The following is a 54,051-nucleotide window of genomic DNA, read 5'->3' on the forward strand; positions in this document are numbered from 1 at the left end:
TTGAGAATCCGACTGATGGCATGACTGGTGAGGTCCTGGATAAGGACGGTAATCCGATTAAGGATGCGACGGTTGAGGTTGATCCGAACACCGGTGACATTAAGGTGACGGTGCCGGAGGGTACTGAGTCGCAGGATGGCAAGGTTGTTGTCAAGGATAAGGATGGCAAGAAGGTCGGTGAGGTTGATGTGAAGATCACCAAGCCGAAGGATGACCCTGAGAATCCTGGTACTGACCAAGAGCCGAAGGATTCTGATAACGACGGTCTGACCGACGACGAGGAGAAGGAACTCGGTACCGATCCGAATAAGGCCGACACTGATGGTGACGGCATCAAGGATGGTGACGAGGTTTCCGGCGAGGGTAACAAGTTCGACGGTAAGCCGACTGATCCGACCAAGGCCGATACCGATGGTGACGGCACCAATGATGGTTATGAGGTCAACCATAAGGATAAGGACGGTAAGCCAGCTCCGACTGACCCGAATGATCCTGGTTCCAAGCCGGTTGTGGACTCTGACAACGATGGTCTGACCGACGATGAGGAGAAGGAGCTTGGTACCGATCCGAACAAGGCTGACACTGATGGTGATGGCCTAGACGATGGTGAGGAGGTTTCCGGCGAGGGCAATAAGTTCGACGGTAAGCCGACCGATCCGACCAAGGCTGATACTGACGGTGACAAGGTCAATGACGGCACCGAGGTTAATAACAAGGACAAGGACGGCAACGACAAGCCGACCGATCCTAACGACCCCAACTCCAAGCCGGACGCAGACGACCAGAAGGATTCTGATGGTGACGGCCTGACCGACGACGAGGAAAAGGAACTTGGCACCGATCCGAATAAGGCCGACACTGACGATGATGGAATCAACGACGGTGACGAGGTAGACGGTTCAAAGAACCCGTTCGATAAGGATGGCAACAAGGTTGCTGACGGTGAGAACGGTGCACCTACCGATCCGACCAAGGCTGACTCTGATGGTGACGGCACCAATGATGGTGATGAGGTAACCGGTTCTGAGAACAACGGTGAGCCGACTAACCCGAATGACCCGGACTCCAAGCCTGGTAATGACCAGGGGGCAACCTCCGTCGATAAGTCCGGTGTGAAGGATGTAAAGCCTTCGGGTGAAGACCAGAACACTGGCATCAAGGTGACCAACCCGGATGAGGGCACCAAGGTCTCTGCTACGGATAAGAATGGCAAGGACGTTCCTGCCAAGATTGATGACAACGGCAACGTTGTTGTTACTCCGGGTAAGGATGTTGAAGGCCCAATTACCGTAGTCATCGAGGACGAAGACCTTGATGGTGGTAAGGCCGAGGTTGAGGTCGGCGTTAAGGGCGAAGAGCCGGACAACCAGGGCGGTTCTTCCGACCTGACTGGCGGTTCCTCCTTGCCGGACCTGTCTTCTGGTTCTTCCAATGTTGATTGGAAGCGCTGTGCACCGGCTGCTGCTGGTGTAGGCATCCCGCTGCTGTTCCTGCTGCCGATTGGTCTGGCTTCCCAGATGAACATCCCGGGCTTCTCCCCGCTGGTGAAGCAGGTTTCTGCTCAGATTGATGGCATCAACCGTCAGCTGGGTGCACAGAATACTGCGCTGCAGAAGCAGCTGGGCATCTACAATGGCCCGCTGGCTCAGCAGGCAAATCAGATTAACCTGATGCTGAAGAAGGTTAGCCCTGAGGCTGGCCGCATTGGAGGTGGCATTGCACTGGCAGCCGCTGGTGCTCTGGCTCTGGGTCTGGTGGCAAACGCTTGTTCTCCGAACGGCGGTTCTTCCAGCTCCTCCAGCTCCTCTAAGTAATCGGTTCCGTGTGGGGCTTCGGCCCCACACTTCCGCGCCACGGGAAGGGCGTTAGCTTCCCGTCTGCTAGGGAATGAGATGCTGCCGGAGCCGGGGTGAGTCCCGGTTCTGGTGGGTGTCTTTCCTGCTAGGGCCGAGGAATGTGGTTTCAGTTTCGGAATTGCGAAAACTCCTGTATTGTTTCTGGCGTTAACATCGAAGTAGATATTTTGCTGAAATTCTCGCCCAATGCGGCTTAGTAATTTCATAAGACTTGGATTCTCCTGAGGTATTTTTTCCTTTCCTTAGAACCTTTGACTAGAGGATCCATGGAGCCCCGTCGCGGAAGTAAGAGGCCGCGGCGGGGCTCATTTATGTCCTGGCCTGTTTGGGTGGGGGAGAAGGGGGCGTCGGCAAGCGGGGGCTTGTGGCGAAACTAATGCTGGTGCGCTGGGGAGGGCTTGCTAGGATGAATGCAGCTTTTGGTCAGGTTGTCTTAAACTCCTGGCGCAAGCGTTTGAGAACTACACACATCACGGGTGCTCGTCCGCTGCCAGTGGGTAGCTGCGATGGGCTGAGACGCCGCCAGATGCGCGGTGAACCGTAGAACCTGATCCGGGTAATGCCGGCGAGAGGGAGGAAATTATGACTACTAATACACGTGTGTCCGCTGCCCCGAAGCGCAGCCTGAACTGGCGCGTGGTCGATATTGTGGTGGCGTCCGTTTTGGGCGTGGCCTGCGGAGTTTTATTCCTGGTATGGAATGCAGTGGGTTATGCCTGGTTTGAAGCCATGGACGCTGTGACCCCGGGCCTGGGAGGCATTGCTACTGGCATTTGGCTTATCGGTGGTGTGCTGGGTGGCCTGATTATTCGCAAGCCGGGTGCGGCCATCTATGTTGAGGTTTTGGCCGCCACCGTGTCGGCGGTGCTGGGCTCCCAGTGGGGCATTAGCACCCTGTACTCGGGCCTGGCGCAGGGCATTGGCGTGGAAATCATCCTGGCGATCTTCCTGTATCGCAAGTTTGGCCTGGGAGTATCCATTCTGTCCGGCATGGCAGCTGGCTGGGGTGCCTTTATCCTGGAGCTATTTACCTCCGGCAACCTGGCTCGCTCCTTTGAGTTCAACCTCATTTACTTGGTTACCTTGAGTATCTCCGGCGCTATCTTGGCTGGTGCGCTGGGCTTCTTCCTGGTGAAGGCGCTGGCCAAGACCGGCGGCTTGGATCGCTTTGCCGCAGGCCGTGAACAGCGCGCTTAGGGCGTGTTGTGTCCGTGTCTGATTGTGCATCATTGGCGGGAAACGCCACCAAGATAGCGGCCCGCGGATTCGGTTGGACCCATGCCGGGCGCAGCGAGGCGGCTCTGTCCGATATTGACGTAGTTATCGAGCCAGGGGAACGCGTGCTTTTATGCGGTGACTCCGGATCGGGCAAGTCCACCCTCCTTGCGGCGATGGCCGGGGTGCTGGGCTCCGATGAGGAAGGAACCCGCACGGGTGAGCTTCTCTTGGAGGATTCCAGCGGCCTGGTGGAGGAGCCGGGGCACACCATCCCGGTGGGGCTGGTGCTCCAGGACCCGGATTCGCAGGTGATCTCCGCGCGCGTAGGCGATGACATTGCCTTCGGCTGCGAAAACCTGGCCTATCCGCGCGAGGAAATCTGGCGCCGCGTGACCGCCGCTAAGGAACTGGTTGGCCCATTCGTGGATCTGGATTTTCCCACCGAGCGGCTCTCCGGTGGGCAGAAGCAGCGCTTGGCGCTCGCCGGAGTCATCGCTATGGGTGCGGGCGTAGTGCTTCTCGATGAACCCACGGCCAACCTTGACCCCGCCGGCGCACGCGATGTGGTGCGCGCCGTATCCAGGCTGGTGGAAGAAACCGGCGCGACGCTCGTGGTGGTAGAACACCAGCACGCGGCGTGGGACGGCGTGCTCGACCGCGCAGTGGAGCTGGACCGCGGACGCATCGTGGCCGATACCTCCTTTGCCGAGGTGGCTCAGCGCCGCCAGGTCTCCGGCCTGCCGCAGGCGCGACGCCTCAGTGAGGCCGAGCTTGCCCAGCGCGACGCCGCGCTGTGGAGCACTGACCTCGTCACCCGCTATGGTCCGCCGCGCACCATTGCACTGCCGGCGGGAGCCTCCACGGTCATTACCGGGCCGAATGGTGCGGGTAAGTCCACCTGGTTGATGACCATGGCTGGGTTGCTGCCGGCAAAATCCGGTGAGATCGGGGTGGCCGATTTCGTGCGTCGCGGGGTCAAGGGGTCGCCGCTGCGCTGGAAATCGCGCGAGCTGGCGGACCGCATTGGCTTTGTCTTCCAGAACCCGGAGCACCAATTCGTCGCCCGCACGGTGGCCGAGGAACTACGGGTTGCGCCCAAGGTAATGCGCGTGGACCCGCCGGAGGAGAGGATCGCGCAGCTGGTGGAATCACTCCGGCTGGAGCATCTCTTGGGGGCCAACCCGTTTACGCTTTCAGGCGGCGAGAAGCGGCGCCTATCGGTGGCTACTGCCTTGGTCACCGCGCCGTCGGTGCTGCTCTTGGATGAGCCCACCTTTGGGCAAGACCCCCAGACCTTTGTGGAGCTGGTGCGCTTGCTGCGGCAATTGGCAGATGATGGCACCACCATCGCCTCTATTACCCATGACCCGCTATTTATCCAGGCCTTGGGGGATCACCGAGTGGAGGTGCGCGGTGCCTAATCTTTTGCGCGGAGCTAACCCGCTTAGCCGCATCTTTTTGATGTTTATCTGGGTTACCCCACTATTGGCCTCCATTGACTGGGTCTCGGCCGCGGTGTCGCTGACGCTTACCCTGATCCTCGCGCCGCTGTGCGGGGTGTCATGGGGGCAGCTATTAAAGGGCGGTTGGTTCCTCTTTCTCATTGCGCCGATTTCTGGCATCTCGATGCTGTTGTATGGCGAGCCTGGTGGCACGGAGTACTTCAGTTGGTGGCTCATCGCGGTAACGCAGAACTCGCTGACCCTCGCGATCGCCATCACACTGCGTGTCTTTGCAGTGGCGCTGCCCATGGTGGTCTTGGCTCGCGATATTGACCCGACGGAACTGGGCGATGCGCTTTCACAGATCCTCAAGCTGCCCTCGCGCTTTGTCATTGGTGCGGTCGCCGGGGTGCGTATGATGACGCTCTTCCAGTCCGATTGGCAGTCGTTGGGGATGGCGCGCAGGGCGAGGGGACTGACGGACGTCGGCAAGCTGCAGCATTTGCTGACCATGTCCTTTGGCCTTCTGGTAATTGCGCTGCGCCGCGGTGGCAAGTTGGCAACCGCCATGGAGGCGCGCGGTTTTGGCCGTACCCCGCCTGGCGGTGGGAAGCGCTCGTGGGCGCGTGAGTCGCGGCTACGGGCCCGCGATTGGTGGATTATGGCCTGCGGCGCCGTCCTTGCTTTCGTACCGGTGGTAGTTTCGGTACTCACTGGGGCCTGGAGATTCTTCGGCCTATAAACCGCGAAAGCAGTGATTGAGCGACCATGGACTTTGATAGCCAACAAGAGCGCCTTTTAGAGGACATCGTCAAGCTGGCCGCAGCCAGAAAACGCGCCTTCAAGCCGGTGACCGTGCTTATCGACGGCCCCTCGGGCGCCGGCAAAACCTGGACCTCCGCCGCGCTGGCTGAGCGCACCAATTGGCGGGTGGTGCACCTCGATGAGTTCTACCCCGGCTGGCATGGCCTGGAAAAGGGCTCCGACATGGTGGGCGAGCAGGTATTGCGCACCATGAACCCCGGCTACTGGCGCTGGGATTGGGAAGCAGGTGCCCCGGGGGACTGGGCCAGCCTGGATGTGCGCGATGACCTCATCGTGGAGGGCGTGGGCTCGGTAACCGCCGCCAATATTGCCGCGGCCAAGGAAAGGGGAGCGGTAGTCAGCGTGCTTATCGACGGCCCCCGTGACCAACGCCGCGAACGCGCCATCGCCCGCGAACCTGGCTACGAACCGTGGTTTGAAACGTGGGAAGAACAGGAAAAGGACTACTTTGCCACCAAGGCCGCCGAGGCGGACCTGGTCTGGGAATGGTCCTAGCAGGAGGAAGTCGCCGATCGCGTTTTGTATAAAGCGCGGTCGGTTTGCTACTCTAAACGTCAGTTCACTATGCGTGCCATAATGGCGCGCGGTGAAGAGTCTGATCCTTAACAAGGCACCGGCCTTGGAAAGAGTTCTGGACATGCGGCAGCGCCCCGGGAAAGAGCGCCCATTTTCGCATGTTTGGTTCCTTTCTTTTGGTTTCGGTGCGATTCGACAGAAAGACTGTTAAATGCCAACTATTCAGCAGCTGGTCCGCAAGGGCCGCCACGATAAGCGTAAAGAGGTTTCCACCGCTGCGCTGAAGGGTTCCCCGCAGCGTCGCGGTGTGTGCACCCGCGTGTACACCACCACTCCTAAGAAGCCGAACTCCGCACTGCGTAAGGTTGCTCGTGTTCGCCTGACCACCGGTATTGAGGTTTCCGCCTACATTCCGGGTGAGGGCCACAACCTGCAGGAGCACTCCATGGTCCTCGTTCGCGGCGGCCGTGTGAAGGACCTTCCTGGTGTTCGTTACAAGATCATCCGCGGCGCTCTGGATACCCAGGGTGTCAAGGACCGTAAGCAGGCACGTTCCCGTTACGGCGCAAAGAAGGGACAGTAATAAACAATGCGTAAGAATGCTGCTCCGAAGCGTCCTGTAGTCAAGGACCCGGTATACAACTCCGAGCAGGTAACCATGCTCGTCAACAAGATCCTCCAGGACGGCAAGAAGTCCACCGCAGAGCGCATCGTCTACGGCGCTCTCGAGGCTTGCCGTGAGAAGACCGGTACCGATCCGGTTGGCACCCTGGAGAAGGCACTGGGCAACATCCGCCCAGACCTCGAGGTTCGCTCCCGCCGTGTCGGTGGCGCTACCTACCAGGTGCCGGTTGAGGTTCGCCCTGACCGCGCTAACACCCTGGCACTGCGCTGGATGGTGACCTTCACCCGCCAGCGTCGCGAGAACTCCATGATCGAGCGTCTCGCAAATGAGATCCTGGATGCCTCCAACGGCCTCGGCGCTTCCGTTAAGCGTCGTGAGGATACTCACAAGATGGCAGAGGCTAACCGCGCCTTCGCCCACTACCGCTGGTAATTTCAGCACCCACATCAATGGCCCAAGCAACGAGAAACAAGTTTCGCGCTGGCTGCCGGCAGTTTTCCTGCCGCGGCAACACAAAACTCCATATCTCTTGCTTGGGTCATTTTTTGCCCTAATGGGTGTGATCTCTGGGCGGTATACCTGCCCAGTCCAGCGGCATCGTGGAGTGTCCAGTACACTGAAGCGATGGAAGTCTAGGGGCAGGCTGCTCCGAGGACGGCCAAATAGTGGCAAAAATTTACATGACCTTATCCATGCAGGCGTCATAGCCAGAAACCTGGTCACGGCGTCGACGACTATTAAGTTGGGGTATAAACGTGGCACAAGAAGTGCTTAAGGACCTGAACAAGGTCCGCAACATCGGCATCATGGCCCACATCGATGCTGGTAAGACGACGACCACCGAGCGTATTCTCTTCTACACCGGTATCAACCGTAAGGTGGGCGAGACCCACGACGGTGCTTCCACCACTGACTGGATGGAGCAGGAGAAGGAACGCGGCATCACCATTACCTCCGCTGCCGTGACCTGCTTCTGGAATAACAACCAGATCAACATCATCGACACCCCGGGTCACGTTGACTTCACCGTTGAGGTTGAGCGTTCCCTGCGTGTTCTCGATGGTGCCGTCGCCGTCTTCGACGGTAAGGAAGGCGTTGAGCCGCAGTCCGAGCAGGTGTGGCGTCAGGCAGCTAAGTACGACGTTCCGCGTATCTGCTTTGTTAACAAGATGGACAAGCTGGGCGCTGACTTCTACTTCACCGTTCAGACCATCATCGACCGCCTGGGCGCCAAGCCGTTGGTTATGCAGCTGCCTATCGGCGCTGAGGATGACTTCGACGGCGTTGTCGACCTGCTGAACATGCAGGCAATCACCTGGCGCGGCAAGGTTGAGACCGGCGCTGAGCCTACCTACGAGGAAATCCCAGAGGACCTCAAGGACAAGGCGGAAGAGTACCGCGAGAAGCTGGTTGAGACCGTTGCTGAGTCTGACGAAGAGCTCATGGAGAAGTACTTCGGCGGCGAGGAGCTCACCATTGAGGAGCTTAAGGCCGGCATCCGCAAGCTGACCATCAACTCCGAGGTTTACCCGGTTTACTGCGGTACCGCATACCGCAACAAGGGTGTGCAGCCACTGCTCGACGCCGTGGTTGACTTCCTGCCGAGCCCGCTGGACGTCGGCGAGGTTATCGGCCACGAGGTAGGAAACGAGGAGAAAGAGCTTACCCGTAAGCCTTCCGTTGAGTCCCCGTTCTCCGCACTGGCATTCAAGATTGCTGCTCACCCATTCTTCGGTCAGCTCACCTTCACCCGCGTTTACTCCGGCCAGGTCACCCCGGGTACCGAGGTTATGAACTCCACCAAGGGTAAGAAGGAGCGCATCGGTAAGCTCTTCCAGATGCACGCCAACAAGGAAAACCCTGTTGAGCAGGCAGATGCCGGTAACATCTACGCTGTTATCGGTCTGAAGGAGACCACCACCGGTGACACTCTGTGTGACAAGGATGACCAGATCATCCTCGAGTCCATGGACTTCCCGGATCCGGTTATTAAGGTTTCCATCGAGCCGAAGACCAAGGCCGACCAGGAGAAGCTGGGTACCGCTATCCAGAAGCTGGCTGCTGAGGACCCAACCTTCACCGTTGAGCTGGATGAAGAGACCGGCCAGACTGTTATCGGCGGCATGGGCGAGCTCCACCTTGACGTTCTGGTTGACCGCATGAAGCGCGAGTTCAAGGTCGAGGCAAACATCGGTAACCCGCAGGTTGCCTACCGTGAGACCATCCGCAAGAAGGTTGAGTCCATGGAATACACCCACAAGAAGCAGACCGGTGGTTCCGGCCAGTTCGCAAAGGTTATCTGCACCATCGAGCCGTACAACCCGGACCCGGAGACCCTGGAAGAGGGCGAGTCCGCAACCTACGCATTCGACAATGCCGTTACCGGTGGCCGCGTTCCGAAGGAATACATCCCGTCCGTTGACGCAGGTATCCAGGACGCAATGCAGTACGGCTACCTGGCTGGCTTCCCGATGGTTAACATCAAGGCCACCCTGGAAGACGGCGCTTACCACGACGTCGACTCCTCCGAGATGGCCTTCAAGCTGGCCGGCTCTCAGGTCTTCAAGGAAGCAATGGCCAAGGCTAAGCCGGTTCTGCTGGAGCCGATGATGGCCGTTGAGGTTGTTACCCCTGAGGAGTACATGGGTACCGTTAACGGTGACATCTCCTCCCGCCGTGGCCAGGTCTTCGCTATGGAAGACCGCTCCGGTGCGAAGGTTGTTAAGGCTAAGGTGCCGCTGTCCGAGATGTTCGGTTACATCGGTGACCTGCGTTCTTCCACCGCAGGCCGCGCCAACTTCACCATGGTCTTCGATTCCTACGCCGAGGTTCCTTCCTCCGTGGCACAGGAGATCATCGAGGAGCGCACCGGCGGTGCTAACTAAGCGCTAGCCCCCGTCTCCTCCGCGGTTTAGTCGGGCTGGTACTCTTCGCCAGTAGATGCCAGACCCGCCGCGGGGCGGGACAACTGGGCCAGGGTAGCGGCGGGCTGAGTTTGCAGCTTAGTCTTCTAAGTTGTGAGTTGAGCCGGCCGTTACCCTCCCAGGATCCTTTTCAAAAGATTCTTGTCGAGGGAAATGGCCGCGATTTTTCGCGGGGTTACCTCCTATAACGGCGGTTTGAAAAAACCGCGACATAAATCTAGGATCGTGTAACTGGCACGTAAAGAAAGCGTCATTAGCGCTTTGCCCCACATACTGTGGGTCGGGTGCCAATGACAACTGTCAACCACGTGGCTGCGAAGGTCGTAGCCACCATATAGTCCAGGAGGACATACAGTGGCAAAGGAGAAGTTCGAGCGTACGAAGCCGCATGTGAACATCGGCACCATCGGACACGTCGACCACGGCAAGACCACCACCACCGCAGCGATCACCAAGGTTCTGGCTGACCAGTACCCTGAGGAGAACGAGGCATTCGCGTTCGACATGATCGACAAGGCTCCTGAGGAGAAGGAGCGCGGTATTACCATCAACATCTCCCACGTTGAGTACTCCACCCCGAAGCGCCACTACGCACACGTTGACGCTCCGGGCCACGCCGACTACATCAAGAACATGATTACCGGCGCTGCTCAGATGGACGGCGCTATCCTGGTTGTTGCTGCAACCGATGGCCCGATGCCGCAGACCCGCGAGCACGTTCTGCTTGCTCGCCAGGTTGGCGTTCCTTACATCCTCGTTGCACTGAACAAGTGCGACATGGTTGATGATGAGGAAATCATCGAGCTCGTTGAGATGGAGATCCGTGAGCTGCTCGCAGAGCAGGACTACGATGAGGAAGCTCCTATCGTTCACATCTCCGCTCTGAAGGCTCTCGAGGGCGATGACAAGTGGGTACAGTCCGTCGTTGACCTGATGGAAGCCTGCGACAACTCCATCCCGGATCCGGAGCGCGCTACCGACCAGCCGTTCCTGATGCCTATCGAGGACATCTTCACCATTACCGGCCGCGGTACCGTTGTTACCGGCCGTGTTGAGCGTGGCCGTCTGAACGTCAACGAGGACGTTGAGATCATCGGTATCCAGGAGAAGTCCCAGACCACCACCGTTACCGGTATCGAGATGTTCCGCAAGATGATGGACTACACCGAGGCTGGCGACAACTGTGGTCTGCTTCTGCGTGGTACCAAGCGTGAGGACGTTGAGCGTGGCCAGGTTGTTATCAAGCCGGGCGCTTACACCCCGCACACCAAGTTCGAGGGTTCCGTCTACGTCCTGAAGAAGGAAGAGGGCGGCCGCCACACCCCGTTCATGAACAACTACCGTCCGCAGTTCTACTTCCGTACCACGGACGTTACCGGTGTTGTTCACCTGCCAGAGGGCACCGAGATGGTTATGCCTGGCGACAACGTTGAGATGTCCGTTGAGCTCATCCAGCCGGTCGCTATGGACGAGGGCCTGCGCTTCGCTATCCGCGAGGGCTCCCGCACCGTCGGCGCTGGCCGCGTTACCAAGGTTGTCGAGTAATCGACACCCCGTAACCGCTCAGTAGAGCTTTAAAGAGTCCGCTTCACCTTAGGGTGAGGCGGATTTTTTGATCTTTGGCCACCAAAGCTGCGCGCGGAGCAACCGCTAGTGGTTGATGCCGTATGCGTGGACTTTAAGGGCAAAATGAAGCCTCCCGCGGCATCGTCTGTTCGGAATGCTGCGGGCGGCTTTAGCGCATCGCGCTAGAGGCTTTTAGTGCTTTTACTTCTCCCAGCCGATATCTTCCTTGGGGAGGATGGCGAAGCCGTTGGCGCCATAGTTGGCCAGGCCCTTCTTCACGCCGACCATCTGTGGGCCGTTGGCGAACGGGAGGATGCCGTAGTGACCAAAGGCCTCCGACTCGAGTTCATTGACGCGGTCAATCTGCTCCTCCTTGGTGGGCAGGTTCTGCAGTTCCTCAATCTTCTTATCGAATTCCTTGGTGCCGGTGCTCGACATGTTCAGCGTGGAATCGCTGGCGTAGGTCTGGCCAAAGTATGCGACGCCGAACGGGTCAGAGGAGGCAAACGCGGAAAGGAAAAGGTCGAAATCTCGCTCCGAGGTTACCTTGGAGAACTCGGACGAAGGGCGCTCTTCAATCTTGAGGTCAACGCCGACGTCCTTGAGCATCTTTTGCACTGCTGCGGCGAGGGACTTCGATACTTCATCGTCGCCGATGAGGATGTAGCGCAGGGAGAGCTTCTCGCCGTCCTTAGCGTAGATACCATCATCGCCCTGCTGGTAGCCGGCGTCCTCTAGCAGCTTCTTGGACTGCTCGGGATCGAACTTGATGACGTCCTTGATGTTGTCCTTGTAGCCTTCCTGAGTGGAGTAGAGGGTAAGGGAGCCCGGCATTTCCTCTTCGTAACCCAGTCCGTTATAGCGGATTTCGGCGAGCTGATCGCGGTCGATGGCGGAGAAGACGGCGTGGCGTACATCCTCGTCCTTGAGCTGTGGTGCCTTGGAGTTGAGGGTGAAGATGACGTTGGCGGGGCGCAGTGCGGCGCGGACATCGATGGCATCGCCCATCTCGCCGGCAATGGTGAGGCTGTTCTTATCGGCCACACCGGCGGCGTCGATTTCGCCAGCTTGGAAGGCGTTGATGGTGGCCTGGGATTCCATGACGCGGAAGCTTACCTTCTTCAGCTTCGGCTTATCGCCCCACCACTTCTCATTGGGCACGAGGGTGAGGGTGCCACCCTTGAAGTCCACGTTATCCACCTTGAACGGGCCGGCGCCGTACTGCGGGTTCAGCTTGCCCAGATACGCCTTGTCGAATTTCTCTGGGCTATCGATGGCGGGGTGGAGAAGCTCGTTGAAGAGGCCCTGCCACCACGGGTACGGGCCGTCGAAAGTGACAACGACGTCCTTGTCGGTAGCGCCCTTTTCCACGGAGGTGATGCGCTCGAAGCCATCGGTGGCGTTTACCTGGACGTCTTCATCCTTACCGTTGTTGAAGCGCCAGGTATTCTCAAAGGCCTTCCAGTCAATAGGCGTGCCATCGTTGAAGGTGGCATCCTTGTTGACCTTGAAGGTGACGACGGTGTTCTCGCCCTTCTTATCTTCCTTGACGTCGTCGATGTAGTCGGGGTTCGGGGTGTAGTTTCCCTCGCCGTCGTACAGCGCAAGCTGTGGGTTGTACCAGCCCCAGACCTTGCGGGTATCGGCGGTCATGTTGGCGTGGAACATGTTTTGCTGCTCAGTGAGTTCATCGAGAGCGAGGGTGAGCTCGCCGTCGTCCTTGAGCTCGTCGCGGGACTTTTCGTTGTAGTCGCCAGCCGGATTAACCTCGATGTCGAGGCCGCCGACTGCCTTGGTGGAGTCGCCGTCCGAGTTGGCGGCGCAGCCGGTGAGGGCGAGGGCTGCGGCGGAGAGGGTAGCTACGGTAGCAATCCGGAAGCGAGTGAACTTTTTCATGGTGGGGTTTCTCCTTGAGTGAGAGGAAGGTGAAGGTTGCGGTAGCGGGGTAAGCTGCCACAGCACTTCAGGTGTGAGGTTAACTATATATAACGCGCGCTGTGTGACGGGTCACTTTTGGGAAATTGGTGAGGCTTGTGCCGGGCCGGGCTTGCGTCGCCTGCGGGCAGCCTCCGGATCCGGAATCGGAATGGCATCCAGGAGCTTCTTGGTGTAGTCCGCTTGAGGGTTCTCGAAGATCTCATCGGTTGGCCCAGACTCCACAAACTGCCCCTTGTACATGACGGCCACCCGGTCTGAAAGGTGGCGCACCACGGACAGGTCATGGGCGACGAAAAGGTAGGACAGGCCCAGCTTTCGCTTGAGATCTTCGAGCAGGTTGATGACGCCGGCCTGGATGGAGACGTCGAGCGCGGAGACGGGCTCATCCAAGACCAAAACCGAAGGGTTCGTGGCCAGCGCGCGGGCGAGGCCGATGCGCTGGCGCTGTCCCCCGGAAAAGTGGCTGGGGAAGCGATCCAGCTGGGAGGAATCAAGGCCCACGAGCCCCATGAGCTCGTTCACGCGGGCATCCACGTCGCCGTCATAGCCTAGGGAGTTGAGTGGTTCGGCGATGACCTCGCGCACGGTCAGGCGCGGGTTGAGGGAGCTCATCGGGTCCTGGAAGACAATTTGAATGTCCTTGCGGGCCTCGCGGCGCTCGGAATTGCTCATCCCGGCCGCGTCCTTCCCGTTGAGCACGACTGCGCCATTTTCGGGCTTTAAGTCCATGATTTCTAGCAGGGTGGTGGTCTTGCCGCAGCCGGATTCGCCCACGATGGCCATGCATTCGCCCTTGCGAATATCAAAAGTAAGGCCGTCCACTGCCTTGACCGTGCCCACGCGGCGCTTGACCAGCGCACCCTTAGTAAGTGGGAATTCCTTGCGCAGGTCCGTGACCTCCAAGGTGGTGGGACGCTCCTCGCGGGGGATACCGGCCATGACGTCCTCCGCGAGCTGCGGGGGCTTGAACATGAGCTCGCCGCCGATTTTGCGGTCGTGGATCTCGGGCGCGCGCAGGCAGGCACTCTGGTGCGTGGGGGCGTCGTCAAGCGGGATAAGCGGCGGCTCACCATCGGAGCAGGCGGGCTGCGCCACGGGGCAGCGCGGGGCAAACTGGCAGCGCTGCTTGAGGTCCACCAGCACCGGCGGGCTGCCCACGATGGGCGTGAGCGGCTCTTCGGCCGACACGTCCGGGCGCGGCGTGGAGCCGAGCAGGCCCACGGTATAGGGCATGCGGGGTTGGGAGAAGATGGTATCCACATCGCCGCGCTCCACGGGTCGGCCGGCGTACATGACCATGACATCATCGGCCGTTTCTGCCACCACGCCCATGTCATGGGTAATCATGATGGTGGCGGCGCCGGTTTCGCGCTGGGCGAGCTTAATGACGTCCAGAATCTGCGCCTGAATGGTCACATCCAGAGCGGTCGTGGGCTCATCGGCGATAAGCACGCGCGGATTATTGGCAATTGCGATGGCAATGACCACGCGCTGGCGCATGCCGCCCGAGAACTCGTGCGGGAAGGACTTCAGCCGCAGATGCGGATCGGGGATGCCTACTAGGTCGAGCAACTCCGTGGCCTCTTTGAGGGCCTGCTTCTTTCCGACGTCCCTATGGGCCTGAATTGCCTCCACCAGCTGCGATCCAATATCGAAGACCGGGGTGAGCGCGGAGAGCGGATCCTGGAAGATCATGCCAATGCCATTGCCACGGATCTCGGACATCTGCTTATCGCTGAGGCCGAGCAGTTCGCGGCCGTCAAACTTTACGGACCCGGTGATCTTCGCGTAGTCCGGCAGGAGCCCCATGATGGACATGGAGGTCACGGACTTACCAGAACCGGATTCGCCCACGATACCAAGCGTGCGGCCAGGGTAGAGATCAAAATCCACGCCACGGACCGCGGAGACGGATCCGGCTTCGGATGGGAAGTTTACGCGCAGGTCTTTGACGGATAAGACGGGCGAGGTCATGCTTTACCTCCGGAATTCGAGTTGGGGTCGAGCGCATCGCGCAGGCCATCGCCAATGAAAGCCATGGACACGGTGAGCAGGGTCAAGGTTGCGGCAGGGAAGTAGAACAGCCATGGGGAGGATTGCACTGCGGCGGTGCCGCCCTGCAGGAGGGTGCCGAGGGAGACGTCGGGAAGCTTGACGCCCAACCCCAGGAAGGACAGGGCAGTCTCAGAGCCCACGGTGCCCACCACGCCGAAGACGAACTGGATGATGAGCAGTGAGCCAATATTGGGAATGACGTGGCGTACGATGGTGCGCAGCTTGGACACGCCCATGTAGCTCGCCGCGCGGACGTAGTCTTGCTCGCGCACCGTAAGCGCCAGCGACCAAATCACGCGGGCCTGGTACATCCAGCCAAAGAGGATGAGAACGACGATAAGCAGTTTCCAATCGCCGCCGGAATCCGCCACCACCAGTGCGATGAGCAGGAAGGTAGGGATGGACAGCAGGAAGTGAATGACGGCCAGCACCGCCTTTTCGGCAATGCCTCCCCACAAGGCTGCAGCGGATCCGATGAACGCGGAGATGACCAAGGTGGCCAGGGATACCACGATGGCGATGGTCAGTGACCTCCCCAAGCCGTGAATGGTCTGGGCATAGAGGTCATTGCCGGTGTCATTCGTGCCAAACCAGTGCTCGGGGCTCGGCGGCTCCGATAGTGCAAGGAAGTCCGGCTCGGTGTAGTCCCACTTGGCAAAGAAACCGCCAAAAAGCGCTGCAAAGACCAAGAAAGCCAAGATTATAAGGCCCAAGGTGGCCAGCTTATTGCGAAAGAAGCGGCGCAGGTAAAGTTTGTAGCGCGAGGTGCCACGCGGCATCTGCTCCAAGGTGGCTACCTGCTCGGCCTCGGCGGGGGAGAAGGGGTCTCCCGTAGCGACCTCGCTGTGTGCAGTGATTTCCCCGCGGGGTTCCTGCTTGAAATAATTGCGGTCTTTAGATGGGGTCATTTAGCTCACCCTCACTCGTGGATCAAGCGCGACGACAACCAGGTCCGCCAATACCGCGGAGATGGCCGTCATGGCGGCGCCAAAGGCAGCGACAGCCGCTGCACCGTTGACGTCGTTCTTGCTAATGGTCTCGATGAAGTACTGGCCCATGCCGTTCCAGCCAAAGATGCGCTCGGTCATCACCGCACCGGTGAAGATGCCGGGGATGGAAAAGGCCACCGAGGTTGCCACCGGGATGATGGAGGTGCGCAGTGCGTGCTTGCGAATCGCCTGTTGGCGGGTCAAGCCCTTAGCGCGGGCGGTGCGCACATAGTCCGCATCCAAGTTATCCAGCAGCAAGGTGCGCTGGGTCATGTGGTAGCTGGCGTAGCTAATGAAGACCAATGAAATGGTGGGAAGGATCAAGTGCTGTGCGGAGTCCACCAGCTTGGGAAAGAATCCTTCCACGTCCAGCGAATGGGAGCCGACCACATAGAAAATCTTCTTGCCGCTGAGCTCGTTGATTTTCAGTGCGCCCCACACCACGGCGATGGACGCCACTACCACGTGGGTATTCATCGCGATGATGGAAATGCCCTGCCAGATGCGGTCACCGGCCTTGTACTGGCGCGAAGCGGTGTAAACGCCCACTGCCACGCCGATGAGAATGGACAAAATGGTGGACAGTAGGAGTAGCTGCGCGGAAACCCAGATGCGGTAGCTAATTTCTGAATTCACCACTTCGCCCACCGGGGATTGGCCCCAGTCCCATTTGGTGAGGATATTGGTCAGCCAGGTCCACCAGCGTTGTATCAGCGGAGTATCGGGGCTGAGGTTATAGGGTTCGAGGAGGCTATTGATTTCCTCCGGTGAAAGCGGTGGGCGGCGGCCGGTTTAGTTGGACCGTGGGTCCAGGAAGCTGGCCGCCAAGAGATAGGCGAGGTTGGTAGCCAAAAAGATCATGAGTAACCAGCCCAAGGTCTTTTTGATCAGATATTTAGTCATAGAGATTCTCCGTGCGCGGTTAAGCAGGAAACGGGGTGCAAGGTGTATCCAACGAGCGAATCGTTGTATGTGACCAATCTAATAATCTGTTACACAGAGCACAATCAAATTAGCCCCGTGACATAAATCCCCAATCAAATGACAGGTATTACGGAACGTAGCTAGGGTGGAAAAATCTTTAATAAATACATCGTGAGCAGGCGATATGTGGATCGAGATTGTTGAACACTTATAGTATTTATTTAATTGAATGAAATTAACTCGGGGGTGAAAAATCTCCTCTCGGCCCCGGCTGTCTGGCCGGCACCGGCGCTGGGTAATCTTGGCGGATATGGATGACCCCACCCGCATCGATCCCACGCTTGAGTCCCTCCGCCGCGCCTGGGAGGGCCAGCCCGACCTCAGCCTTCCCATTTTCTTTGCCATGCTGGCTAATCAAGGCATTGGATGGGGTGCCACCGACGCCGAACTCGTTGCGGAATTGGAGCGCCAGGCGGACGTGCATCCGCCCTTGCTTCCCTTGGAGGGCGGACGCATTGCGGCAGGGGAATGGCTCGTGCTTGCCGACGCCCCCACCTACCGCATCACCGCCACCCCTACCCACATCATCGTGCGCCGCCCTGACACCCAGCCCGTGGTGTGGGCCTATGAGTCCATTCGTCCCACGGGCCCCGGTCGCCCATTTACTATTCGGGATACCGAGGGCTTTGAACACCGCTTTGGCGTGGTCTCAAGCCTTATGCGGTTGAGTGCCGAGCGCCCAGACCTTAATGGCCTGAAGCGGCAGGATTTGGGTGATTTCGTCTTCGTCCTTCGCTTCGCAGCGGCCATCGGTGTGCTTGATCATGGGCTGCACCTATTCGCTAAGGAAAACCGCCGCGTAACTCGCCAGGACTACTCGTGGCAGCGCCTAGAAAAATGCCGCCCCGGCGAGGAACTGGAAGTGATCCTCGGGGGCGGCGAGTCGGCCCGCCTTGGGGCCGTTCAGGAAGTCTTGGTGGCGGAGACTCCGAACCCGCTATTCGGATAGGTCCTTCATCGGACCTACCTTGCTGAACTGCAGCTTGTAGATGGTGTCCAAATCGGCGTCAGGAAACGCTGCGCGGAAATCGCGCTCATTGGTTTCAACCGCACCGGTAAGGCGCTCCACCGGAGTGTCCGGATTTGCCGTCACCGTGTACTGCAGCGTGGGCCGCGCGCGGTCATAAGCCACGAGGCGCTCTACGTGATCTACGCCCTTGACTCCATCCAAATCTTGGGCCACGGCGCCGGCGATAGCGTTCATCGACGTCGTGATAGAGCCCTTGTCATCGGAAGAAGCGGACTCCACGTTATTAAAGCAGCGGTGGCGCAGGTTAGCCACCACAATCCACAACCCCAGAATAAGGAGCAGTGCGGAGCCACCGGCCAGCGCCCACACCCACCAGTCATTGTCCGCCAAGCTCTTCCACGTATCGTGGTCCACCCACAGGGCTAAGTATTTGGCAAATTCCACGTTGAAGTGGATCAAGATGGGCCACACGCCCAAAGCGATGAGGATGATTCCCAGCAGGCCCAGCAGAATGCGGTCAAAGGTAGCAAGTTTTCTAGACATTGTTATCCAACTCCGGAATCTTCTCTACAGCCACGGTGACCTGCGGCGGGTTCTTGAGATGAGCCAGGCAGCGCGTTACCGCCGTCTCTACCCGGCCTTGTAGCTCCGCATCGTCCGTATCGCCATTGACGGTGACCTTGGCCTTCTTGCTATCCGCGGAGGTCTGCGCCGAGGCCACGCCCGGAACCCGGCGAGCAGTAGCCGACGAGAGGCGGGCGATATCCACCGGTCGCATCCACATGGAGGCGGTGTCGGAGGCAAGTTGCATGTGCGTGGTGCGGCGCGTCTTCACTGCCGCGAAGAGGAAAATCAGGCCAACGACAATTGAGGCAACGCCGGCCCAGATCATCCAGGTCTGCAGCTCTTCAGTAGCAATGAGATTAAGTACCGGCTGTACCCAGGACTGGGCATCGGAGCCGGACCCTACCAGCCACGTCTCGCGCACGCCGACGACGCCCGCGGCGAGCAGTAGGAGCCCAAGGATTACGGCCCAAGTACGCGCCGCCGGAGAAGCCTTCGGCTGCTGCCCAAAGTGTTCAGGCATGTGCTGATCAGCCATTATTGCCTCCTTGTGGGCGATACGGGTTAATGGAAATGGCGCGCAACGGCTCGGGACGCGGCGCATTCACGTGCAACGGCCGAGGATTTGCCGGCGTGACCTCAATGCGCTTGAGCGGTTGCGGCCGCGGGGCCTTTACCGTGCGCGCAGGAGCAGACTTGGGAGCCTGTACACGGCGCGGAGACCACTCGTGGCGAATCTCAATCTCGCGCAGCGGCTGCGGACGAGGAGTTGTTACCTGAATCTTCCGTGCCAGTGGACGAACCTGCCCACTAGGGGCCAACCTGGCTGGGCGAGGCGCAGCCACGCTCTGCACGCGGACCGGCTTGGGCTCTCTGATCGGCCGCACCGTGTGGTCGTTCGGGGACGAAATCTCACGCAGCTGGTGGTCTGGAAGGTCAGCGGAAATGTTGCGTACCTCGGTCTCGCGCGGGGTATCCACGGACTGCACTGCGACGCCGGCGGCCGGCGCAGCGATGGTGCGCACCGGTGCCTCCTGCGGTGTGGCAATGCTGCGTACATTCACCGACTCTGCAGTGACCGGCTGCCATACCGGCGAGGGCTTGGTGTGCGGCGCAACGGCAGCAGCGACCTGGCGCTGCTCCACCTCTGCGGCAGTCACGCGCTCGCCCGGAACGGAACCGCCGACGGTGACATTGACGCGAGTTGTGGAATAACCGGTGTGCGCCGCGATGGCCTCCGAGATGGCGGCACGAGTATGCTCCGCCACCGTAGTAACCGGCGAGGGCCATACCACGCCGATAGTGGCGTTAACGGCCGCTACCTCACGCTCTGAGTCCATCTGGACCGAGACCCGTGGAAAACCGCGGCCGCCGATGCCCGCTAGCTTGGCCTCTATAGCCTTGGTGCCGGGCACGCTAGCAATCGCGGCGGTAACGATGCGTTCCATGGTCCGCAGCGAGATACGCGTGTGGCCCTGAGTGGAACTATCTGTCATTAACCTTGGCCTTTCTCCTTACCAATGAGGCCATTCCACACAGAAGTGAGATCGATACGGCCATCAAAGTGTGCTCCCACAATGCCGCCGATTGCGGCAAGGAGTACGGCGAGCAAAGTAGGACCCCAGCCTAGGTACAAAAAGAAGGCAAGAATAAGGCCGGAAATGATGCCCAAAGTGGTGTAATTCTTCATATCTATTCCTTCGATGGAGCAGCGGATAAGCCATCTACGGCGTCAGAAAACTCAACGTCAATGCGCTGCAGTTCGGGACAAGCCCCACGGGCGGCGGACCGAATATCTTCTGCCAAGGCATACAGGTCCGGCGCGGCGCTGATATCAACGCGAATGTTGATCTGCAGGTGGCGATCATCGCGCGGGTCGGGCCGCCGCATGCCGACGATGCGCTCGCCGGGGAGGTATAAACTCACCGAACCGAACGAACCGCCGTCGAGCGCGGCGACACCGCGTACCTTCCGGACTGCCTCTGCAATAGCGCGGGCGTGGCTTACCTCGAGCTCGAAACGTGCTCGGGGCTCAGGCATTGGGCTTAAGCCTGACCCTGGTTCAAAGCAGCCTGGTCTTCTGCCTCGGACTCATCCTTTGGCAGCTTTACGTCGTGAACAACAACGTTGACGCGCTCGACGCTCAGGCCGGTCATGCGCTCAACGGCATTCATGATGTTGCGGCGGATGGCCTCGGCGAGCTCGTGGATGGCCACGCCGTACTCAGCGGTGATGGCAATGTCGATGCGAGCGGTGCCGTCCGCTACCTCTACGTCCACACCCTGGCGGACGTCCTCAGAAGCACCGAAGGACTCGCGGATATTGCCGATCATGCGGGCTCCGCCGCCACCTAGGGCATCCACGCCGGAAACCTCGCGAGCAGCGATGCCGGCGATCTTGGAGACCACGACATCATCGATGGTGGTGGTGCCGTACTGGGTTTCCAGGTTGTTATTGACCTCGCGCTCCTCGGAAGCAGGAACCTGGTTGTCGGAGTTTTGTGCAGGGGTCTTGTTTTCAGACATGGGCGAGTGAGCCTTTCTCTATTGGGTGATGCATGAACGCGATATTCAACTATCTAGGCAGGACAAAGAGTCCACAGCCATTACCTCCGAGCTTAGATACTTCTCAGCCCAGTGTGGGGTGCGAGGCAACAAATTTTTCCAAAACGTGATTTTTGGCACGGTTTAATACGCGGCTTGAAAAACCGCAGCCCAACATGCTTAAATACAAAGGTTGCTTTAACAGGGCAGCGAGAACCGAGGTTCGGTGATGGCGGCGGACGTCGCCAAGCATGAGTCTCGGGGAGACGCTGAGCTGGTAAAGCGAACATGACACCTTCGTTGTCGCCATGGTTCAGGGAAACCTGAAGCATTGACTGGAAGGTCATCCAATCGGGCTAGGTCCGCGTTAGAGCAGTGACACCCCGAGAAGATGGACCGGAGAAGGGGCATGGCAAATAAACAGCGGCAGTAGACGAATTGGACACTCTCCACGTGTAATGCGTGAAAACCGTCCTCTTCACAATACTTTGACTACGGGTCTTGTACCCCGTCGAGAGCACTGCGTCCTGGCACTTGCCATGTACCGCAACTCTTGGTCGTCATGACAGTCAGACCACTGGCGTTGTGTCAGGCCCCAAGCCCGGACAACGTTATAGAGAAATCGAGAAGCAATTTCCCACCGCTTCACGCCCCGGAAACGCCGGGAATGTGAAAGTGGGGAAGCGAGGAAGAGGATAAGCGTGGCGGGACAAAAAATCCGCATTCGGCTGAAGGCCTATGACCACGAGGCTATCGACGCTTCTGCAAAGAAGATCGTCGAGACCGTTACCCGTACCGGTGCTCGTGTAGTTGGCCCAGTGCCGCTCCCAACCGAGAAGAACGTATACGCAGTTATTCGTTCTCCGCACAAGTACAAGGACTCTCGCGAGCACTTCGAGATGCGCACTCACAAGCGCCTGATCGACATTCTCGACCCAACCCCGAAGACCGTTGATGCTCTTATGCGCATCGATCTTCCGGCAAGCGTCGACGTGAACATCCAGTAAGCGACTTTGGTGGAGAACAAATAATGAGTGAAAACGAGATCAAGGGCATTCTGGGCAAGAAGCTCGGCATGACCCAGGTCTTCGACGAGGACAACCGCGTTGTGCCGGTTACCGTCGTCGAGGCAGGGCCATGCGTTGTCACCCAGATTCGCACCCCCGAAACCGATGGCTACAGCGCCATCCAGATCGCCTTTGGCGAAATCGACCCACGCAAGGCAAACAAGCCGGTTGGTGGACACTTCAAGAAGGCTGGCGTAACCCCGCGCCGTCACGTTGCGGAAATCCGCATGGACGACACCTCTGCATACGAGGTTGGCCAAGAGGTCAAGGTTGACATCTTCGAGGGCATCACCTTCGTTGACGTCACCGGCAAGACCAAGGGCCACGGCTACGCCGGCGCCATGAAGCGCCACGGCTTCGCAGGCCAGGGCGCAGCTCACGGTAACCAGGCCGCTCACCGCCGCGTTGGCGGCATCGGCGGCGCTGCTACCCCGGGCCGCGTCTTCAAGGGCAAGCGCATGGCTGGCCGTATGGGCCACGACCGCGTGACCACCCAGAACCTGAAGATTCAGAAAATCGATGCCGAGTCCAACCTGCTGCTCATCAAGGGTGCTATCCCTGGTGCGCGCGGCGGCCTCGTCACCGTTAAGACCGCAGTGAAGGGCGGTGCACACGCATGAGCAACCTCAAGCTAGACGTCCACACTTCCGAGGGTAAGACCAACGGCTCTGTAGACCTGCCAGCTGAAATCTTTGACACCGAGGCATCCATTGCTTTGATGCACCAGGTTGTTAACGCTCAGCTTGCTGCTGCACGCCAGGGCACCCACGCAACCAAGACCCGCGGCGACGTCCGCGGTGGTGGTCGCAAGCCTTTCCGTCAGAAGGGCACCGGCCGTGCACGCCAGGGCTCCATCCGCGCACCGCACTACACCGGTGGCGGCACTGTCCATGGCCCACAGCCACGCGACTACGCACAGCGCACCCCTAAGAAGATGATCAAGGCTGCTCTCTTCGGTGCACTGTCTGACCGTGCTCGCAACGAGCGCATCCACGTCATCGAAGAGCTCGTACCGGGCCAGAAGCCGTCCACCAAGTCGGCCAAGGCCTTCCTCGAGTCCCTGACCGAGCGCAAGAACGTGCTGCTGGTCATCGGCCGCGAGGACATCAATGCTCGTCGTAGCGCTAATAACCTGCCTAACGTCCAGATCCTGGACGCTGGCCAGCTCAACACCTACGACGTTCTCTACTCCGATGACGTTGTGTTCTCCGTTGAGGCGCTACACACCTTCATCAACCGCGCAACCGGCGCGGATAAGGAGGAGAACTAATGGCTAAGATTTCTAACCCACGCGATATCATCATCGCTCCGGTTGTATCCGAGAAGTCCTACGGTCTGATGGAGCAGAACGTATACACGTTCTACGTCTCCACGGACTCCAACAAGTCCCAGATTAAAGATGCCGTAGAGCAGATCTTTGACGTAAAGGTTGACTCCGTGAACACCGTGAACCGTGCAGGTAAGCGTAAGCGCACCCGCACCGGTTACGGCCAGCGTAAGTCCACCAAGCGTGCATACGTGACGCTCCGTGAAGGCAGCGACTCCATCGACGTCTTTGGCGCACAGGCCTAAGACGGAGACGAAGTAAGGAAGAATTATGGCTATTCGTAAGTACAAGCCGACAACTCCGGGTCGCCGCGCATCCTCCGTTTCTGAGTTTGACGAGATCACTCGTTCTACTCCGGAGAAGTCCCTGCTGCGCCCGCTGAGCAAGACTGGTGGCCGTAACAACTACGGCCGCATCACCACCCGCCACATCGGCGGTGGCCACAAGCGCCGTTATCGTCTCATCGACTTCCGTCGTAACGACAAGGACGGCATCCCGGCAAAGGTCGCTCACATCGAGTACGACCCGAACCGCACCGCAAACATCGCACTGCTTCACTACGTTGATGGCGAGAAGCGCTACATCATCGCCCCTAAGGGCCTGAAGCAGGGCACCATCGTTGAGTCCGGCGCGAACGCAGATATCAAGGTTGGCAACAACCTGCCGCTGCGTAACATCCCGACCGGTTCCACCATCCACGCTGTGGAGCTCAAGCCGGGCGCTGGCGCTAAGCTGGCTCGCTCCGCTGGTGCTTCCATCCAGCTGCTGGGTAAGGAAGGCAAGTACGCAGTTCTGCGTATGCCGTCTTCCGAAATCCGCCGTGTGGACATCCGCTGCCGCGCGACCGTTGGTGAGGTTGGCAACGCCGAGCAGATGAACATCCGCTGGGGCAAGGCCGGCCGTATGCGCTGGAAGGGCGTACGCCCGACCGTCCGCGGTGTCGTTATGAACCCGGTTGACCACCCACACGGTGGTGGTGAGGGTAAGACCTCGGGTGGTCGCCACCCAGTGTCCCCATGGGGCCACAAGGAGGGTCGCACCCGCAACCCGAACCGTTACTCCAACAACATGATCGTGCGCCGTCGTCGCCCGAACAAGAAGCGCTAAGAGGAGGTAAACAATGCCACGCAGCCTTAAGAAGGGCCCGTTCGTCGATGAGCACCTCCTCAACAAGGTGGATGCTCAGAACGATGCAGGCACCAAGCAGGTCATCAAGACCTGGTCTCGCCGCTCGACCATTCTCCCCGATTTCATCGGCCACACCTTCGCCGTCCATGACGGCCGCAAGCACGTGCCGGTTTTCATCGAGGATTCCATGGTCGGCCACAAGCTGGGCGAGTTTGCACCAACCAAGACCTTTAAGGGTCACGTCAAGGATGACAAGAAGGGACGTCGATAAGCGATGAGTGAGACCATCACCTCCGCATCCGCCACGGCCCGCTACGTCCGCGTCACCCCGATGAAGGCACGTCGCGTGCTCGATCTGGTCCGCGGCAAGTCCGTAAGCGAAGCCCTGGCTATCCTGAAGTACGCACCGCAGGGTGCTTCCAAGCCAGTTGCAAAGGTCGTTGCTTCTGCAGCCGCTAACGCTGAGAACAACTTCGGCCTCGACCCACGCACCCTGGTCATCTCCGAGGCTTATTCCAACGAGGGTCCGACCATGCGTCGTTTCCAGCCGCGTGCACAGGGTCGTGCATTCATGATTCGTAAGCGCACCAGCCACATCACCGTGGTTGTCGAAAGCCAGCAGGAAGGGGCCAAGTAATGGGCCAGAAGATCCATCCTCACGGCCTACGTTTGGGCATCACTTCCGACTGGAAGACCCACTGGTTCGCCGATAAGGACTACGCGAACTACGTAGCCGAAGACATCAAGATTCGTAACTACCTCAACAAGGGCCTCGAGCGCGCCGGCATTGCCGACGTCGTCATCGAGCGCACCCGTGACCGCGTCCGCGTCGACATTCACACCGCCCGCCCGGGCATCGTGATTGGCCGCCGCGGTGCTGAGGCTGACCGCATCCGCCGCGAGCTGGAAAAGCTCACCGGCAAGATGGTTGCCCTCAACATCCTCGAGGTCAAGCAGGTAGACGCAAACGCAACCCTGGTTGCTCACTCCATCGCGGAGCAGCTGGTTAACCGTGTCGCATTCCGTCGTGCAATGCGCAAGGCTATCCAGTCCGCTATGCGCCAGCCACAGGTTAAGGGCATCAAGATCCTGCTGTCCGGCCGCCTGGGCGGTGCAGAAATGTCCCGCGTTGAGCGCTACCACGAGGGTCGCGTTCCGCTGCACACTCTTCGCGCCGAAATCGACTACGGCACCGCAGAGGCCCACACCACCTTTGGCCGCATCGGCATCAAGGTGTGGATCTACAAGGGTGACGTCGTCGGTGGCGTACGCGAGTCCGAACTGAACGCTCCGGCACAGGGCCGTGGCCGTGACCGCAATGGTCGCTCCCGCCGCGGTGGCCAGCGCCGCCAGCGTGCACAGCAGAAGCAGGAGGGCTAATCCATGCTGATTCCTAAGCGTGTTAAGTACCGCCGTCAGCACCGCCCGAACCGTCGCGGCGTGTCCAAGGGCGGTAACCGCATCAACTTCGGCGATTACGCAATCCAGGCTCTCGAGCCGGCGTACATCACCAACCGTCAGATTGAGGCCGCACGTATTGCCATCAACCGCCACGTCAAGCGTGGTGGCAAGGTGTGGATCAACATCTTCCCGGACCGTCCGTTGACCCAGAAGCCGCTCGGCGTTCGTATGGGTTCCGGTAAGGGCCCGGTCGAGAAGTGGGTGGCTAACGTTAAGCCAGGCCGCGTACTTTTCGAGATGAGCTACCCAACCGAGGCCGTTGCTATTGAGGCTCTGCGCCGCGCAGGCCAGAAGCTTCCTTGCAAGGTCCGCATCATCAAGAAGGAGGACCAGTTCTAATGGCAACCGGTACCCCCGCCCACGAGTTCCGTGAGCTCGACAACGCTGAGCTGCAGTCCCGCCTGAAGGATGCGAAGGAAGAGCTGTTCAACCTCCGCTTCCAGAAGGCCACCGGCCAGCTGACCAACAACCGCCGCATCGGCACGGTTAAGCGCGACATTGCCCGCATCTACACCGTTCTGCGCGAGCGCGAGCTGGGCCTGTCCGTTGCTCCGGGAGCTGAGGCTTAATCATGAGTGAGGCTAACGTGACTGATTCCAAGAAGGCACCTACTCCGAAGAAGGAGAAGGTCAAGGGCGCTCCTAAGGTTCGCACCGGCTACGTAGTATCCGACAAGATGACCAAGACCATCGTTGTCGAGCTGGAAGACCGCAAGCAGCACGCCCTGTACGGCAAGATCATGCGCTCTAACAAGAAGGTTAAGGCGCACGACGAGGAAGAAACCGCAGGCATCGGCGATCTTGTACGCATCGCTGAGACCCGCCCGCTGTCCAAGGACAAGCACTTCCGTCTCGTTGAGATCATCGAGAAGGCTAAGTAAAACCTAGCCAACACTAAGCCCCCGCTACCGAACCTAGAGTTCGGGGCGGGGCCTTCGCCGTTTTAGGACTTCTTTACGGCCGGGCCCTTCCATAAAACCAGTAGGGTACCCACGTGACGTCGGTGGTATCTAGGCCCCATTCATTCACCGCGAGACCCCGCACGCTTTTTGCTAGCCTCCCCTCGCCGGAAGCCCATACGTACCCTGGCCCCGGCGCACCAGCATAGTCCGCTCTCAGGGCGGCAACGACAGCCTCCGCCTCCTCGTGCGCTTGGGTATAAATAATTCGCAGGCTGCGTACGCTCGCCTCCCATCTAGCTGCGAGGCCTGGTTCTACCTCGTCGTTGCTGGTAACCACGGCCATAACGTCGGTGGCCCGAAGCATTTCCGGGTTATGGTCTTCTTGGTAGGCCAAAATGTGCCGCAGCGCGGGCAAGGAGGATGCGTCAGCGACTAGAAGTTGTGGCTTGTCGGTTGGCCGCCACAGGTCGTTGCAGGTGAAGAATCCCGCTGTATCTCCGGCTTGTGCGCGGCGAATCCACCGCGAGCCAGGTCCTGAATCTCCGTGTGTCACCACGTCGACATCGACTGTGGCTTCCTCCGAGTGGAGCGCGCGGATGGTGTACCAGCGCAGGTCCGGCCGCCTCTCCTCGTCGATCGCGCTCACAGCCGAGCGTAGGTTTATGCCGTCGACGGGGAAGGGTTTAAATTCCTGTTCATCTCGGGGCATGACGAGTCCAAAGAATTCATCGGGACCGGAGAGGGTGTATGTCCGGAAAGCCTCGGCGTAGAACGTGAGCCGGTGCAAGCGCGGACGTATCCGTTCATTGGCGGTCAAAGTAACGGGGATGAGTTCGTGCGCAGACATTGGGGCCGATCGTAAGGAAGGGTTCATGTGTCTAAAAAATTACTAGTTTAGTTTAGCCTTGCCTAATCGAGGCTATGCGTTATAGGGTAAGCAAGGTTATTTTCCTCCTTTATTGAAAGGCTTAACCTCATGAAGATTTTCGGCCGTCGCACCATGGGCGCAGTCGCAATGCTTTCCGCCGGAGCCGTAGCTTTAGGCGGTTGCTCGCGTGGTGATGGTGATGAAACAGCTCAGGCGACCGACGCTGCCAGCGAGCAGCGCGTGGCTAGCCTGGGTCTAGGTGATGCCGACACACTGCTTGCCCTGGGGATCACTCCCGTAACGGTGGCGCCGTGGGGTGCTGAGGGCGATGGCGACCCTTCTGGCGTCGGCCCCTGGGCAGAGGAACTTTTGGGCGAGGCAAAGCCTGAGGTGATTTATAATACCGCAACCGGATTTACCGCGGATACCTTTGAGCAGGTCACCGCGGCCGACCCCACCCAGATCATTGCGGTGAACCAGGCGGTGGATTCACGCACGAAGGGTTCCCTGGAAGAAATCGCGCCTACCACCGTAAAGCCGAACGGCTATGAAGACTGGCAGGTACCCTGGGAAAAGCAGGTAGAGACCATCGCGGATGCGGTGGGCAAAGAAGACGAAGGCGATAAGCTTATCGATGACACCGAAAAGGCCTTCGAGGAATTCCGCCACGAGCACGCGGAATTGCAGGATAAGTCTGCGGCCATCGTCATGCCTTATGACGGCAAAATTGGCCTATACACCGAGGAGGATGGGCGTGGACAATTTATTGAGGACCTTGGCATGGAGATCCCCGATGCATTGCAGGGCGATGGCGGCAGCTTCTTCGTCGACATTGCCCCAGAAAACTACGCGAAGCTTAACCAGGTTGATTACCTCTTTGTCCTGGACTACAACGGCTCCTCCGATGCCTTGAAGAAGGATAAGACCTTCCAAGGCCTCGACATTGTCAAGGATGATCGCGTGCGCTACTTGGATACCGATACCGGCAATGCCATGAGTATGCCCAACCCGGTGACCATCCCCTGGGCAGTAGATAAATTTGAAGAGAAACTGTAATTGTCAGCAACCACGATGGACGCCCAACAAATCCAGTCGGATTCCGCAGCAGATAGTCCTACGACCACCGGCACCCCCGCAACGGTAGTGGCGCGGGTACAGAGTCATAAGATGCTCCTTGTCGCCATCATCCTCGCCAGCCTGGTGTTGGCGGTGGCGTCTTTGGCGGTGGGCTCCCGCTCGATTCCGCCCGAGGAGGTTATCGCTGCCCTGCACGGGGCAGGGGAGCAGGATATCCGCGATATCGTGTGGAACCTGCGCATGCCGCGCACCTTCTTGGCTTATTTCGCCGGCGCGGCCCTTGCTGTGGCAGGTGTGCTGGCGCAATCGTGGACCAGAAACCCGCTAGCGGATCCAGGATTTATTGGTGTTACCGCGGGCGCGTCCTTCTTCGTTGCCTTAGGCACGGCCATTGGTATTGCTACCTCCACCAGTATGCGGACCGCCCTCGCGCTCGTTGGCGCGGGTATTACTACGCTTTTGGTCTTAGCCGTATCGCGGCGGTTTGAGGATCCCCTGACGCTCATTCTGGTGGGCGCCGGCGTCTCCGCAGCTTTGGGATCGGGCGCGACGATCATCGGTCTATATTCCACGGACGTCCTCGATAGCATGCGGCGGTGGACTATCGGCTCGACCTTTGGCCGCGGCCCAGAAGATGTCGCGATCGCGGGCATAGGGCTAGTTATTGGCGTAGCGTGCGCGGCGATGGTGGCTAGACCCCTCGACCTTTTGGCCATGGGGGAGGAGTCCTCCCTCGCCTTGGGTGGGTCCCCCACTACCGCGCGGGCGGGCGCGGCGCTCAGCGTCGTGGTGTTGGCTGGCAGCGCAACGGCAGCAACGGGTCCCATTGCCTTCGTCGGTTTTGCCATTCCCCACATCGTGCGGCGGGTGGTGGGCCCTAGCGTTGCCACCTTGCTTTTGCCCTCTGCGCTCTTGGGCGGTTGTGCCGTGCTTGTCGCTGATATCACCGGCCGCCTCATTGCGGGGAACTCGGAGCTGGAGATGTCGATCGTCCTCGCGATAGTGGGCGCACCTTTCCTCATTTGGGGTGCTCACCGCGGCGTGGGCAGAGCATGGGGGCAATAAAGCATGACCGCAATCAGCACTATCTTAAAAGCTCAACAACGCCGCCGGCACGTGCGCGTGCTCGCTTCCACGCTGGCATTCATCCTCATCGCCCTTAGTGCGTACCTAGTGTTACTGGGGCAAGGTCCCATGGCATTGAGTCCGCGGCAGGTTATCGATGTCCTCACCGGAGGCGGCAGCAAGAACCACATCAGGGTGGTGTGGGACTTGCGCCTGCCGGTTGCCATCGCCACCGTTATCGTGGGTGCCGCCCTCGGCTTGGCCGGTTCTTGGACGCAAACCATGGCTCGTAACCCGCTGGCCTCCCCGGATATTTTAGGCGTTACCGGCGGGGCGTCGGTGCTGGTGGTCTTGGGCACCGTGCATTCGCGCCCCAGTTTCGCCGAGGGTATCCCGGAGTTTTGGTGGCGGGCATGCTTGGCGATGATCGGCGCCCTCCTCGTTGTCATCCTCCTCGCTGTTCTGGGTGGCATCGGTACGAGCAACCGCATCGTCATCATCGGTATTGCGTTATCGCTGATGTTTAACGCCCTCGTCGCGTATTTAATGCGCAGCGCCCAGATCCTGCGTGCTGCGGAGGCGCAGACTTGGCTCGCGGGATCGACTGGATTTGTGCACATGGAGGTCATCTTCCCCCTCTTGGCGGCATTAGCGCCGTTTCTCGCCATAGGTATCTGGTGCGCGCGGGAGCTGCCGCTGCTTGCCCATGATGATTCCTCCGCAACCACCCTGGGCGTAAACATCTCCCGCCAGCGAGCCCTCCTGCTTATTGCGGCAACCGGTATCAGTGCCGTGGTGGTCTCGGTGGTCGGGCCCATTGGGTTTATCGCGCTGTTGGCGCCGCACCTGGCGCGGATGGTGGCGCGCACCCCCACGCCATCACCGTTGGCATCAGCGGCCGCGGGCGCAGCATTGCTGACCGTGTGTGCTGTGATCGCCGGTGCTATCCCGGTAAATGCACCGGTGGGTGCGGTTTCCTCGGTCATCGGCGGCTGCGCCTTGGTGATAGTGGTGTGGAATGCGGCCGGGCGCAGCTAAACGTTGTGCCGCGGCACAGCAGGGGAAACGGACAAGCATCGCGCCGGATGGTGCTAGACAGTCAGACGTGGATGAAGGAAAAGAAATGAAGGATAATCAGCCTAATCAGCCTAAACAGACCACGAGCCCGAAGCCTCGGTGCAGCCTCCACGCCACCGGCATTCATGCGGGATATAAGGATGGCGAGGATATCCTTGCCGGCGTTGATCTGCACGCCCGCGCCGGCGAAGTTACCACGCTCATTGGGCCGAATGGCTGCGGCAAGTCCACGCTGCTGAAAACTCTCTCGAAAATCCTGGCCCCGCGGCAGGGCAGCGTCATGGTTGGGGAAGTTGACCTACACGCCATGTCCGCGAAGGATGCCGCGCGGCAGGTGGCGCTACTGCCACAGCACCCCGTGGCCCCCGATGGGCTGCGGGTGGGGGAGTTGGTCGCGCGCGGGCGTCATCCCCATCAAGGAAGGATGCGCGGCCTTTCCGCTACGGACCGGGAGATCATTGCGCAGGCTTGCGAGGCTACCGACATTGTGGACTTCCTCGATCGTGATATCGCTTCGCTATCGGGCGGGCAGCGCCAGCGCGTTTGGCTGGCGTTGGCCCTGGCACAAGATACGCCCGTGCTGCTTCTCGATGAACCCACGACCTTCCTCGACCCTGCCCATGCCATGCGCATGCTGGAGTTGGCCCGCGCACAGGCGCAGGCGGGAAAGACAGTGGTTGTAGTCCTACACGATCTCATGCTGGCGGGCCACTATTCTGATTCCATGGTGGTGATGAAATCCGGCGATATCATCGCTCGTGGGGCACCGAAACAAGCGCTGTCGCCGAAGGTATTGGCGCAGGCCTATGGCATCGAGGCTGAGGCCTGGGAGGATCCGCTTGGCGATGCCCCCATTATCGTTCCCCGCCGCGTCGTAGCGGCGCATTAGTGGAGAGCTGCCAATAGTGGCTGTGTGCTAGACGCTTTACTTGACCTTTCGTTGTACATCTAGAAAAGAAATTGCCACTACAAAAAGATTGAGCACGCTTCCCGCGCCGAGCAAAAAGGTGCCGATTCGATAGGAGCCTGTGCCTACGGCGGCCATATTGCCGTAGATATAGACCCAGATTCCCCAGCCAATAAGGAGTACGAGCCCGGCGAGACCGGAGAGCAGGCGCAGGCTGCGTGGGGAGGAGGGGGCGAAGAACTTATAGGCGGCGTCGACAAGCGCGCAAGCTGCAAGCCCCAGACTCAGCCCGCCGGTCAACCAGACAGGAAGTAGAGCGGAGGCGCCAAAGACTACGGGCAGGATAAACGCGAGAAATGCGAGGATAAAGAGCGCGGCGTGCAACCACAGGGTGCGCTTGGTGTAGGTCATAGCGATGACTCTACTTCCTCGCGGCGCGGGGGATTGGCGCCCTTGCGGGAGACGGTGATGCCAGCGGCAGCCACGGCAAAGGACAAAATGTCTTTCCACTGCGCCGGATCCAGGGTGGTAAGGGCGGCGGCGTCCAGCCCGCGTTCATCAATCTGGGTCAGCAGGGCGGCCATGATAGTGTCGCCGGCACCGATGGTATCGGAGACGGTTACTTGCGCGGCCGGCACCGTGAGAGTGGTATCGCCCGCGCGAACGCTCAGGCCCTCGCTGCCGCGGGTGACCACTACGATGGGCACCTGCGAAATGAGGTCGTCGCCCAGGAACTCGACCTCTTCATCAGAAAGCTTAAGCAAGGTGACGTGGGGGAGTAGATCCGCTAAGAACGCGCGGTGTTCTGGGGTGGCGTAGAACGGCCGGATATTCGGATCCAGGGCGACTAACGTGCCTTGGGCGGCAAAATCCTTCAGCAGTTGCGCATAGCGGGAGGCACCAGGTTCAAGGGCGAGGGAGACCGTGCCGAAGCACGCGATATCGGCCGGGACCAGCTGTGGCTCGACCAGGCGGTCGGCCGTGCCTTCGATATAGAAGTTATAGGAGGCCGAGCCATCCTCGTGGATGGTTGTCACGGCCAAAGTGGTGGGTTCGTCGCCGCGCTGCAGGTGAGTGGTGGTGACACCCTCGGCCGTGAGGCGGCCGACAAGTTCTTGTCCAAAACCATCGGTGGAGATGCGGGACTGGAATTCCACAGCGGCGCCCAGTCGCGCCGCCGCGATGGCCACGTTAAATGGCCCGCCGCCCAGCGCCGGCGTGTGGTCGTTCAAGCTGCCAGGGGCCACTGGAACGAGGTCCACGAGGCCTTCACCGCACACATGAATAGTCATGTTTCCATAGTATCGGGGATATGAACTACCGTCCCAATTTTCACCTCGCCCCGCCGCAAGGCCGCCTCAATGATCCCAATGGCGTCTTTGTGGATGGCGATACCCTGCACGTGTTCTACCAGCACGACCCGGCGTTTCCCCGCAAGCCCAAGCGTACGGGCTGGGGGCATGCGACGGTGAGCGTATCGGCGCCTACGCCGTGGCAGCACCACCCCGATGCCTTATACCCGGACCTGCCCTATGACAAGGATGGCTGCTACTCGGGTGGGGCGGTGGTTGATGGCACCGACGTCTGGCTGTTTTATACGGGCAATTTGAAAGATGATGGCCGTCGCATTCCGTCCCAGAACCGCGTGCGTGCCATAGACCCTTCGGGCCCGGAGGGCGGCATCTACCTTCGCGACGAGAATAATCCCCTGATTCCGGACTCCCCGGAGGGCTATACCGGGCACTTCCGGGATCCACAGATCACCCGCGATGGCGATGGCTGGCGGATGGTCATCGGTGCCCAGACCGAAGACGAGCGCGGCACCATTGTGCTGTACCGATCGCAGGACCTGGCCCAATGGGAATTCCAGGGCGAGATTTCCTTCGACGATCCTTCGCAACTGCCTGGGGGCTACATGTGGGAGTGCCCCAACCTCCTCACCTTGGGCGATAAGCAGGTCCTCATCTTCTGCCCCCAGGCAGAAACGGATCGGTGCGGATATATCGTGGGCACGCTCGATGGCCTGAATTTCCATATTGAGCGCGGTTTTACCCTCCTTGACCATGGCACCCAGTTCTATGCGCCCCAGGCCACCGAGGACGGCATCCTACTGGGGTGGATGGGCATGCCCGCCCAGGATGACACCCCAACGGAAGGCTGGGTCCATACCTTGACGCTGCCGCGCCGCATCTGGCTGGAGGATAACTACCTGCATCAAGAGCCGCTGTGGTCCGCCCTGCCGGAGACCCACGGGCGAGAAGGCTTTGGCTCCACCATCGACATCAAGGGCGAAGGCTCCTTTGCTCTTATCGACGCCGCCGGGGACGAAGCCTTCCGCGTCACCCAACGCGACGGGACCATCGCCTTTAACGGCGGCGATCCCATCGACTGCCCGGATGGGGAGATGCGCTTGATTGCTGATGGCTGCGCCGTTGAGGTCTATGCCGGTGGCGGTCGCATCGCCGCGTCCTTCGCCGTGTTTGGCGAGTCCCCCTGGCAGGGGTGGGAGCCGCGCGGGTAGGTGTACCCGGAACCGGTGAAGTTGCCAACACTCCGCCCGAATGTGTGGACTTAGGCCCGAATCCCGGCTGTAATGGAAATAAGCAGTCACGTTCGGCAATCGGATGTGAGCCATTACACTGAAGGGCTCTTCTATGGATCACAAGGAAGTAGCCGCCCGCACGCTAAAAGCACTGGGCGGCGAAGACAACATCATCGCACTCGCGCACTGCGCCACGCGCCTGCGCATGGTGCTGCAAGATTCTGACAAGGTAGACACCGCCGCGTTGGATAATGACCCCGACCTCAAGGGCACCTTTGAGGCCGGCGGCATGTTCCAGGTCATCGTCGGCCCCGGCGACGTCAATATCGTCTTCCAGGAAATGACCAGCCTCATTTCTAAGGACGTGGCCGTATCCACCGACCGCCTGAAAGACATCGCTGCCGAATCCGGCAATTGGTTCAGCCGTGCGGTCAAGGTGCTTGCGGATATCTTCGTTCCGCTCATCCCGATCTTGCTTGGCGGCGGTCTGCTCATGGCGCTCAACAACGTCTTGACGGCCGAAGGGCTCTTTGGTGACCAATCCCTCATCCAGATGTTCCCCGCCTGGGAAGGCTTTGCCGGCCTAGTGAACCTGCTCGCCTCTGCGCCGTTTGCCTTCCTGCCCATCCTCGTCGGCTTTACCGCGACGAAGCGCTTCGGCGGAAACGAGTTCCTCGGCGCCGGTATGGCCATGGCGATGGTCATGCCCGATTTGGTCAACGGCTACAGCGTGGCCGAGGCGATTGAAAACGGTGAGATGTCCTACTGGAACATCTTCGGCTTCGACGTCGCCCAGGCCGGCTACCAGGGCTCCATCCTGCCCATCCTGGTGATTTCGTGGATTCTCGCCACCTTAGAGAAATTCCTGCACAAACACCTCAAGGGCACGGTGGACTTCATGCTCACCCCACTGCTCACCCTGTTGATTACTGGCTTCCTGACCTTCATGGGCTTGGGTCCCATCCTGCGCACGGCCGGTGAGTGGCTGGGCATGGGCCTGGCCAACCTCTATGACTTTGCCGGTCCCGTCGCTGGCTTCCTCTTCGGCCTCGTCTACTCGCCGATTGTGATTACCGGCCTGCACCAATCCTTCCCGCCGATTGAGACGATGCTGTGGAACGAGGGCGGCTCCTTCGTCTTCCCGATTGCCTCCATGGCCAATATTGCCCAGGGTGGCGTCGCGCTCGCCGTGTACTTCCTGGCCCGCTCCGAAAAGCTCAAGGGCCTGGCCGGTGCGTCCGGTATTTCTGCCCTCTTTGGCATTACCGAGCCTGCCATTTTCGGCGTGAACCTCCGCCTGCGCTGGCCGTTCTATATCGGCATGGCAGCATCTGCTATTGCCTCTGCTTTCATCGCCATCTTTGGCGTGCTTGCCGACGCCCTCGGTGCCGCCGGCTTCATCGGCTTCGTCTCCGTCCCACGCTTCGTCCCGACCTTCCTGTTGTGCGGCGTTATCTCCTTCGTAGTCGCCTTTGTGGGCGCTTACCTCTACGGGCGGGTGCTCATTCGTAAGAATGGCTCTATCGACCCGGATGAGGTCAACCCTCCCGCAGCCGAGGAGCAGGCCGCCGCTGCCACCCCGGCCGCGGTAGCTGCCGACGATGCATGCACCATCTTCTCCCCGCTGGAGGGCACCGCCGTACCACTGTCTCAGGTCAGCGACCCCATGTTTGCCGGCGGCAAGCTGGGCCAGGGTGTGGCAATCGAGCCGACCGTGGGCAAGCTGGTTGCGCCTGCCGACGGCAAAATCACCGTCACCTTCTCCTCTCATCACGCCTACGCCATCCGCACCAAGGACCCGGCGGTGGGAAATATCGATATCCTCATGCACATTGGTTTCGATACGGTAAACCTCAAAGGCGAACACTTCACCTCCCACGTCACCAAGGGCGATGAAGTCAAGCGAGGCGATGTCCTTGCCGAATTCGATATCGATGCCATCAAGGCCGCCGGCCTTCCGGTAACCACCCCGGTGGTGGTCTCCAACTCCAAGAAGACCGGCCCTGTTATTCCTACCGAGGCCTTCCGCCCCGGCGAGCTCATTGGCTCCGGCACCGACATCTTTACCGTGGACCCTAAGCCCGCCGCAGTACCTGCACAGACAGCCTCGCCGGCTTCCGAATCCGCGTCTTAATGCGCATCCTTTAAAAGCCAACGGTGCGCTCTCGGGCCCATCATCTTAGGGCCATCCGATTAGGTCCATAGTGATCAGGCCGATCTGAGGAAAACCACTCCTCAGATCGGCTTTTTCTACCTCAATTAAGCCTGATCAGATCGGCCTTAAATCGGATGGGCCCTTGATTCTGCGTGAACGCAGTTTTAGTCAGGCATACAAAAAGCTGTGCCGGCCGGACCGAAGTCCGACCGGCACAGCCAGTCTCAGTTCCAGACCCTACTCAGTAGGGGAGTTCTTTCTTAAGCGAAGAACTTGCGGCGCGCAGCGAAGGCGCCAGCAGCAACCATTGCAGCTACGGCCAGAGCAGCCAGAGCCTGTGCAACGGAGTTGGATCCGGTCTCAGCAGCCATGCCGCGAACGGAATCGGTGCCCTCGCCAGCAGCCGGTGCAGCCGGTGCGCCAGCCTGTGCGGCGTCGCCCTCAGCCAGCTTGCCGCCCTGAGCAATAACCTCATCCTTGTTGGCGTTCAGCATCTGCTCGGAAGCAGCCTTCTCCTCAGCGGTTGGCTCCTGGCCCTTGCGTGCCTCGTCCTTGACGTAGGTCTTGCCGTCCTGGGACAGGTACCAGGTGATGCCACCGATAACCAGGGCAGCCGGAAGAGCCAACCAAGCCAGCTTCTTCTTGTCGAACTCTGGCTTCTCCGGAGCCTGCGGCTCAGATTCTGGATAAACCATTGCGGCCTTCAACTGCTCATTGGTCAGTCGGTGGCCCTCCAGATCCGCGCCCATCCTCTTTGCCAAATCAGGGCTGTCAACGTAGTTGATGCCGTCGATGTGCTTGTACCAAGTCTTGCCTTCAAATTCGATGGTGTCAGGGCGCTCAACTGGCTTGTTGGTAGCGGTGTTCTCAGCAGTGTTGTCCTCGGCGCCATCGGTCTCGTCGGCATTGGTGGCTGCGGCATCTGCAGTTTCATCTGCAGTGTTCTCGGGAGCGGCCTCTGCGGTGCCGTTAGTTGCATCTGCGGTATCAACAGCGTCGGCAGTAGGTGCTGACTGGTCAGCCGGGGTTGCGTCCTGAGCCTGGGCAACAGCTGCGCCGCCGAAGGCGAGAGCGCCGGTCAGTGCTGCAGCGGTCAGAGTCTGTGGCAAACGCTTCATGTGGTTCTCCTTAAGGGAATGTGTTGTTACGCGCATCCGGTGGAGGTACGCGCCAAAAGATATGAGTCGTTCTCGACGCCAATCACGATAGTCACAAGATTCACAGTTGTCACGCTAGAAACATTAGGCAACTGTGATTTTCATGCGTTACAGATGTAGGGAGCCTGGCAAAATGGAACGGGTGTGCGGCTGAAATTGCACTAAGAACTACTAGGGTGTTGGGCGAATGTGCAGATAATGCGGTCAACTTCGCCAAGCGTGCGTGCCACTGCATTCGAAATTAGGGGCCAAGGGGGGTAGGCGGGGGTGTTGGCGAAAATAATTTGGGAAGAGAGGGGGCGTCGGCAAGCGCTAAGCGGTGTTTTGGTATGGGCGCTGGCGTGTGGTTGAATGTATAGGTTGCAAAAGCTGGTCGGCCCGTAGCGGTGCGTTTCCGAACCGCCGGTCCGAGACCCTTCGGCACAGTCCGTTGTCAAGGCTTGAGCATCGCAAGTTTGTAGACCGCGTGCGGCAAGGACGGAAATCTTACCGCACATCAATCCAGGTCAGGAGACCCATAGTGATTCAGCAAGAATCGCGTCTGCGCGTCGCCGACAACTCTGGTGCACGTGAACTGCTGTGCATCCGCGTTCTCGGCGGCTCTGTCCGACGCTCCGCTGGCATCGGCGACGTTATCGTCGCGACTGTCAAGGACGCCGTTCCAGGCGGCAACGTCAAGGAAGGCGACGTAGTTAAGGCCGTTATCGTCCGCGCCAAGAAGGAGACCCGTCGTCCGGACGGCTCCTACATTCGCTTCGACGAGAACGCTGCAGTTGTTCTCAAGGGCGATAGCGAGCCCCGTGGTACCCGTATCTTCGGACCGGTTGCTCGCGAACTTCGTGACAAGCGTTTCATGAAGATCGTTTCTCTCGCACCGGAGGTGATCTAGTCTTATGAAGATCCATAAGGGAGATATGGTGATTGTCATTTCGGGCCCAGATAAGGGCGCGAAGGGCAAGGTCATCGAGGCATACCCAAAGCGTGACAAGGTCCTCGTTGAGGGCGTTAACCGCATCAAGAAGCACGTCGCTAACTCCGCTACCGAGCGTGGCGCCGAGTCCGGCGGAATCGTTACCCAGGAAGCTCCGATCCACGTGTCCAACGTTGCGATCGTTGACTCCGAAGGCAACCCGACCCGCGTGGGCTACCGTTTCGACGAGAACGGCAAGAAGGTCCGTATCGCGCGTAGCAACGGGAAGGACATCTAAAAATGAGCGAGAACTACACCCCGCGTCTGAAGACTCGCTACCGCGAGGAAATCCGCAAGTCCCTGAATGACGAGTTCAAGTACGACAACGTCATGCAGATCCCTGGTGTCACCAAGGTTGTTGTCAACATGGGTGTTGGCGAAGCCGCACGTGACTCCAAGGTCATCAACGGCGCACTCGAGGACCTGACCGCTATTACCGGTCAGAAGCCGCAGCTGCGTCGCGCTAAGAAGTCCATCGCGAACTTCAAGCTTCGTGAGGGCATGCCTATCGGCGCACGCGTTACCCTGCGCGGCGACCGTATGTGGGAGTTCCTGGACCGCCTGCTGACCATCGCGCTGCCACGTATTCGTGACTTCCGCGGTCTGTCTGATCAGCAGTTCGACGGCCACGGCAACTACACCTTCGGCCTGTCCGAGCAGTCCATGTTCTACGAGATCGACATCGACAAGATCGATCGCCCTCGTGGTATGGACATCACCGTCGTTACCACCGCTACTAACGACGACGAGGGCCGCAAGCTCCTGCGCGAGCTCGGCTTCCCGTTCAAGTAAATAGAGCGCTAAGAATCCCAACTCCCCGAAAGGGGCGTTGGGATTTTCTAGTTTTACCGAGCACCTTGAATTCAAAGGTGCGCAGGCGCTGGCGTGCGCGGGCCTGGCTTAAGCGCTTTCGGCCTCTGTGTGCGTGGTGCCCTCATACTGCCATCCCACGACCGCGTTGCGCACCGCTGGCTCCAACGGATTCGCAGGTTGGATACAACTAATGGTGAGCAGGCGGCCGGGCATGGGCCCATCGCCCCAGATAGAGGTGTCATCAGAAAGCCCCTGCTTATCAGGGTCGTGCAGGTCAGTTGCGGTATAGATGAGCCAGTTCTGCCCGGAGTCTTGGGTGCGCACGTAGAGCTTGTCTCCCAGATGGACCTTGTGCTCATTGGCAGAGCCATCGTAGAGATTATTGAATACGCCCGGCACGCCCGCCCCGGTATGTCCGGCGATAACGACGATGTCTTGTGCCGTGGTGCCTGGCAGCGAGTAAGGGCGATCATCGGCAGTGTAGGTACAAGCCTTATTCATGGTGTCTGGATTGATAGCGCCATTGACCACGCGGCAGGAACCATCCTCAAACTCCGCGTGTACCTCGATGGCGGGGATGAACAGCTCTACCGCGGGGGAAGGGTCGATAGCAGGCGCCTCTTGGGCGGTGACCTCGTTGGTCTCCAATCCTTCGGGCGGATTGACCACGCGATTAATGGTGCTGGCGATCGCTACCGTGGCAACGATGCCCACGACGACGCGCAGGATGCCAGAGGATTTCCATGCTTCCTTGATGCGGTGCCACAGGGTGGGCTTGCGGCGCTGGCGAGGGAGGGAAGTGTCCTCAATGCGGCGCGGCGGGCGGCGGCGCTGTTGTTGACGGGTGCGCGACTCGGTCTGGCGCCATTGGCGATCTGCATCTGTGTGCTGGGAACGCGATGGGACGTGCCGGCGCCCGTTAGTAGGAAGCCGATTCGGTTCCCTCCGCGGCCGGTAGTGGGAATCCATGCGACCTCCGAAGAGAAATTAAGGGTTATAGGAAAGCTCTAGCTTACAACGCAGGGGTATGCATTCCCGGAATTGGCTCGGAAATAGGTGGTCAGGATAGGATTAGAAGGATTTAATTCGCTCTAATTAATGAGGTAAAAGATGTCTCTCAATGATGCTGCCAAGGCGGCAGCTGTCAAAAAGGTCACCTTGTTGGATGAATCCTTCTCTCGCTTCGCGGTGCGCTCCACCTTGGCCGGCGTGTACCTGTGCATCGGTACCGCATTTGCTGGTGTGGTTGGCCAAGCCGTCAATGGTGTAGCACCAGGCTTGGGTGCGGTGACCTTTGCTCTATTCTTTGGCCTCGGGCTCTTCGCCATTTTGATTCTGGGCGCAGATCTGGCCACGGGAAACATGATGTATATGGTCTATGCCGCAAGCAATAAGCAGGTCTCGTGGGGCAAAGCCTTCTACCTTTTGCTCATCACGACTCTCTTCAATCTGGTGGGCGCAGTCATCTTTGCGGCCATCATGGGTATGTCCGCAAAATTCGCTGACATGGATCCTTCGCATCTGTTGGTCACCCTTTCTGAGGGGAAGCTGACCAAGTCCCCGCAGGGAATGCTGGTAGAGGGAATCGCGGCGAACTTTGTGGTCAATATGGGCATCGTCGGCGCCATCTTTGCTAAGGACATTGTCTCTAAGTTCTTCGTCATCATTCCGATTATTGGCGCCTTTGTTGGCCTGGGCCTGGAGCACGTAATTGCGAACTTCTGCCTGTTTAGTCTCACCCTCTTTGGATCCGATCCGTTGCCTGCAACCCTGACTGTGGGCAATGTGGCGCTCAATTGGATCCTGGTGTGGATCGGCAATTTGATTGGCGGCGGTCTGCTGATTGGCGGCGTATACGCCTGGCTTAACCGTGGGCCGGAGGCCTACCGCGACTAGGCGAGCCCGCCGGAATACAGATTAAAGCGGTCGCCGCGAGCGAAGCCGACGAGCGCCATGCCGGTTTCGCGGGCCGTTTCCACCGCTAGGGAGGAGGCGGCGCTCACGGCAACGAGCATGCCGAAGCCGGCCATCGCGGCCTTTTGGACGAGCTCGAAGCTGGCGCGCGAGCTCATCACCAAAATAAGGTCATCGGCGGGGAGTTTGTCCTCTAATAGGAGGTGGCCGATGACCTTATCCGCAGCATTGTGGCGGCCGATATCCTCGCGAATGACTACCGGTTCACCGTCCAAGGTGAAGGCACCGGCGGCGTGAATGCCGCCGGTCTTTTTAAATTGCTTCTGCTCGGCTCGGAGCTTGTCTGGCAGCTTGGCGACGACATAGGGGTCCACTGGTATATGCGGAATCGGGTAGCGGGTCTGCTTAGTCAAAGCCTCGATAGAAGAGGTGCCGCATACGCCGCAGGCAGAATTGGTGGTGGTCAACCGAAGATCGCTCAGATCCAGTACGTTCTTCTTCGCCAGATCGATGTCGAGCAGGTTGTAGGTATTCATGCCGTTGACGGTGGCGCCGGCGCAGTAGCGGGCCTCGGTGACGTCGCTAAGCGAAGCAATATGGCCCTCTGAATGCAAGAATCCATGCGCCAGCTCAATGTCATGGCCGGGGGTGCGCATGGTGGTGGTAATGGTCTGGCCACCCGCGCGGATTTCCAGGGGCTCCTCGCCGGCGACGGTATCGGCGCGGGTATCGACCTGCAGGCCATCTCCCAGGCGGACCTTGGTGACGGCAAAGGTGGAGTTCTTGCGGCCGGCCATTACTGCAGCACCTGCTTCAGGACATCGATATTGCTGCGGGCTTCCTCTACGTTGCCGGAGGCTAGACCCACGAGGAAGGCAGTAAGTGGGGCCGCGGGGCGGGAGCGATTGTGCGCAACGTCCTTGGTGAGGTCCAGGATCTCGCGGGTGAGTGCGGTTGCCTCCTGAGGATCGAGGCCGAGGTGACGGGCGGCTTCTTCGAGCCACTCGTGTGCGGATTGGATGGGGTCCTCGTGTGTTTGGCTCATCACCATCTCCTTATATACGTTCGTGCTGGTCTCGACTCTAATGAAGGCGCTAGATTATTTGGAAAACCGCAGGTTATGGCGTAGCATAGTACCTCGTGCTTGCGCCGAGGCGTCAGCGTGCCCCAATCATTGCGTATTTTGGCGCGCTGAGCTGCAGAAAGCGCCGAGCCGATGCAAGAACTGAACATCAACTTTGTTGTAGGCCCCTCGCCGTAGATAGCGGACCGTTGTCTGAATCAAAGGGTGGCGAGCGCCTTACGGTATTGACCGTAGGGAGCGTGAGTAGCCCGAAATCACACGGAGAACGCTTTGGTGAGCACGGGAACCGCAACGAGAAAGGTACACGGTCACTCATATGACTATGACTGATCCTATTGCCGACATGCTGTCGCGCGTGCGCAACGCAAGTAATGCGCACCATGACACCGTGTCGATGCCTACCTCCAAGCTGAAGGCAAACATTGCTGACATCTTGAAGCAGGAAGGCTACATCGCTGACTACACCGTCGAGGGTCACACCCTGTCCCTCGAGCTGAAGTACAACAACCGCGAGCGCTCCCTGTCTGGCCTGCGTCGCGTGTCTAAGCCGGGTCTGCGTGTGTACGCAAAGTCCACCGAACTGCCACAGGTCTTGGGCGGCCTGGGCGTGGCTATCATTTCCACGTCCCACGGCGTGCTGACTGACCGTCAGGCTGAGGAGAAGGGCGTAGGCGGAGAAGTTCTCGCCTACGTCTGGTAAAGGGAGGTTTGACACATGTCTCGAGTCGGTCTAGCACCAATCGCCGTACCGAACGGCGTCGAAATCAAGATCAACGGCCAAGACGTTGAGGTTAAGGGCCCTAAGGGCACCCAGAGCGTTAACGTTCCAGAGCCTATCGCCATCAACCTGGAAGACGGCGTACTGTCCGTCTCCCGCCCTGATGACCACCGCAAGCACCGTGCTCTGCACGGTCTGTCCCGCTCCCTGCTGAACAACGCCGTTGTTGGCGTGACCGAGGGCTACACCATCAAGATGGAAATCTTCGGTGTCGGCTACCGTGTCCAGCAGAAGGGTAAGGACCTGGAATTCAGCCTGGGCTACTCCCACCCGATCCTCATCGAGGCTCCGGAGGGAATTACCTTCGCAGTGGACGGCGCAACCAAGCTGTCCATTACCGGTATTGACAAGCAACTAGTCGGACAGATCGCCGCTAATATCCGTCGTCTGCGTAAGGACGATCCTTACAAGGGCAAGGGTATTCGCTACGAGGGCGAGCAGATCCGTCGCAAGGTCGGAAAGACGGGTAAGTAAGCAATGGCAAACACTGAAAACACCAAGCGCACTCCAGTCGGCAAGGACATTTCCTCTCGTCGTCGCGAAGCACGCGCACGCCGTCACTTCCGTATCCGTAAGACCCTGCGTGGCACCCCTGAGGCACCGCGTCTGGTTCTTCACCGCTCCTCCCGTCACATGCACGTCCAGGTCATCGATGACCTGGCAGGCCACACCCTGGTCTCCGCATCCTCCATGGAGGCGGACGTTCGTGCACTCGAGGGCGATAAGAAGGCCAAGGCTGCCAAGGTAGGCGAGCTGGTTGCCGAGCGCGCTAAGGCCGCTGGCATCGAGCACGTCGTATTTGACCGCGCAGGCTACAAGTACCACGGCCGCGTCGCTGCGCTGGCTGACGCCGCACGTGAAGGTGGTCTGAAGTTCTAATGATCATCGTCAACGGAAACATCAACGGAAGGAACGCCTAATGTCGGACCGTGAACAGCGTGACGGCGGACGCTCCGCCGAGAACAACAAGAACAACCGCGGTGGCAACGGCCGCCGCAACGATCGTCGTAATCAGCAGGACAACGAGCGCGATAAGTACATCGAGCGCGTTGTGACCATCAACCGCGTCTCCAAGACCGTTAAGGGTGGCCGCAACATGTCCTTCACCGCCCTCGTCGTCGTCGGTGATGGCCAGGGTCAGGTTGGCGTTGGCTACGGCAAGGCTAAGGAAGTCCCGGCCGCAATCCAGAAGGGCGCTGAAGAGGCTCGCAAGAACTTCTTCCGCGTTCCGATGATTGCCGGCACCATCACCCACCCGGTTGAGGGTCGCGACGCAGCTGGCATCGTCATGATGAAGCCTGCCGCACCTGGTACCGGTGTTATCGCTGGTGGTGCTGCTCGTCCAGTGCTCGAATGCGCTGGCGTGCAGGACATTCTGTCGAAGTCCCTGGGCTCCGACAACGCACTCAACGTCGTCCGCGCTACCGTGGACGGCCTCAAGCAGCTGGTCCGCCCTGAAGAGGTTGCCGCACGTCGTGGCAAGTCCATCGAAGAGGTCACCCCGGCCCGTATGCTGCGCAAGCGCGCAGGTCAGGAGGCATAAGCAATGGCTCTGAAGATTACACAGGTAAAGGGCCTGGTGGGCACCAAGCCGAACCACCGCAAGAACATTGAGGCTCTCGGCCTCAAGCGCATCGGTCAGTCCGTAGTCAAGCAGGACACCCCGGTCGTTCGCGGTATGGTTCACAAGGTTCGCCACCTGGTCACCGTCGAAGAAGTGGCAGGGGAGTAAACCATGGCTGATATCATCAAGCTGCACGACCTGCGCCCAACCGCAGGAGCAAACAAGCCTAAGACCCGCGTCGGCCGCGGTGAGGCATCCAAGGGTAAGACCGCTGGTCGCGGTACCAAGGGCACCGGTGCTCGTAAGCAGGTTTCCGCTGCTTTCGAGGGTGGCCAGATGCCGATCCACATGCGTCTGCCTAAGTTGAAGGGCTTCAAGAACCCGAACCATGTTGAGTACCAGGTAGTTAACGTTGCTGACTTGGCTGAGAAGTTCGCAGATGGCGGCGACATCACCGTTGCTGACATCGCAGCTGCTGGCCTGGTCCGCGCTAACAAGCCGGTCAAGGTTCTGGGCAACGGCGATATCAACGTTAAGTTGAACGTCACCGCTGACAAGTTCTCCAAGTCTGCTGTAGAGAAGATCGAGGCTGCTGGCGGTTCCGCCAACACCAAGTAATCTCCTCTAGGTAGATTTCATCCCCCTCTCCGCACATGCGGGGCAGGGGGATGTTTCCGTTTTGTAGACATCCTAGTGCTGCTATATAACGTGCCGCCCGGGCTATGCGCGCCATTGGTACTGAAAATAGTTGACAGGAAACCTTTATTAATAAATAAGGCTCCGGGTATAGCGATTTATATTAATGGGTGCTAGAGTCTCCCTTAGTTGAAAATCATCAAACGTTCAGGAGAATCTTATGTCGTCTGTTTCTTCCCTGCTCGCCACCGCAATTGCTGCCGTCATGCCGTTTGCCGGCTCTACCGGCCCGGTCGATGCTCAAGACCAGCTGTCGCAGCCTGATCCTGCTGAGACCACCCAAACCGCGCCGGCCGAGACTGGCGAGCAGGGCACCAAGGACCAGCAGCCGGGCGCGCACGCTGAAAAGGGCCGCATCACCGGTGACAAGGAAGATGTCATCAACGGTGAGGGGGAAGGTGCCACCGAGGTAGATCCTGGCTTCAACGGCGGCAACCTGCAGAGCGGCAAGTTAGCGGTGCAGCGCGAGCTGGCACTTGCTACCCAGGAGGCTGGCCACGAGTTCATGAACATTGAGTTCAAGGATGATCACTCTGCCCACCTGACCTTCCCGGAGACCTATAACCCGGACAAGGACGAGGCTGCTGTGCAGCGCGTCATGGATGCGCTGAAGGTCAACGGCTATGAGAACATCACCGCTGCCTACTAAAGCGCGAAGACCCTAGATTTGGGCAAAGGAAGAGGGTGGAACGCCTGTAAAAGGCGTTCCACCCTCTGTGCGTATCAGGCCGTGCGGGGTGGGGGGCTAGGCCTCGTCCACGGTCTTTTCGTATAGGCCAGGGAAGCGGTCATCTGGGTCGGTAACCGCCTTAATAGTCGAAGGAAGGCTGCCGCCGTAGAGCTCTTCGAACTTCTCCCGGGAATAGAAGGCCTCGGAGTAGAGGGACTTGTGCCCGCCTAGCTCGTTGACCTTGGATTCGATAACTTTGTTGAAGGCGCCATTATTCGGCGCGGATGGATCGACGTGGTCGCCGTCCACGCCGGACCAGAAGCCGACGTTGACCCAGGTTTGTCCGGGGCGCAGCGGGTAGAGGGGCCATGGGTCGCCGGAGTCAGAGGCAATGTCGCCGGTGCCTACGAGCTCGTCCACGCCATCGCGCAGACGGATGGGGCACAGCCACACCGGTTGAATATCGGAGGCGTTAAAGAACCAGTGGAGGAATTCCGGCAGGTTCTCCGGTGTGACCTCAATATCCTGCACCACGCGCTCGGCGCGCGGCTTGCCGTGCGGCTTTTTGATGAAGTTATATTCCAGCTCGTACTTGCGGTCGAGGCGGACCAGCTTCCAGTAGAAAGAGCTGCGGCGAAGCTCGCGCGGCCACACCTTACGCACCTTCGGGTTCTGCGCACCAAAAGCGCGCGAGCACCAGAACCAGTCGGTATCCCAGCGCCAGATGTAATCGCGGATGGTGAGGCGATCGCGGCGGATGCCCGAGGCGTGCTGGAGGCTGCGGTAGTAAATCTTGTCCCGCGTGTAATCGGAGGTTGGACCCTCCTCATCAGTAAAGCGGGCGAAGACGAGGTAGGCCTCGTCTTCGGAAAAGACCACGCCGTCGAGGCCATGGACGGGCTCGCCGCGGTGGGTATGGGAAGAGGCGACGTCGGCAAGCACGCGGCTCGCTTCCTCCACGGTGTGGAAACGCTCTTCGCGCAGCTCTACATAGGCGGGCACGGGTTCCAGCTCAATCTTGAGGCGCACCGCATAGCCCAGCGAGCCATAGGAGTTGGGGAACAGGCGGAAGAGATCAACGTTGTCTTCGCGGGAGCAGGTGAGAATCTCGCCGGTGCCGGTGAGGACATCCATTTCCAGCACGGACTCGTGCGGGAGACCGTTGCGGAAGCTGGTGGATTCCACGCCCATGCCAGTAACCGCACCGCCCAAGGTAATGGTCTTAAGCTGCGGGACGACGAAGGGCATGAGGCCATGGGGCAGGGTGGCATCCACGAGGTCCTCATAGGTACACATGCCCTGCACATCGGCCGTGCGGGCAACTGGGTCGACCTCAATGACGCCGCTAAGGCCGGACACATCGAGGCCCTCCTGCTCCTCGCTGCGGCTGCGGAAGAGGTTGGAGGTCTTCTTGGCTAGGCGCACGCGCTTTCCGGCCGGGACGGCACGGAAGCTTGCCAGCAGCTTATCGACGCCCTCCTGATGCGCCTCCCATCCCACCGGCTCAATGGGCATGGCATCCACCGGCCGCGGCTGGGCGGCGGCGAGGCGATCGCGCAGGTTATCAATGAGAGTCATGGCACCCCTCCTTAAAAGCGGCTATCTTTCCACCAGCGGCGCTCAGGCACGCCGGCGCGGGAGCCGGCCTCGCCCAGCTTGACGCCGAGGAAGTGATACAGGTTGATGATATTGCGCTCAAAGCCCCACTCGGATCCGGCCATATAAATGCCATAGAGACGGGCGGTGGGCAGGCCCACGGTTGCGCAGGCCTCGTCCCAATTCACCTTCAGGTTCTCGCACCAGTCATGCAGCGTCCGCATGTAGTCAAAGCGGAGGGACTCGGTGTGGATGACTTCGAAGCCATTGTCTTGCATCGCCTTGGTGACATTGCCGGAGCCGGTGAGCTCGCCGTCCGGGAAGATATAGCGGTCAATGAAGCCGCCCTTGGGGGTCTTGTGATTATCCGGGTAGGTGATGTTGTGGTTGAGCATCAGGCCGCCGACCTTCAACTTGCCGTGGAGGAACTTGAAGAAGTCGTTGTAGTTCTTTACGCCAATGTGCTCGATAATGCCGATAGCGGAGATGGCATCGAAGCCCTCTTCGGTGATATCGCGGTAGTCCATGAAGCGGACCTCCGCCAAGTCTTGGAGGCCTTCCTCCTCAATCTTGCGCTGGCCCCACTCGGCCTGTTCCTTGGATAGGGTGACGCCGATGGACTTCACGCCGCGGCGCGCCGCGTAGCGCACCATGCCGCCCCAGCCGCAGCCCACATCCAAGTGGCGGTCGCCTTCCTTGAGGCGCAGCTTGTCAAAGATGAGGCGGTACTTATTCTCCTGCGCTTCCTCCAGGGTGGCATCCGGGGAAGGGTAGTAGGCGCAGGTGTAGGTCATCGAATCGCCCAAGAAGAGCTCGTAGAAATCATTGCCAACGTCATAGTGATCAGAAATGACATCGGCATCGCGCTGCTTCGAGTGCTTGGAAAGGCCGTCGTGTAGCTTGCGGCGCAACCAGGAAGCGCGCTCCACCTCAGGGACCGGCTGGATCTGGAAGGCGCCCATGGAAGCTAGGGAACGAACAACGCGGGCCAGGGTCTTGGCGTCCGGCTTTTGGAATTTGTCATACATGGCATGCAGCGCGTCAAAAATGCCATAGGGGTGGGCCGGGTGATCGCCATGCACCGTAATGCCGTCCGTGACATAAGCTCGCGCAAATCCCACGTCGCCGGGGTGGGTAGCGATAAAGGAGAGGCCCTCGAGGCTATTAATAGTCACCTTGTACTGGGCGTCTTCCGGTCCGGTCGCGGACCCATCGAAGGCCTCCCAGCGGAAGGGGTTGGGGCTAGGGACAAAAACGTCGATGATCTCAGCAACGGTCATCGGCGTGAATTTCTTGCTCATAAGTACTTCTTTCGAAACATTTGGTTCACACCAATAACGGCCTCGGAGCGCATAGCGCTGTGAGGTCGGAGATATTTCAGGAGAATTGCGTGTGCGCAATACCCCCTCATGGTAAACCCCGGATGCAAAACGCGCGAAAGGACAAGCAATCATGGTCACACTATTGGGGCTTAATGTGGCTATGCGGAGCAAGGCTGGTAGGGTAATGGGGTCATAAGTGTTCAACCGTCCCTGAAGGAAACCTGAATTTCCCCTAAGCTTTCTGGCGCAGGGGGGTGCGGTTTCCTAGGGGTAGATGAGTTTCCACCTCCGTGAATGAATGCGAAACCCTCCCTAGATTTCGCGTTCGGCAGCGGTAGGCCAGGAGGATTTTGTAGTGTCCGCCATTGTCCAGGCTTTTAAGGATGCCGACCTACGTAAGAAGATCATCTTCACCATCGTGATGATCATCGCGTACCGCGTCGGTGCACAGATCCCGTCCCCGGGTGTTGACTATGCGTCTATTGCTGGCCGCTTGCGCCAGTTGACCGAGCAGTCCGGTGACCTTTACTCCGTCATCAACCTCTTCTCGGGTGGTGCGCTGCTGCAGCTGTCGATCTTCGCCATCGGCATCATGCCGTACATTACGGCGTCGATTATTGTGCAGCTGCTGACCGTGGTCATTCCCCGCTTTGAGGAATTGAAGAAGGAGGGCCAATCCGGTCAGGCCAAGATGACCCAGTACACCCGCTACTTGACCCTCGCGTTGGCGTTGCTGCAATCCTCCGGCATTGTCGCGCTGGCAGACCGCGAGCAGCTGCTGGGTCAGGGCGTACAGGTCCTGGCAGCTGATCGTAACTTCTTTACCCTCATCGTCTTGGTCATCACCATGACCTCCGGCGCTGTGCTGGTGATGTGGATGGGTGAGCTCATCACCGAAAAGGGCATCGGTAACGGTATGTCCCTGCTCATCTTCGCTGGTATCGCAACTCGCCTGCCAACCGATGGTGTAAGCATCCTGCAGAACAATGGTGGACTCGTCTTCGCCATGGTCGTAGCCGGCTTGGTCATCCTGGTTGTTGGCATTACCTTCATCGAGCAGGGCCAGCGCCGCATTCCGGTTCAGTACGCAAAGCGCATGGTCGGCCGCCGCCAGTACGGTGGTTCCTCTACCTACCTGCCGCTGAAGGTCAACCAGGCCGGCGTTATCCCGGTCATCTTCGCTTCCTCCCTTATCTACATGCCGGTCCTCATTACCCAGATTGTGAACTCTGGCTCTCCCGGCACCCCAGATAACTGGTGGCAGCGCAATGTCATCGCGCACCTGCAGGCACCTTCCTCCTGGCAGTACATCGTGCTGTACTTCGTCCTGACCATCTTCTTCGCTTACTTCTATGTCTCGGTTCAGTACGATCCGGCAGAGCAGGCGGATAATATGAAGAAGTACGGCGGCTTTATTCCGGGTATTCGCCCGGGCCGTCCGACCGCGGAGTACCTTGGTTATGTGATGAACCGTCTGCTGTGCGTGGGCGCCCTGTACCTGGCAGTTATTGCCATCCTGCCGAATATCCTCTTGGATCTCGGCGTGGGCCGCTCCTCCGCCAGCGGCACGTCCGCCTTTGGTGGTACGGCCATCCTGATTATGGTCTCCGTCGCTTTGACTACGGTCAAGCAGATCGAGTCCCAGCTACTGCAATCCAACTACGAAGGACTACTTAAGTAATGCGTCTTGTACTTCTAGGACCTCCCGGTGCCGGCAAGGGCACCCAGGCAGCTATCCTCAGCGAGAAGCTAAACGTTCCGCACATCTCCACCGGCGACCTGTTCCGCGCCAATATCGGCGAGGGCACCCCGTTGGGTGTAGAGGCAAAGTCCTACATCGATGCAGGCAAGCTGGTACCTACCGACGTCACTGCCCGCATGGTCGAGGACCGCCTTAACCAGGATGACGCCAAGAATGGCTTCCTGCTGGACGGCTTCCCACGTACCACCGAGCAAGCAGACATCTTGGAGGAGCTGCTGGCTAAGAAGGGCGAGAAGCTCGACGGAGTTCTCAACTTCGAGGTCTCTGAGGATGTTGTGGTTGAGCGCATGATGGCCCGTGGCCGCGCCGACGACAACGAGGAGACCATCCGCACCCGCCTCGGTGTCTACCGCGAGGAAACCTTCCCGCTTATCGAGCACTACGGCGATGCCATCATCTCCATCAAGGCCGAAGGCACCGTGGAGGAAATCAACGCCCGTGCGATGGAAGCACTGGGTAAGTAAGCATGGCTTTTCGACGCCGCAGTAAGCGCATCCCCGCCCGCACCCCGGGCGAGCTAGACGCCATGCAGGCCGCCGGCGAGATTGTTGGCAAGGCACTGCAGGAAGTCCGCGCTGCTGCGGCGTCTGGCGTATCTACCCTCGAACTGGATGCGGTGGCTGAGCAGACCATTCGCGATGCCGGCGCCTATCCCACCTTCAAGGGGTACGAGGGCTTCCCGGGCTCCATTTGTGCTTCCGTTAATGACGTCATCGTGCACGGCATTCCGGATAAGGAAACCATCCTGGCAGAAGGCGACTTGGTGTCCATCGATTGCGGTGCCACGCTGGACGGTTGGGTAGGCGATAGTGCCTGGTCCTTTGCAGTAGGCGAGTTGGATGCTGATGTCGCGGCCCTCAACAAGGCCACCGAGTATGTCCTTATGGAGGGCATGCAGGCTATGGTTCCGGGCAATCTGCTTACCGACGTCTCCCATGCCCTAGAGCAAGCCACCCGCCGGGCCGAGCAGAAGTTCGGCGTGGATCTGTTCATCGTGGATGGCTACGGCGGTCACGGCATCGGGCGAACCATGCACGAGGATCCTTACCTGGCCAATGAGGGACGCCCGGGCCGTGGCCCGCTGATCCAAGAAGGCTCTGTGCTGGCCATTGAACCCATGCTAACTTTGGGCACAGAGGATTCCGCCGTGCTAGAGGATGACTGGACGGTCGTTACCCTCGATGGCTCCTTTGCCGCTCACTGGGAGCATACGGTGGCCGCGACCGCCGATGGTCCCCGTATTCTTACCCGCCGCTACTGACATTTATTCCCCAATATTGCCTGTTGCACTAGGCATACGCCCCTGAAAGGTTTATACTCACAGCCATGTCTAAATTTAGCTTCCGCAAGATCCGTGCCACGGTTGCAGCGCCCGCAGTCGCTGGCGTGATGGCCTTGAGCACCACCGTTGCGGCTCCTGCCGCTTCCGCCCAGGAGATTCCGAACCTGGATCAGCTCAGCTCCAAGGCAAATTCCGACCTCGCTCAGTTCTCTTCCCAGTCCGGACTGGACCAGCTCACCGCTGAGGCAAAGAAGCAGCTGGATAACTTCTACGGCCAGAGCCGCGAGCAGGCCTGGAATACCCGTAACCAGATCCTGGACCAAGCAGAGAAGTTCTCCCCGGAGCTGGCACCTAGCGTTCAGACCGCTGTGGACGGCGCCGTAGAATTCCTCTTCCCAGGCTTGATCGCCCAGAAGAATGAGGAAGCACGCAAGGCCCGCGAGGCCGCTGCTCGCGCCAACGCTGAGCGCGTCGCTGCTGAGAAGGCTCGTTCTGAGGCTGCGGCACGCAAGGCGGAAGCACAGCGTCGTGCTAACCAGTTCGACCGTGGCCCGTGCCCGGCCGATGCGAAGGTTTGTGTCGACCTCAATGGCCGACGCACCTGGCTGCAGGATGGCGGCAAGGTGTCCTACGTGTCCCCGGCAATGTCCGCCGGCATGCGCGGTCAGGAAACCCCACGCGGTACTTTCCATGTGACCCGCAAGGTAGAGCATGAGATTTCCCGCGAGTTCAATAACGCACCGATGCCGTACTCCATCTACTTCACCAATAACGGTCACGCCTTCCACTTGGATGACCCGGCCGTTGATTCCAATGGCTGCGTTCACCTTCCGCCAGACGCTGCAAAGCGCTACTGGGATAATGTACAGGTTGGCGATAAGGTCTTTATCTACTAAGACCCGCGCTTAAGCGAAAGCCTCATCCCCCGAACCGGCTCCCGAGAAGGAGAATCGGTTCGGGGGATTCTGCTGGCTTAGGGTGAGGGACGGGCGAGTGAGCGGGGCGTCGGAAAGCGCAGCGGTTTGGAAAACGTGTCGCTGCAGCGTATGCTGTTAAGTCGGTGTATAGCGTCAGCGAGGCTGACGCGGATACGCCACCGCAGTAGACAACAAACATGCAGGTGACGGCGCACTTGTCCGTCGCCAGAAAAGTAGAGGTTATGGCTAAGGAAGGCGCAATCGAGGTAGAAGGCCGCATTATCGAGCCTTTGCCCAACGCAATGTTCCGTGTCGAGCTCGACAATGGACACAAGGTTCTTGCACACATTTCTGGCAAGATGCGTCAGCACTACATTCGCATCCTCCCAGAGGACCGCGTGGTTGTAGAGCTGTCTCCTTATGACCTGACCCGCGGACGCATCGTCTACCGCTACAAGTAAAGACAGTAAGCCTCCTCACCCAAGGGTGAACCTGTAGGTTCACCCTGTCCACCTCAGGCTACGGTGGCCTGAGCCCGCACTGGTAAGCAACCCAAGGATTCCCGGCACGGTCCGGGCGAAGCGTTGCATGGAGCGGGACGGATGGGGAGAAAACCGCCGTAACAACCCGAAAGGACACGCCATATGGCACGTCTAGCTGGTGTTGACCTCCCCCGCAATAAGCGCATGGAGGTCGCTCTCACCTACATCTACGGCATCGGTCCAACCCGTGCCAAGGAACTGCTAGAAAAGACTGGCATTTCTCCTGACCTGCGCACTGACAACCTGGATGATGACCAGCTGTCGGCGCTCCGTGACGCAATTGAGGCTACCTGGAAGGTTGAGGGTGACCTCCGCCGTCAGGTTCAGGCTGATATCCGCCGCAAGATTGAAATCGGAAGCTACAAGGGTCTGCGCCACCGCCGTGGCCTGCCTG

General features: G+C 59.5%; 61 protein-coding genes and 2 pseudogenes (1 of these 63 only partly in view). 44 read left to right on the forward strand and 19 right to left on the reverse strand.

Annotated elements, in window-relative coordinates:
• From MHK09_RS06655 to tuf, 9 genes and pseudogenes are all read left to right on the forward strand, one after another.
• A pseudogene (locus MHK09_RS06655) lies at positions 1–1,814 on the forward strand (hypothetical protein); the annotation flags it as partial.
• A gap of 624 nt (positions 1,815–2,438) precedes the next feature.
• Positions 2,439–3,053, forward strand: a complete 615-nt coding sequence (locus tag MHK09_RS06660) for an ECF transporter S component (protein WP_250413057.1) — start codon at positions 2,439–2,441, stop codon at positions 3,051–3,053.
• A 14-nt stretch (positions 3,054–3,067) separates the two neighbouring features.
• Positions 3,068–4,495 carry an ABC transporter ATP-binding protein gene (locus MHK09_RS06665; protein WP_250413058.1) on the forward strand — a complete coding sequence of 476 codons (1,428 nt, stop codon included), beginning with the start codon at positions 3,068–3,070 and terminating at the stop codon, positions 4,493–4,495.
• Positions 4,488–5,258 carry an energy-coupling factor transporter transmembrane component T family protein gene (locus MHK09_RS06670; RefSeq protein ID WP_250413059.1) on the forward strand — a complete coding sequence of 257 codons (771 nt, stop codon included), beginning with the start codon at positions 4,488–4,490 and terminating at the stop codon, positions 5,256–5,258. The genes MHK09_RS06665 and MHK09_RS06670 overlap by 8 nt, the downstream gene beginning before the upstream one ends.
• A 26-nt stretch (positions 5,259–5,284) precedes the next feature.
• Positions 5,285–5,836: a nucleoside/nucleotide kinase family protein gene (locus tag MHK09_RS06675; protein ID WP_005327984.1), complete on the forward strand. Its 552-nt coding sequence runs from the start codon at positions 5,285–5,287 to the stop codon at positions 5,834–5,836.
• 232 nt (positions 5,837–6,068) lie between these two features.
• Positions 6,069–6,440, forward strand: coding sequence for a 30S ribosomal protein S12 (rpsL, locus tag MHK09_RS06680; RefSeq protein ID WP_005322866.1), 372 nt, complete (start codon positions 6,069–6,071; stop codon positions 6,438–6,440).
• A 6-nt stretch (positions 6,441–6,446) separates the two neighbouring features.
• A complete protein-coding gene (gene rpsG / locus MHK09_RS06685; protein ID WP_005322865.1) occupies positions 6,447–6,914 on the forward strand; it encodes a 30S ribosomal protein S7 in 468 nt (155 codons plus the stop codon).
• A gap of 323 nt (positions 6,915–7,237) precedes the next feature.
• On the forward strand, positions 7,238–9,367 hold the full coding sequence (gene fusA, locus MHK09_RS06690) for an elongation factor G (RefSeq protein WP_250413060.1): 2,130 nt from the start codon (positions 7,238–7,240) through the stop codon (positions 9,365–9,367).
• Positions 9,368–9,760: 393 nt separating this feature from the next.
• Complete coding sequence (gene tuf, locus MHK09_RS06695; protein WP_150850534.1) at positions 9,761–10,951, forward strand: elongation factor Tu; 1,191 nt, start codon at positions 9,761–9,763, stop codon at positions 10,949–10,951.
• 222 nt (positions 10,952–11,173) lie between these two features.
• On the opposite strand, the gene MHK09_RS06700 is transcribed toward tuf, so the two are convergent.
• From MHK09_RS06700 to MHK09_RS06715, 4 genes and pseudogenes are all read right to left on the reverse strand, one after another.
• On the reverse strand, positions 11,174–12,868 hold the full coding sequence (locus MHK09_RS06700) for an ABC transporter family substrate-binding protein (protein ID WP_250413061.1): 1,695 nt from the start codon (positions 12,866–12,868) through the stop codon (positions 11,174–11,176).
• A 111-nt stretch (positions 12,869–12,979) separates the two neighbouring features.
• Complete coding sequence (locus MHK09_RS06705; RefSeq protein WP_250413062.1) at positions 12,980–14,884, reverse strand: dipeptide ABC transporter ATP-binding protein; 1,905 nt, start codon at positions 14,882–14,884, stop codon at positions 12,980–12,982.
• Positions 14,881–15,873 (reverse strand): ABC transporter permease, encoded by a 993-nt coding sequence (locus tag MHK09_RS06710; protein WP_250413063.1) that lies wholly within the window; start codon positions 15,871–15,873, stop codon positions 14,881–14,883. The genes MHK09_RS06705 and MHK09_RS06710 overlap by 4 nt, the downstream gene beginning before the upstream one ends.
• Positions 15,874–16,857, reverse strand: a pseudogene (locus MHK09_RS06715) (ABC transporter permease).
• Positions 16,858–17,188: 331 nt separating this feature from the next.
• On the opposite strand from MHK09_RS06715, the gene MHK09_RS06720 reads away from it, so the two are divergent.
• Entirely contained in the window at positions 17,189–17,887 is a 699-nt protein-coding gene (locus MHK09_RS06720) for a hypothetical protein (protein WP_250413064.1), read from the forward strand.
• On the opposite strand, the gene amaP is transcribed toward MHK09_RS06720, so the two are convergent.
• Genes amaP through MHK09_RS06750 form a run of 6 tightly spaced genes read right to left on the reverse strand, consistent with a single transcriptional unit; the run spans position 17,876 to position 20,997 of the window.
• A complete protein-coding gene (gene amaP, locus MHK09_RS06725; protein WP_250413065.1) occupies positions 17,876–18,451 on the reverse strand; it encodes an alkaline shock response membrane anchor protein AmaP in 576 nt (191 codons plus the stop codon). The genes MHK09_RS06720 and amaP overlap by 12 nt on opposite strands.
• Positions 18,444–19,010, reverse strand: a complete 567-nt coding sequence (locus MHK09_RS06730; RefSeq protein WP_150850532.1) for a DUF6286 domain-containing protein — start codon at positions 19,008–19,010, stop codon at positions 18,444–18,446. The genes amaP and MHK09_RS06730 overlap by 8 nt, the downstream gene beginning before the upstream one ends.
• Positions 19,003–19,968 (reverse strand): Asp23/Gls24 family envelope stress response protein, encoded by a 966-nt coding sequence (locus MHK09_RS06735; RefSeq protein WP_200436208.1) that lies wholly within the window; start codon positions 19,966–19,968, stop codon positions 19,003–19,005. Before MHK09_RS06735 ends, MHK09_RS06730 begins: the two co-directional genes overlap by 8 nt.
• Positions 19,968–20,162: a hypothetical protein gene (locus tag MHK09_RS06740; protein WP_005322852.1), complete on the reverse strand. Its 195-nt coding sequence runs from the start codon at positions 20,160–20,162 to the stop codon at positions 19,968–19,970. The genes MHK09_RS06735 and MHK09_RS06740 overlap by 1 nt, the downstream gene beginning before the upstream one ends.
• Positions 20,163–20,164: 2 nt before the next feature.
• Positions 20,165–20,512, reverse strand: a complete 348-nt coding sequence (locus tag MHK09_RS06745; protein WP_005322850.1) for a hypothetical protein — start codon at positions 20,510–20,512, stop codon at positions 20,165–20,167.
• Positions 20,513–20,517: 5 nt separating this feature from the next.
• On the reverse strand, positions 20,518–20,997 hold the full coding sequence (locus MHK09_RS06750; RefSeq protein WP_005322849.1) for an Asp23/Gls24 family envelope stress response protein: 480 nt from the start codon (positions 20,995–20,997) through the stop codon (positions 20,518–20,520).
• Between the two features lie 719 nt (positions 20,998–21,716).
• On the opposite strand from MHK09_RS06750, the gene rpsJ reads away from it, so the two are divergent.
• From rpsJ to rpsQ, 11 genes are read left to right on the forward strand one after another with little or no spacing between them, the layout of a single operon-like run.
• Positions 21,717–22,022: a 30S ribosomal protein S10 gene (gene rpsJ, locus MHK09_RS06755; protein ID WP_003848085.1), complete on the forward strand. Its 306-nt coding sequence runs from the start codon at positions 21,717–21,719 to the stop codon at positions 22,020–22,022.
• A gap of 23 nt (positions 22,023–22,045) precedes the next feature.
• On the forward strand, positions 22,046–22,702 hold the full coding sequence (rplC, locus tag MHK09_RS06760; protein ID WP_005322848.1) for a 50S ribosomal protein L3: 657 nt from the start codon (positions 22,046–22,048) through the stop codon (positions 22,700–22,702).
• On the forward strand, positions 22,699–23,352 hold the full coding sequence (gene rplD, locus MHK09_RS06765; RefSeq protein WP_005322847.1) for a 50S ribosomal protein L4: 654 nt from the start codon (positions 22,699–22,701) through the stop codon (positions 23,350–23,352). The genes rplC and rplD overlap by 4 nt, the downstream gene beginning before the upstream one ends.
• Positions 23,352–23,654 carry a 50S ribosomal protein L23 gene (rplW, locus tag MHK09_RS06770; RefSeq protein ID WP_005322846.1) on the forward strand — a complete coding sequence of 101 codons (303 nt, stop codon included), beginning with the start codon at positions 23,352–23,354 and terminating at the stop codon, positions 23,652–23,654. Before rplD ends, rplW begins: the two co-directional genes overlap by 1 nt.
• 25 nt (positions 23,655–23,679) lie before the next feature.
• Entirely contained in the window at positions 23,680–24,516 is an 837-nt protein-coding gene (gene rplB / locus MHK09_RS06775; RefSeq protein WP_005322845.1) for a 50S ribosomal protein L2, read from the forward strand.
• A 13-nt stretch (positions 24,517–24,529) separates the two neighbouring features.
• Entirely contained in the window at positions 24,530–24,808 is a 279-nt protein-coding gene (rpsS, locus tag MHK09_RS06780) for a 30S ribosomal protein S19 (RefSeq protein WP_005276936.1), read from the forward strand.
• A gap of 3 nt (positions 24,809–24,811) precedes the next feature.
• Positions 24,812–25,174, forward strand: coding sequence for a 50S ribosomal protein L22 (rplV, locus tag MHK09_RS06785; protein WP_250413066.1), 363 nt, complete (start codon positions 24,812–24,814; stop codon positions 25,172–25,174).
• Positions 25,174–25,917 carry a 30S ribosomal protein S3 gene (rpsC, locus tag MHK09_RS06790; RefSeq protein WP_023027807.1) on the forward strand — a complete coding sequence of 248 codons (744 nt, stop codon included), beginning with the start codon at positions 25,174–25,176 and terminating at the stop codon, positions 25,915–25,917. The genes rplV and rpsC overlap by 1 nt, the downstream gene beginning before the upstream one ends.
• A gap of 3 nt (positions 25,918–25,920) precedes the next feature.
• Positions 25,921–26,337, forward strand: coding sequence for a 50S ribosomal protein L16 (rplP, locus tag MHK09_RS06795; RefSeq protein ID WP_005322843.1), 417 nt, complete (start codon positions 25,921–25,923; stop codon positions 26,335–26,337).
• Positions 26,337–26,567, forward strand: a complete 231-nt coding sequence (rpmC, locus tag MHK09_RS06800) for a 50S ribosomal protein L29 (RefSeq protein ID WP_005322842.1) — start codon at positions 26,337–26,339, stop codon at positions 26,565–26,567. Before rplP ends, rpmC begins: the two co-directional genes overlap by 1 nt.
• Before the next feature lie 2 nt (positions 26,568–26,569).
• A complete protein-coding gene (gene rpsQ / locus MHK09_RS06805; protein WP_005322841.1) occupies positions 26,570–26,878 on the forward strand; it encodes a 30S ribosomal protein S17 in 309 nt (102 codons plus the stop codon).
• 73 nt (positions 26,879–26,951) lie between these two features.
• On the opposite strand, the gene MHK09_RS06810 is transcribed toward rpsQ, so the two are convergent.
• Positions 26,952–27,746: a siderophore-interacting protein gene (locus MHK09_RS06810; protein WP_250413067.1), complete on the reverse strand. Its 795-nt coding sequence runs from the start codon at positions 27,744–27,746 to the stop codon at positions 26,952–26,954.
• A 129-nt stretch (positions 27,747–27,875) separates the two neighbouring features.
• Between MHK09_RS06810 and MHK09_RS06815 the strand changes: the two genes are divergently transcribed.
• The 4 genes from MHK09_RS06815 (at position 27,876) to MHK09_RS06830 (ending at position 31,875) form a co-directional block, all read left to right on the forward strand.
• On the forward strand, positions 27,876–28,823 hold the full coding sequence (locus MHK09_RS06815) for an ABC transporter substrate-binding protein (RefSeq protein ID WP_250413068.1): 948 nt from the start codon (positions 27,876–27,878) through the stop codon (positions 28,821–28,823).
• Positions 28,824–29,909 carry a FecCD family ABC transporter permease gene (locus MHK09_RS06820; RefSeq protein ID WP_150850845.1) on the forward strand — a complete coding sequence of 362 codons (1,086 nt, stop codon included), beginning with the start codon at positions 28,824–28,826 and terminating at the stop codon, positions 29,907–29,909. It begins immediately after the preceding gene.
• Between the two features lie 3 nt (positions 29,910–29,912).
• A complete protein-coding gene (locus MHK09_RS06825) occupies positions 29,913–30,947 on the forward strand; it encodes a FecCD family ABC transporter permease (protein ID WP_250413069.1) in 1,035 nt (344 codons plus the stop codon).
• Positions 30,948–31,032: 85 nt separating this feature from the next.
• On the forward strand, positions 31,033–31,875 hold the full coding sequence (locus MHK09_RS06830; RefSeq protein ID WP_250409611.1) for an ABC transporter ATP-binding protein: 843 nt from the start codon (positions 31,033–31,035) through the stop codon (positions 31,873–31,875).
• Positions 31,876–31,911: 36 nt separating this feature from the next.
• On the opposite strand, the gene MHK09_RS06835 is transcribed toward MHK09_RS06830, so the two are convergent.
• Together MHK09_RS06835 and MHK09_RS06840 are read right to left on the reverse strand one after the other, a co-directional pair.
• Positions 31,912–32,304 carry a multidrug transporter gene (locus tag MHK09_RS06835; RefSeq protein ID WP_179387381.1) on the reverse strand — a complete coding sequence of 131 codons (393 nt, stop codon included), beginning with the start codon at positions 32,302–32,304 and terminating at the stop codon, positions 31,912–31,914.
• Entirely contained in the window at positions 32,301–33,185 is an 885-nt protein-coding gene (locus tag MHK09_RS06840) for a carbohydrate kinase family protein (RefSeq protein WP_200436214.1), read from the reverse strand. Before MHK09_RS06840 ends, MHK09_RS06835 begins: the two co-directional genes overlap by 4 nt.
• A 20-nt stretch (positions 33,186–33,205) precedes the next feature.
• On the opposite strand from MHK09_RS06840, the gene MHK09_RS06845 reads away from it, so the two are divergent.
• Positions 33,206–34,414 carry a glycoside hydrolase family 32 protein gene (locus tag MHK09_RS06845; RefSeq protein WP_005322822.1) on the forward strand — a complete coding sequence of 403 codons (1,209 nt, stop codon included), beginning with the start codon at positions 33,206–33,208 and terminating at the stop codon, positions 34,412–34,414.
• A gap of 133 nt (positions 34,415–34,547) precedes the next feature.
• Entirely contained in the window at positions 34,548–36,569 is a 2,022-nt protein-coding gene (locus tag MHK09_RS06850) for a sucrose-specific PTS transporter subunit IIBC (protein WP_005322819.1), read from the forward strand.
• 281 nt (positions 36,570–36,850) lie between these two features.
• Here the strand turns inward: MHK09_RS06850 and MHK09_RS06855 are convergent, their stop codons facing one another.
• Positions 36,851–37,708, reverse strand: a complete 858-nt coding sequence (locus MHK09_RS06855) for a hypothetical protein (RefSeq protein WP_250413070.1) — start codon at positions 37,706–37,708, stop codon at positions 36,851–36,853.
• A 559-nt stretch (positions 37,709–38,267) separates the two neighbouring features.
• On the opposite strand from MHK09_RS06855, the gene rplN reads away from it, so the two are divergent.
• The 3 genes from rplN to rplE are packed head-to-tail and all read left to right on the forward strand — an operon-like array spanning position 38,268 to position 39,509.
• Positions 38,268–38,636 (forward strand): 50S ribosomal protein L14, encoded by a 369-nt coding sequence (gene rplN / locus MHK09_RS06860; protein WP_005322812.1) that lies wholly within the window; start codon positions 38,268–38,270, stop codon positions 38,634–38,636.
• 4 nt (positions 38,637–38,640) lie between these two features.
• Positions 38,641–38,955, forward strand: coding sequence for a 50S ribosomal protein L24 (gene rplX, locus MHK09_RS06865; protein WP_005322810.1), 315 nt, complete (start codon positions 38,641–38,643; stop codon positions 38,953–38,955).
• Between the two features lie 2 nt (positions 38,956–38,957).
• A complete protein-coding gene (rplE, locus tag MHK09_RS06870) occupies positions 38,958–39,509 on the forward strand; it encodes a 50S ribosomal protein L5 (protein WP_005322808.1) in 552 nt (183 codons plus the stop codon).
• Between the two features lie 108 nt (positions 39,510–39,617).
• On the opposite strand, the gene MHK09_RS06875 is transcribed toward rplE, so the two are convergent.
• The gene (locus MHK09_RS06875) at positions 39,618–40,499 is read right to left on the reverse strand and encodes a sortase family protein (RefSeq protein ID WP_250413071.1); all 882 of its coding nucleotides are present in this window, start codon (positions 40,497–40,499) and stop codon (positions 39,618–39,620) included.
• A 141-nt stretch (positions 40,500–40,640) separates the two neighbouring features.
• Here MHK09_RS06875 and MHK09_RS06880 point away from each other — a divergent pair, with 141 nt between their 5' ends.
• Entirely contained in the window at positions 40,641–41,426 is a 786-nt protein-coding gene (locus tag MHK09_RS06880) for a formate/nitrite transporter family protein (protein ID WP_179387384.1), read from the forward strand.
• Here the strand turns inward: MHK09_RS06880 and fdhD are convergent.
• Both fdhD and MHK09_RS06890 read right to left on the reverse strand, forming a co-directional pair.
• Positions 41,423–42,241 carry a formate dehydrogenase accessory sulfurtransferase FdhD gene (fdhD, locus tag MHK09_RS06885; protein ID WP_250413072.1) on the reverse strand — a complete coding sequence of 273 codons (819 nt, stop codon included), beginning with the start codon at positions 42,239–42,241 and terminating at the stop codon, positions 41,423–41,425. The two genes, MHK09_RS06880 and fdhD, sit on opposite strands and share 4 nt — an antisense overlap.
• The gene (locus MHK09_RS06890; RefSeq protein ID WP_250413073.1) at positions 42,241–42,489 is read right to left on the reverse strand and encodes a DUF6457 domain-containing protein; all 249 of its coding nucleotides are present in this window, start codon (positions 42,487–42,489) and stop codon (positions 42,241–42,243) included. Before MHK09_RS06890 ends, fdhD begins: the two co-directional genes overlap by 1 nt.
• Before the next feature lie 355 nt (positions 42,490–42,844).
• Here MHK09_RS06890 and rpsH point away from each other — a divergent pair, with 355 nt between their 5' ends.
• The 7 genes from rpsH (at position 42,845) to MHK09_RS06925 (ending at position 46,215) form a co-directional block, all read left to right on the forward strand.
• Positions 42,845–43,228 carry a 30S ribosomal protein S8 gene (rpsH, locus tag MHK09_RS06895; protein WP_005322799.1) on the forward strand — a complete coding sequence of 128 codons (384 nt, stop codon included), beginning with the start codon at positions 42,845–42,847 and terminating at the stop codon, positions 43,226–43,228.
• A gap of 15 nt (positions 43,229–43,243) precedes the next feature.
• On the forward strand, positions 43,244–43,780 hold the full coding sequence (gene rplF / locus MHK09_RS06900) for a 50S ribosomal protein L6 (protein WP_005322792.1): 537 nt from the start codon (positions 43,244–43,246) through the stop codon (positions 43,778–43,780).
• A gap of 3 nt (positions 43,781–43,783) precedes the next feature.
• Positions 43,784–44,185 carry a 50S ribosomal protein L18 gene (rplR, locus tag MHK09_RS06905; RefSeq protein WP_005322788.1) on the forward strand — a complete coding sequence of 134 codons (402 nt, stop codon included), beginning with the start codon at positions 43,784–43,786 and terminating at the stop codon, positions 44,183–44,185.
• A gap of 40 nt (positions 44,186–44,225) precedes the next feature.
• On the forward strand, positions 44,226–44,849 hold the full coding sequence (rpsE, locus tag MHK09_RS06910; protein ID WP_005322780.1) for a 30S ribosomal protein S5: 624 nt from the start codon (positions 44,226–44,228) through the stop codon (positions 44,847–44,849).
• 3 nt (positions 44,850–44,852) lie between these two features.
• A complete protein-coding gene (rpmD, locus tag MHK09_RS06915) occupies positions 44,853–45,038 on the forward strand; it encodes a 50S ribosomal protein L30 (protein WP_005322779.1) in 186 nt (61 codons plus the stop codon).
• Between the two features lie 3 nt (positions 45,039–45,041).
• The gene (gene rplO, locus MHK09_RS06920; RefSeq protein WP_005322777.1) at positions 45,042–45,488 is read left to right on the forward strand and encodes a 50S ribosomal protein L15; all 447 of its coding nucleotides are present in this window, start codon (positions 45,042–45,044) and stop codon (positions 45,486–45,488) included.
• A gap of 238 nt (positions 45,489–45,726) precedes the next feature.
• Positions 45,727–46,215 carry a hypothetical protein gene (locus MHK09_RS06925; protein WP_005322775.1) on the forward strand — a complete coding sequence of 163 codons (489 nt, stop codon included), beginning with the start codon at positions 45,727–45,729 and terminating at the stop codon, positions 46,213–46,215.
• A 96-nt stretch (positions 46,216–46,311) separates the two neighbouring features.
• On the opposite strand, the gene MHK09_RS06930 is transcribed toward MHK09_RS06925, so the two are convergent.
• Together MHK09_RS06930 and MHK09_RS06935 are read right to left on the reverse strand one after the other, a co-directional pair.
• On the reverse strand, positions 46,312–47,814 hold the full coding sequence (locus MHK09_RS06930; RefSeq protein WP_250413074.1) for an FAD-binding oxidoreductase: 1,503 nt from the start codon (positions 47,812–47,814) through the stop codon (positions 46,312–46,314).
• Positions 47,815–47,825: 11 nt separating this feature from the next.
• Positions 47,826–49,133, reverse strand: coding sequence for a class I SAM-dependent methyltransferase (locus MHK09_RS06935; RefSeq protein ID WP_200436223.1), 1,308 nt, complete (start codon positions 49,131–49,133; stop codon positions 47,826–47,828).
• Positions 49,134–49,509: 376 nt separating this feature from the next.
• Between MHK09_RS06935 and secY the strand changes: the two genes are divergently transcribed.
• The 6 genes from secY to rpsM all read left to right on the forward strand — a co-directional run.
• Entirely contained in the window at positions 49,510–50,835 is a 1,326-nt protein-coding gene (gene secY, locus MHK09_RS06940; protein WP_005322770.1) for a preprotein translocase subunit SecY, read from the forward strand.
• Complete coding sequence (locus MHK09_RS06945) at positions 50,835–51,380, forward strand: adenylate kinase (RefSeq protein ID WP_005322769.1); 546 nt, start codon at positions 50,835–50,837, stop codon at positions 51,378–51,380. The genes secY and MHK09_RS06945 overlap by 1 nt, the downstream gene beginning before the upstream one ends.
• Positions 51,381–51,382: 2 nt before the next feature.
• Positions 51,383–52,177, forward strand: coding sequence for a type I methionyl aminopeptidase (gene map, locus MHK09_RS06950; protein ID WP_005322768.1), 795 nt, complete (start codon positions 51,383–51,385; stop codon positions 52,175–52,177).
• A 65-nt stretch (positions 52,178–52,242) separates the two neighbouring features.
• Positions 52,243–53,094: a L,D-transpeptidase gene (locus MHK09_RS06955; RefSeq protein ID WP_005328012.1), complete on the forward strand. Its 852-nt coding sequence runs from the start codon at positions 52,243–52,245 to the stop codon at positions 53,092–53,094.
• A 263-nt stretch (positions 53,095–53,357) separates the two neighbouring features.
• Positions 53,358–53,576 carry a translation initiation factor IF-1 gene (gene infA / locus MHK09_RS06960; RefSeq protein ID WP_004566852.1) on the forward strand — a complete coding sequence of 73 codons (219 nt, stop codon included), beginning with the start codon at positions 53,358–53,360 and terminating at the stop codon, positions 53,574–53,576.
• Positions 53,577–53,759: 183 nt separating this feature from the next.
• Positions 53,760–54,051: the 5' portion of a 30S ribosomal protein S13 gene (gene rpsM, locus MHK09_RS06965; protein ID WP_005322765.1), read on the forward strand. 77 nt of this gene lie beyond the right edge of the window; only the first 292 of its 369 coding nucleotides appear in the window; the start codon lies at positions 53,760–53,762; its stop codon lies beyond the right edge, outside the window.

The sequence above is a fragment of the Corynebacterium tuberculostearicum genome, assembly GCF_022347235.1.
GTDB lineage: Bacteria > Actinomycetota > Actinomycetes > Mycobacteriales > Mycobacteriaceae > Corynebacterium > Corynebacterium tuberculostearicum_F.

Excerpts from the sequence above, each read along its gene's own strand:
- MHK09_RS06660 (WP_250413057.1), top strand. The coding sequence starts at position 2,439 with ATGACTACTAATACACGTGTGTCCGCTGCCCCGAAGCGCAGCCTGAAC.
- MHK09_RS06675 (WP_005327984.1), top strand. The coding sequence starts at position 5,285 with ATGGACTTTGATAGCCAACAAGAGCGCCTTTTAGAGGACATCGTCAAG.
- rpsL (WP_005322866.1), top strand. The coding sequence starts at position 6,069 with ATGCCAACTATTCAGCAGCTGGTCCGCAAGGGCCGCCACGATAAGCGT.
- rpsG (WP_005322865.1), top strand. The coding sequence starts at position 6,447 with ATGCGTAAGAATGCTGCTCCGAAGCGTCCTGTAGTCAAGGACCCGGTA.
- MHK09_RS06700 (WP_250413061.1), bottom strand. The coding sequence starts at position 12,868 with ATGAAAAAGTTCACTCGCTTCCGGATTGCTACCGTAGCTACCCTCTCC.
- MHK09_RS06705 (WP_250413062.1), bottom strand. The coding sequence starts at position 14,884 with ATGACCTCGCCCGTCTTATCCGTCAAAGACCTGCGCGTAAACTTCCCA.
- MHK09_RS06710 (WP_250413063.1), bottom strand. The coding sequence starts at position 15,873 with ATGACCCCATCTAAAGACCGCAATTATTTCAAGCAGGAACCCCGCGGG.
- MHK09_RS06720 (WP_250413064.1), top strand. The coding sequence starts at position 17,189 with ATGGATGACCCCACCCGCATCGATCCCACGCTTGAGTCCCTCCGCCGC.
- amaP (WP_250413065.1), bottom strand. The coding sequence starts at position 18,451 with ATGTCTAGAAAACTTGCTACCTTTGACCGCATTCTGCTGGGCCTGCTG.
- MHK09_RS06730 (WP_150850532.1), bottom strand. The coding sequence starts at position 19,010 with ATGGCTGATCAGCACATGCCTGAACACTTTGGGCAGCAGCCGAAGGCT.
- MHK09_RS06735 (WP_200436208.1), bottom strand. The coding sequence starts at position 19,968 with ATGACAGATAGTTCCACTCAGGGCCACACGCGTATCTCGCTGCGGACC.
- MHK09_RS06740 (WP_005322852.1), bottom strand. The coding sequence starts at position 20,162 with ATGAAGAATTACACCACTTTGGGCATCATTTCCGGCCTTATTCTTGCC.
- MHK09_RS06745 (WP_005322850.1), bottom strand. The coding sequence starts at position 20,512 with ATGCCTGAGCCCCGAGCACGTTTCGAGCTCGAGGTAAGCCACGCCCGC.
- MHK09_RS06750 (WP_005322849.1), bottom strand. The coding sequence starts at position 20,997 with ATGTCTGAAAACAAGACCCCTGCACAAAACTCCGACAACCAGGTTCCT.
- rplC (WP_005322848.1), top strand. The coding sequence starts at position 22,046 with ATGAGTGAAAACGAGATCAAGGGCATTCTGGGCAAGAAGCTCGGCATG.
- rplD (WP_005322847.1), top strand. The coding sequence starts at position 22,699 with ATGAGCAACCTCAAGCTAGACGTCCACACTTCCGAGGGTAAGACCAAC.
- rplW (WP_005322846.1), top strand. The coding sequence starts at position 23,352 with ATGGCTAAGATTTCTAACCCACGCGATATCATCATCGCTCCGGTTGTA.
- rplB (WP_005322845.1), top strand. The coding sequence starts at position 23,680 with ATGGCTATTCGTAAGTACAAGCCGACAACTCCGGGTCGCCGCGCATCC.
- rpsS (WP_005276936.1), top strand. The coding sequence starts at position 24,530 with ATGCCACGCAGCCTTAAGAAGGGCCCGTTCGTCGATGAGCACCTCCTC.
- rplV (WP_250413066.1), top strand. The coding sequence starts at position 24,812 with ATGAGTGAGACCATCACCTCCGCATCCGCCACGGCCCGCTACGTCCGC.
- rpsC (WP_023027807.1), top strand. The coding sequence starts at position 25,174 with ATGGGCCAGAAGATCCATCCTCACGGCCTACGTTTGGGCATCACTTCC.
- rplP (WP_005322843.1), top strand. The coding sequence starts at position 25,921 with ATGCTGATTCCTAAGCGTGTTAAGTACCGCCGTCAGCACCGCCCGAAC.
- rpmC (WP_005322842.1), top strand. The coding sequence starts at position 26,337 with ATGGCAACCGGTACCCCCGCCCACGAGTTCCGTGAGCTCGACAACGCT.
- rpsQ (WP_005322841.1), top strand. The coding sequence starts at position 26,570 with ATGAGTGAGGCTAACGTGACTGATTCCAAGAAGGCACCTACTCCGAAG.
- MHK09_RS06810 (WP_250413067.1), bottom strand. The coding sequence starts at position 27,746 with ATGTCTGCGCACGAACTCATCCCCGTTACTTTGACCGCCAATGAACGG.
- MHK09_RS06815 (WP_250413068.1), top strand. The coding sequence starts at position 27,876 with ATGAAGATTTTCGGCCGTCGCACCATGGGCGCAGTCGCAATGCTTTCC.
- MHK09_RS06825 (WP_250413069.1), top strand. The coding sequence starts at position 29,913 with ATGACCGCAATCAGCACTATCTTAAAAGCTCAACAACGCCGCCGGCAC.
- MHK09_RS06830 (WP_250409611.1), top strand. The coding sequence starts at position 31,033 with ATGAAGGATAATCAGCCTAATCAGCCTAAACAGACCACGAGCCCGAAG.
- MHK09_RS06835 (WP_179387381.1), bottom strand. The coding sequence starts at position 32,304 with ATGACCTACACCAAGCGCACCCTGTGGTTGCACGCCGCGCTCTTTATC.
- MHK09_RS06840 (WP_200436214.1), bottom strand. The coding sequence starts at position 33,185 with ATGACTATTCATGTGTGCGGTGAAGGCCTCGTGGACCTCGTTCCAGTG.
- MHK09_RS06845 (WP_005322822.1), top strand. The coding sequence starts at position 33,206 with ATGAACTACCGTCCCAATTTTCACCTCGCCCCGCCGCAAGGCCGCCTC.
- MHK09_RS06850 (WP_005322819.1), top strand. The coding sequence starts at position 34,548 with ATGGATCACAAGGAAGTAGCCGCCCGCACGCTAAAAGCACTGGGCGGC.
- MHK09_RS06855 (WP_250413070.1), bottom strand. The coding sequence starts at position 37,708 with ATGAAGCGTTTGCCACAGACTCTGACCGCTGCAGCACTGACCGGCGCT.
- rplX (WP_005322810.1), top strand. The coding sequence starts at position 38,641 with ATGAAGATCCATAAGGGAGATATGGTGATTGTCATTTCGGGCCCAGAT.
- rplE (WP_005322808.1), top strand. The coding sequence starts at position 38,958 with ATGAGCGAGAACTACACCCCGCGTCTGAAGACTCGCTACCGCGAGGAA.
- MHK09_RS06875 (WP_250413071.1), bottom strand. The coding sequence starts at position 40,499 with ATGGATTCCCACTACCGGCCGCGGAGGGAACCGAATCGGCTTCCTACT.
- MHK09_RS06880 (WP_179387384.1), top strand. The coding sequence starts at position 40,641 with ATGTCTCTCAATGATGCTGCCAAGGCGGCAGCTGTCAAAAAGGTCACC.
- fdhD (WP_250413072.1), bottom strand. The coding sequence starts at position 42,241 with ATGGCCGGCCGCAAGAACTCCACCTTTGCCGTCACCAAGGTCCGCCTG.
- MHK09_RS06890 (WP_250413073.1), bottom strand. The coding sequence starts at position 42,489 with ATGAGCCAAACACACGAGGACCCCATCCAATCCGCACACGAGTGGCTC.
- rpsH (WP_005322799.1), top strand. The coding sequence starts at position 42,845 with ATGACTATGACTGATCCTATTGCCGACATGCTGTCGCGCGTGCGCAAC.
- rplF (WP_005322792.1), top strand. The coding sequence starts at position 43,244 with ATGTCTCGAGTCGGTCTAGCACCAATCGCCGTACCGAACGGCGTCGAA.
- rplR (WP_005322788.1), top strand. The coding sequence starts at position 43,784 with ATGGCAAACACTGAAAACACCAAGCGCACTCCAGTCGGCAAGGACATT.
- rpsE (WP_005322780.1), top strand. The coding sequence starts at position 44,226 with ATGTCGGACCGTGAACAGCGTGACGGCGGACGCTCCGCCGAGAACAAC.
- rpmD (WP_005322779.1), top strand. The coding sequence starts at position 44,853 with ATGGCTCTGAAGATTACACAGGTAAAGGGCCTGGTGGGCACCAAGCCG.
- rplO (WP_005322777.1), top strand. The coding sequence starts at position 45,042 with ATGGCTGATATCATCAAGCTGCACGACCTGCGCCCAACCGCAGGAGCA.
- MHK09_RS06925 (WP_005322775.1), top strand. The coding sequence starts at position 45,727 with ATGTCGTCTGTTTCTTCCCTGCTCGCCACCGCAATTGCTGCCGTCATG.
- MHK09_RS06930 (WP_250413074.1), bottom strand. The coding sequence starts at position 47,814 with ATGACTCTCATTGATAACCTGCGCGATCGCCTCGCCGCCGCCCAGCCG.
- MHK09_RS06935 (WP_200436223.1), bottom strand. The coding sequence starts at position 49,133 with ATGAGCAAGAAATTCACGCCGATGACCGTTGCTGAGATCATCGACGTT.
- MHK09_RS06945 (WP_005322769.1), top strand. The coding sequence starts at position 50,835 with ATGCGTCTTGTACTTCTAGGACCTCCCGGTGCCGGCAAGGGCACCCAG.
- map (WP_005322768.1), top strand. The coding sequence starts at position 51,383 with ATGGCTTTTCGACGCCGCAGTAAGCGCATCCCCGCCCGCACCCCGGGC.
- MHK09_RS06955 (WP_005328012.1), top strand. The coding sequence starts at position 52,243 with ATGTCTAAATTTAGCTTCCGCAAGATCCGTGCCACGGTTGCAGCGCCC.
- infA (WP_004566852.1), top strand. The coding sequence starts at position 53,358 with ATGGCTAAGGAAGGCGCAATCGAGGTAGAAGGCCGCATTATCGAGCCT.